This is a genomic window from Rhizobium sp. 1399, from assembly GCF_031455475.1.
GTDB lineage: Bacteria > Pseudomonadota > Alphaproteobacteria > Rhizobiales > Rhizobiaceae > Rhizobium.
Genome location: NZ_JAVDSU010000013.1, coordinates 111419 through 167751 on the forward strand (window position 1 = coordinate 111419; position 56333 = coordinate 167751).

The following is a 56333-nucleotide window of genomic DNA, read 5'->3' on the forward strand; positions in this document are numbered from 1 at the left end:
GTCCCGGCCGGCCGGAAAAGCCACTGCTGGTGCCGCCGACGCAGGTCGGAAAACGCTCGCTCCATACAGTGCATGGCCGCATCGCCCTGCTCCACGCGATTGCCCATATCGAGCTCAATGCCGTCGATCTGGCGCTCGACATCGTGGCGCGTTTCGCCTCGGCGCATGTACCGAATTCCTTCTTCGACGGCTGGATGCAGGTGGCTTATGAAGAGGCCAAGCACTTCCGCATGGTGCGCAAGCGGCTCAATGATCTCGGCGCCGATTATGGCGATCTGCCCGCCCATGACGGCCTCTGGCAGGCAGCGCATTCGACCCGCAACGACCTGACGGCCCGGCTTGCCGTCGTACCGCTCATTCTCGAAGCGCGCGGCCTCGATGTTACGCCTGCGCTACAGGCCAAGATGCGCGAGACCGGCGACCTCGAAAGTGCTGCCGTTCTCGACGTCATCTACAACGACGAGAAGGGCCATGTCGCCGTCGGCGCCAAGTGGTTTCGTTTCCTCTGCGCCCGCGAAAAGCGCGATCCTGCAAGGACATTCCAGGAACTGGTGCGGGCCAATTTCCGTGGTCCGCTGAAGGCGCCTTTCAACGATGTGGCCCGCGCCGAAGCCGGCCTGACCCCCTCCTTCTACCGCGCGCTCACCTCGACCAGCCAGAGTTGAGCGGCAAGCTCCAATAGGCCTGCGTAAACCGACTGTTAACCATAAAAGTATGTAATCATTTCCCAATGAGGCTGGGCGCTAAAAGCGAATCTTTGGGAGACCCTTCGTGACGAACGGACATCACAGTCGGGTCTTCGGCAAGAAGGCACAGGAACACGTCCTCATTCTTGCCAGTGGCGACAAGGTGCGTCACATGACGGTGAAGCCATGGATGGCGGCGCTGGCCTTCTGCTTCGTCGGCGTCTTTTCCATCGGCTATCTGCTCGCCACTTCCTACCTCGTGCTGCGCGACGATCTGATCGGCGCGACCATGGCCCGCCAGGCCCGCATGCAGCATGATTATGAGGATCGCATCGCCGCGCTGCGCGCCCAGGTCGACCGCATCACTTCTCGCCAGCTTCTCGATCAGCAGGTGGTCGAGGACAAGGTCGACAAGCTGATGGAACAGCAGATGGCGCTGACCTCGCGCCACGGCAAGCTCGATAACCTGCTCGATCGCGCCGAAAGCTCTGGGCTGACCGGCAAGAATGCGTCTGCCGCGGATGTGCCGGCGCAATCCTATGCGCCCGAGATCAAGGACAAACGCGCTTCGCTGACCGGCGGCGCACAGGCGATCGAAAGGATGCTGGCGGGCGACAGCAAGCCGGCCGACGCCGAGACCCCCGACAATTCCACCCTTGCCTATGTTCCATCAGAAGAAACCGTCGGCGATCGCGCCGACCGCATCTTTTCGAAGGTCACGCTCTCGCTGAAGACCGTCGAGCAGGACCAGAAGAACCGTATCGACCAGCTGACAAGCGACGCCGGCAACGCCGCCAATACGATCGAAGGCGTGCTCGACCGCTTTCATATAGCCGTTCCGGCTGAGACTATCGCCGCCAAGGAAGAAGAAGACAGTGCCGTTGGTGGTCCTTACGTCGAGCCCGAAAGCAATGACGATTTCAACAATTCTCTGGTGCAGCTCGATGGCGCGCTGACCCGTCTGGAAGCGGTGCGCAGCACCGCCGAATCCCTGCCCTTCCGCAATCCGGCCATCGGCAAGGAAGTCACTAGCCCTTTCGGCAACCGGCGCGATCCCTTCCTCGGCCGGCTTGCTCTGCATTCCGGCATCGACTTCCGTTTCTCGCCGGGTGAAAGGATCCGCGCTACCGCGCCCGGTAAGGTGATTGCAGCCGGCTGGACCGGAGGCTACGGCAACATGGTCGAGGTCGATCACGGCAACGGCATTTCGACGCGCTACGGCCATATGTCGGAAATACTGGTCAAGGTCGGCGACACGGTCGATCGCAACAATGTCATTGGCCTAGCCGGCAGCACGGGCCGCTCCACCGGTACGCACCTGCATTATGAGGTGCGTCAGGATGGACATGCCGTCGATCCGATCTATTTCATGAATGCCGGCCTTAAACTTGCCACTTATATAAAATAGCCGGATCGCAGTAACGAACGCTTCACCTCGCTCCTGGGGTGGAGCCGCTATTCCTTGACTTGCCGGCCGTTTAGGACTATGTCGCCAACCATTGCGGCATGCAATCCTGCCGACTCGCCAGAGACCGGCCGAACGGAACGGAAACAGTTTTCCCTTTGACGACATTTGCTGAACTTGGTTTGAGCCCCAAAGTGCTCTCCGCTGTTACTGATGCGGGCTACACCATCCCCACTCCCATTCAGGCCGGGGCAATTCCCTTCGCGCTTGAGCGCCGAGATATCTGCGGCATCGCACAGACCGGCACCGGCAAGACGGCATCCTTCGTTCTTCCTATGCTGTCGCTTCTGGAAAAGGGCCGCGCCCGCGCCCGCATGCCCCGCACGCTGATCCTGGAACCGACCCGCGAACTGGCCGCCCAGGTTGCCGAGAATTTTGAAAAATACGGCAAGAACCACCGCCTCAACGTCGCCCTCCTCATCGGCGGCGTTTCCTTTGAAGATCAGGATCGCAAGCTCGAGCGCGGCGCAGATGTTCTGATCTGCACCCCCGGCCGCCTTCTCGACCATTTCGAGCGCGGCAAGCTGCTGATGAGCGGCGTCGAAATCCTCGTCATCGACGAAGCCGACCGCATGCTCGACATGGGCTTCATTCCCGATATCGAGCGCATTGCCAAGCTGATCCCCTTCACCCGCCAGACGCTGTTCTTCTCGGCCACCATGCCGCCGGAAATCCAGAAGCTCGCGGATCGCTTCCTGCAGAACCCGGAGCGGATCGAAGTCTCCAAGCCGGCCTCGGCGTCGGTCACCATCACGCAGCGTTTCGTCGCCTCTCACGACAAGGATTACGAGAAGCGCGCCACATTGCGTGACCTCATCCGCGCTCAGACCGATCTGAAGAACGCGATCATCTTCTGCAACCGCAAGAAGGATGTTGCTGATCTCTTCCGTTCGCTGGAGCGTCACGGCTTCTCGGTCGGCGCCCTGCACGGCGACATGGACCAGCGCTCGCGCATGGCCATGCTTGCCAACTTCAAGGACGGCAACATCCAGTTGCTCGTCGCCTCCGACGTCGCAGCCCGCGGCCTCGATATTCCCGATGTCAGTCACGTCTTCAATTTCGACGTGCCGATCCATTCGGAAGACTACGTTCACCGTATCGGCCGCACCGGCCGCGCCGGTCGCTCCGGTGCTTCCTTCACCATCGTCACCCGCCGCGACCAGAAACATGCCGACGCGATCGAAAAGCTGATCGGCGAAAAGGTCGAATGGCAGAGCGGCGATCTCTCCTCTCTGCCCCCGGCCGAAGAAAGCCGCGACAGCGATCGCTCTCCCCGCCGCGCAAAGACTCGCGAGCGGGATAAGGATCGTGGCCGTGACCGCCGGTCTGCGAGTCATAAATCTGATATCAACGCCGAAGATAATAGCGTTGAAGTCGTGGAAGCAGCACCAGCAAGACCAGCAAGGGCCGAAACCGTGAAGAACGAGCGCAAAGCAGAACCGAAGCCACAGAATAACGCGCGCAACGGTCGGCAATATCCGGCGAATGATGACAATCGCGAGCGCCGCCGCCATCGCGACCATGACGACGGCCCGACGCCGGTCGGATTCGGTGACGATATCCCCGCTTTCATGCTGATCGCTGGCAACGCCAAGGTCTGATTGCCCGATGGGCAAGCCCGGCATCGATTTCCCAGGCTTCGGTGTAGGCCTGGTGATTTTGCGCGACGGCAAAATCCTCCTCTACAAACGCGTGCGTCCGCCTGAAGCCGGCTACTGGAATATCGTCGGCGGTAAGGTCGACCATATGGAGCCGGCTGAGGAAGCCGCGCGTCGCGAGGCGGAAGAAGAAACGGGACTGACTATCGGCCGCGTCGAGCGGATCGGCTTGACCGAACAGATCATCGAGGCCGACCGTCAGCACTGGATTTCCCTTCTCTATATCGCCCGCGACGTGGCAGGCGAGCCGCAGCTCACTGAACCCGACAAGCTCTCGGATTTCGGCTGGTTCGGCCTTGCCGACCTGCCCGAGCCGCTGTCGGCCTTCACCAGGGTCGCGATATCAGCTCTTCCAGCCGGCGAATTGCGCTGATCATTCAGCCCGCAATGCGGCTTCATAGGCAAGCCGCACCCAGCGCGCCATGATGTCGGGGTCGTCATAGGCCTCGTCGGGGATGCTCCAATAGGGCATCTTCACCGGAGTTCCCTTCTTGCCCTCGTAGAACCATTGGCTGGCGCCCGCCGCGGCAAATTCCGGTGCGCTCTCTTCATCGGCCTTCAGCAGGATTTCGTCGCGTACTTCGAGCGCCAGGATGCGGCCGAGATGGTAGATGCCCTTGCCGCCGAACATGCGCTTGATGGTGACAGGCCCGAGCGACTGAAACATTTCATCGATGCCGGCATTGTCCATGGCCTGTCCTCTTTCCTGCGCAGCCGAGCCTATATCGTGTGATAACCGCGGTTCAAATAAAGAAGCGCCGGGTGGATCTCGGTGAAGCGAACGGCAGCGACCTCGCCGAAGATGACGTTATGGGTCGGCATTTCCTTGATGTCGGTCACCCGGCAGTCGAAGACGGCAAGCGCATCGGCAAGCACGGGCGCGCCCGTTGCCAGCGTTTCGAAGCGGGCGCTCAAGAAACGATCCCCGTTTTCCAGATGCGTGCGGCCTGAAAAAGCATCGGCAACACCCTGATGGTGGGCGCCGAGCGAGTTCAGCGCGAAGATGCCGCTGCGCCAGAAGATCTCGTTCTTCGCATTGGTGTTGCTGAGGCAGACGAGAACGGAAGCCGGATTGTCGGACACCGAGCAGGCAGCCGTGATGGTGACGCCACGGCGGGCTTCACCGAGCACCGTCGTCACGAGCTGCACATGGCCGGCATAGCGGCTCATGGCATCGCGATAGAGGCCGGGATCGATATGCTGCCTGTTCAACACATGCTTCTCCACAATCAGTGTCTTGTTTTTATTATTTCACCAATATGGCGGGCATCGGTTACCTTTTCTACAATGGCACCCTCTAAAAGCTGCAGAACACGCTTGTTTTTCTTTGACGATTGCCGCCGTGCGGATAAAAGGGCATGGACAAGACGAGAGACCTGCACCTTTCATGATGACCCTGCGTGTCATAGCCGCCCTTCTGTCGCTCATGGCGTTGACGGCCGAAGGCCGCGCGGCCGGCGTGACGATCGGCGTCGTGGCGCCGCAAGAGGGCACTTTCGCCTCGCTCGGCGCACAGATTTCCGCCGGCGCGAATTTTGAGATCCAGCGGGCGGGCAATACGGTCGTTCCTGTCAATGAGACCTGCCAGGACAATAGCGGCCAGGCGATCGCCGATGCGCTGATCGCTGCAAAGGTTCAGATCGCCATCGGCTTCCTCTGCAGCGAGACGCTGGAAGGCGCCCTGCCGAAGCTGAAGGACGCCAATATTCCCGTCATCACCGTGTCGGTACGCTCGCGCATCCTGATGGAGGATTCGCTGAAGAACGGCTGGCCCCTCTTCCGCCTCGGTCCGCAGGATAGCGATGAAGCCGCCAGGATCATTCAGATCATCCTGCAGCAATGGACGGCGTCTCCGATCGCCCTCATCGAGGACGGCACGATCCATGGCCGCGAACTGACGGAAGCCGTGCGCAACGCACTGGAAGAAAATGGCCTGAAGCCTGTTTTCACCGACACCTACCGGCCGGGACAGGAACAACAGATCGGCCTCGTGCGCCGCCTGAAGCGGGCCGGCGCCACCAAGGTCTTCATCGGCGGCGACAGGAACGATGTCGCCATCATCGCCCGGGACGCCAAGGCTGAAAACATCCCGCTCGATATTCTGAGCGGCGACGCGATGCGCGCTGCAAACCAGCCGCTGGCGCTGGCTGATGGCGTACGCGCCGTTGCCATTCCCGAATATGCGCTTCTGCCTGATGCGGCTGCGACCGTCGAGGCCTTGCGCGCAGCCGGAACCGAACCGGAAGGTTATGTCCTGCCGGCAGCCGCAGCCGCGCTGATCGCCGATCAGGCCGTGCAGGCAGCGGTGGCCGAAGGCAAGCCGGTGGTCGAAAAACTGATCGGAACGCAGTTCAATACGCCGATCGGCCCGGTCATCTTCACGCCGGCCCATGAAGTGTCGCAAAATCCCTATCGTCTTCTCGAATGGCGCGGCGACACTTTCGTCCCGCCGGCCGATGGGACAGATTGACCTATTGAAATTTGCCGTGAGGCGCTCGCCGCTTCCGGTTGAGAGGAGACCGAGATCATGACGACACTGCCCATCCGCATCGCCCCATCGATCCTGGCGGCAGATTTTGCAAAACTCGGCGAGGAAGTACGCAACGTCACTGCGGCCGGCGCCGACTGGATCCATCTCGACGTCATGGACGGCCATTTCGTGCCGAACATCTCCTTCGGCCCCGATGTCATCAAGTCGTTGCGCTCCTATACGGATGCGACCTTCGATTGCCATCTGATGATCTCGCCGGCCGATCCCTATCTGGAGGCTTTCGCAAAGGCCGGCTGTGATCGCATAACCGTGCATGCAGAGGCCGGACCGCACCTGCACCGCTCGCTGCAGACGATCCGCCATCTCGGCAAGAAGGTCGGCGTCACCCTCAATCCGGCAACGCCGCTTTCGGTGGTCGAGAACGTGCTTGACGATGTCGACCTCATTCTCATTATGTCCGTCAACCCCGGTTTCGGCGGCCAGAAATTCATTCCGGCAATGGCAGACAAGATCGCAGCGGCGAAGTCACTCATCGGTGATCGCCCGATCGAGCTTGAGGTGGACGGCGGTGTGACGGTCGATACCGCGCCTGCCGTGGCAAAGGCCGGCGGCAATGTGCTCGTCGCCGGATCGGCAATTTTCAAGGGCGGCTCGGTCGAGACCTATCGCCAGGCCATTACCGCCCTTCGCAACGCGGCTGAGGGAGCTCGCTGATGACGAAGCGCATGTTCATGGGCGGGTTTTTCGCCGTCTTGCTGACCGGCATGGCGGCCACGGCCTCTGCTGGCGATATCGCCAATATGCAGCCTGTTGGCTTCTCCGCCGACGGCAAGGTCTTTGCCTTCCAGGAATTCGGTATGAAGGATGGCAAGATCCCCTATTCGGAGACCTATTTCATCAATACCGAAACGGGTGCTGATCTCGAGGGCACGCCCTTTCATCTGGAATTGACCGACAAGGATGCCGATCTGTCCAAGGCACGCCGCCAGAATCTGACGGCAGCCCGCCAGCAGATGGACAAGTACAACCTTCTGACCAATCCCGGCCTGATCGCCGCCTTCAACCCGCCGACCGAACTCGGCTCGCCGATGAAGACGATCCGTTACACGACAATCGCAAGTGACGGCCCGCCGCGGGGCGCCTATTCGCTGCTGCTCGGCGACGCCGAAGTCGCCAAGCCGGAAAGCTGCAAGGACGTCAACCGCGTCATCGGCTTCACCCTGCAGCTCATCGAGAAGGACGGTGCGCCGAACCGCCAGCTAGTGCATGAGGACAAGTCGCTGCCGGCAGATCGCGGCTGTACTGTGGAATATCGCATGGGCGGCGCCCTCGTCTATCAGCCGGAATCGGGCAAGCCTGTCCATATCGCCCTCATCCTGGCGCTGAGCGCCTCTCCTGACGGCCGCAACGGCCGCTGGATCGCCGTTCCGGTTCACCCCTGAGAATGAACCGTCTGCGGGCGGCATGGCCGTCCTTATCAGAACTTTTCATCGGCGCCCCGCTCTGGGGCGTCCAGATGCTGATCTCCGCCATGGCGGGTCTCTATCTGCGCAATGGTATGGAGACGAGCCACGTGCTCGATCTCTCCATCCTCTATTTCGGCGGCGGGCTGCTCTCCTGGCCCTTTAACTTGCTTGCCGGGCGTTATCTTGCGCTCGGCCATCAGGCGGAGGCGCGTTTTGCCGCATTCTTCCTGGTGCTGACGATGGGCACGGTCCTGATGACGGCCTTTCTCTTCGCCATGGACTACCGGATTTTCTATTCCCGCTGGCATTCGCCGTTCGGCTCGGTCATCTGGATGTTCCAGTTTGTCTTTACCGGCGCCAGCGCCGTTTATCAGTTCCTTGTCCTTGGCCTGGGGCTGTTTTTGCCCCTCGGACTGGTCTGTCTTTTTGTCACTAGCCTGGCTCTTGCCAAACGCATGCGTTGAGATTGCCGGCCGTCTTTGCTACAGGGGCCGCAGCTACTGTCACGAAATGAAGGCGCTCGTCCATGATCCCTCGTTATTCCCGGCCCGATATGGTCGCCATCTGGTCTCCCGAAACCAAGTTCCGCATCTGGTTCGAGATCGAGGCCCATGCCTGCGACGCGCTGGCAGACCTCGGAGTGATCCCGAAGTCGGCAGCCGCCACCATCTGGGAAAAGGGCGGCAAGGCGACTTTCGACGTTGCCCGCATCGATGAGATCGAGGCCGTCACCAAACATGACGTCATCGCCTTCCTGACGCATCTTGCAGAAATCGTCGGCCCCGACGCCCGCTTCGTCCATCAGGGCATGACCTCCTCCGACGTGCTCGACACCACGTTCAACATCCAGCTCGTGCGCGCTGCCGATATCCTGCTCGCCGACATGGACCGTGTTCTGACAGCGCTGAAGACGCGCGCCTTCGAACACAAGGATACGATCCGCATCGGCCGCAGCCACGGCATCCATGCCGAGCCGACGACGATGGGCCTGACCTTCGCCCGCTTCTACGCCGAGATGAGCCGCAACCGCGCCCGCCTCGTTGCCGCCCGCGCTGAAATCGCGACGGGCGCCATCTCCGGCGCTGTCGGCACCTTCGCCAATATCGACCCTGTTGTCGAAGAGCATGTCTGCGCAGCACTCGGCCTCGTTCCGGAACCCGTTTCCACGCAGGTCATCCCGCGTGACCGCCATGCCATGTTCTTCGCCACCCTCGGTGTCATCGGCTCGTCGATCGAAAACGTCGCGATCGAAATACGCCACATGCAGCGCACCGAAGTGCTGGAGGCGGAAGAATTCTTCTCGCCGGGCCAGAAGGGCTCTTCGGCCATGCCGCACAAGCGCAACCCGGTCTTGACTGAAAACCTGACCGGCCTTGCGCGTCTCGTGCGTATGTCGGTCGTACCCGCGATGGAAAACGTGGCGCTCTGGCATGAGCGCGACATCAGCCATTCGAGCGTCGAGCGCGCCATCGGCCCGGATACCACTGTTACCCTCGATTTCGCGCTGAACCGTCTCGCCGGCGTCATCGAAAAGCTCGTGGTCTATCCCGAGAACATGATGAAGAACCTCGACAAGTTCCGCGGCCTAGTCCATTCGCAGCGCGTTCTCCTGGCGCTGACGCAGGCCGGCACCTCCCGCGAGGATGCCTATCGCCTCGTGCAGCGCAACGCCATGAAGGTCTGGGAACAGGGCAAGGATTTCCTCGAAGAACTGCTGGCCGATGCCGAGGTGCGCGCTGCACTCTCCGAGGCGGATCTCCGCGAGAAATTCGATCTCGGTTATCACACCAAGCATGTCGACACGATCTTCCGCCGCGTCTTCGGCGAAGCTTGATCGGCACAAGACAGGTCATGAGACGGCGCCCGTGAGGCGCCGTTTTCATTTTCGCTTCCGGGACGTAGTCGCCGGCGCAGCGCGCTTCTTTTTCTCCGGCTTGCCGATCGATGTATCGCCCGGCTCATCCGATATCTCACAAACCTCTGTCTCACCCCGGCCCTTAGCCGCCTTGGCCACCAGCAAGTCGAGGTGCTTGAGGTCTTCTTCGTCGAGATTTTCGATGCCGATGAAGCGGTTCTCGGCATGGCTCGTCAGGATGATTTCGTTGAGCTTTGCCTGGATGGCCCGCGTATCGCGTGTCTGCGCATTCTGCAGCACGAAGACCATCAGGAAGGTGATGATCGTCGTACCGGTGTTGATCACCAGCTGCCAGGTTTCCGAGTAGTCGAAGACGGGGCCGAGAGCAGCCCAGATAATGACGGCGATAAGCGCCAGAATGAAGGTCACCGGCTTGCCCGCCCACTCCGATATCTTGGTTGCGAAGTGGGCAAACACATGGCGTATGGTCACCTTGAAATCCTCCTTCGAAGTCGGCACAAGACAAACTCCAAGCAAGGTTCCGAGGTTCCGGGCTCTGTTGAAATTCCGAGGCATCGCGCAAATTCGCGACACCCCGGGATGTTGCCGTTACATGGCTTCGCGGGCGATCAGCTTCCGGTAAAGATGCCAGGTCGCATGGCCGAGGATTGGGATGACGAGTGCGAGGCCGACAAAGAGCGGGATTGTGCCGATGACGAGCGACGCGGCAACGATCAGGCCCCAGAGCAATACCGGTATCGGATTGACGAAGGTTGCCCGGATCGAGGCGACCATCGCGGCCACCGCCCCGCAGTCCCTGTCGAGCAGCATCGGGAAGGTCACGACGGTGATCGCCAGTACGACGAACGCAAAGCCGAGGCCGACTAGATTACCCCACAGGATGAGCTGCATGCCTTCCGGCGTACCGAACACTTGCTGCAGGAAGAGCGACATGGAGCGCGGGAAGACCTCGCCAAGAAGGCCTGTATAGATGGTTTGCGCCGTGACCAGCCAGACGGTGAAGATCCCGAACAGCAGGAGGCCGACGGCGATGATCGACGGCAAAGCCGGCGAATGGCGGACATCGAGTGCATGTTTCCAAGAGGAATCGAGTCCGGCCTCGCGCCGGCGGCTGATTTCGTAGAGGCCGATCGCGGCTATCGGGCCGATCAGCACAAAGCCCGACATCAGCGGAAAGATCATCGGTGCGAGATTGGCGCCCGAGCTCAGCATCGTCAGGAAGATACCGGCGATCGGATACATGAGACACAGGAAAACGTAATGCGAAGGCTTCTCGCGGAAATCCTCGAAACCCAGCCTGAGCGCGTCGAAGACGTCGGCTACGCTGATCCTGTTGACCACGGGCCGTGCGAAGCTCTCGCCAGCACCCGTCATGACATGAAATGTCGTCATGGCTTTCTCCTCCTCAGCCAAGATGAACCGGAGGCGAATGTGTCGGCAACAAGGGGCCGACACGAGAACGCAACCGGCATAAAGCCACGTTAGCAAATTTTTTGAGCTAAGTCGCTCTTTCCCTTGACATCGCGGTTAAGCTTTCTCACATCGGCGGCACCATGAAAGCTTCAGACGCAGATATCCTCATCATTCCCGGCTATACCAATTCCGGCCCCGACCATTGGCAGAGCCGCTGGGAAGCAAAACTCAGCACCGCGCGCCGAGTCGAGCAGGCGGAATGGTCCAAGCCCGTGCGCGAGGACTGGACCGCGCGCATCGCCGAAGCGGTGAATGCCTCAACACGCCCCGTGGTGCTCATCGCTCATTCCCTCGGGGTGCCATCGGTGATCCACGCAATTCCGCTGTTTCAAAAGCGCGTAGCCGGCGCCTTCTTCGTCGCGCCGCCCGATGTTGCCAATCCGGATATCCGCCCGAAGCATCTCATGACCTTCGGCCCCTACCCGCGCGATCCGCTGCCTTTCCCCTCGATTACGGTCGCCAGCCGCAACGATCCCTTCGGCACCTATGAGCATGCTGATGACATCGCCAACAGCTGGGGTTCTTTCCTTGTGGATGCGGGCGAGTCCGGTCACATTAACTCGGAATCCGGCCACGGCCCCTGGCCGGAAGGCACGATGGTCTTTGCCCAGTTTCTCAGCCGCTTGCCCGGCTGAGAAAGCCAAAAAATCCGGCATTTCCAGTGAATTAAGCGATCGCTTTCTAAGCATTTCTTAATGGAAAGACCGCAGACTGCGCTGACGCCAGAAAAGCGAGAGCGCCCCGTGAAGCAAACCCACCCGCCAAAAGCCGCCAATGTCAGTTGCGACGAGCCGGCGGCCGATGGGTTCGCAAGCTACACCGACGATTCCGACATTGCGGAGCGCGAAAGCCGATGGAATTATGCGCTCGTTGGCTCCGGGCTCGGTGTCTGGGACCACAATTACCGCCTCGACAAGAAATATTACTCGCAGACCTGGAAGAGCATACGCGGCATGGCGCCGGATGAGGAGGCCGACGGCGACTACGAGGCCTGGCTGCAGCTCGTTCATCCCGATGATCGCGATTTCGTCATCAACGCCATCGAGCGCCAGAATGCTGGCGACCCCGACTATCATGTCTTCCAGTATCGAGAGCGCCACAAGGACGGCCACTGGGTTTGGATCGAATGCCGCGGCGCACCCGTCGAGTGGGATGAGAACGGCGCTGCTCAGCGCGTCGTCGGCACGGACACGGACATCACCGCGCGCAAGGAAACCGAGGAGATGCTCGCGCAGCTCTCCCGCCGCCTCGACCTCGCTTTGCAGATCAGCGATATCGGCGTTTTCGAAGCCGATATCGATCACGGGACCGTCGAATGGGACGACCGCCTTATTGCCATCTACGGACTGAAGGATGCCGATCGTTTCTCCGCAGCCAATGCCTGGCTCAGCACTGTTCATCCTGATGATCGCGATCGCGTCAACGAAACCGTCGAAAGCAACGTCAACAACGAGACCGGCTTTCATCAGGAATTTCGTATCATCAGAGGCGATGGCGCCGAGCGCATCATCCGTGCCCGCTCGGCCTTCTTCGTCGACGGCAATGGCTGCCGCAAGCTGATCGGCGCCAATTGGGACGTGACGGAGGAAGTGGCGCTGCGCAACGAGTTGCAGCGCGCCAAGGATCTTGCAGAAGCACGCAACCGCGAACTCGAAGCCGCCAAGGAAAGCATCGAGCATCTGGCGTTCCATGATTATCTGACCGGCCTGCCGAACCGTCGCTATCTCGACAAGATGCTGGAGGAACTCTCCGCCCATTGTCGCGAGGAAGGTCTGGCGCTTGCCATCCTTCATATCGATCTCGACCGCTTCAAGCAGATCAACGATACGCTCGGCCACCGCGCCGGCGATTATATGCTCAAACATGCTGCCCGGGTGCTGCGCGATTCCATTCGCGGCACCGATTTCGTCGCGCGCATCGGCGGCGATGAATTCGTCGTTCTCTGCATCGTCGACACTCCCTCGAAGAAGATTGCCACCGTCGCCGAGCGCATCATCCGCGAGCTGCGCAAACCCATCAAATACGAGGGGCATGATTGCCGCTTCGGCGCCAGCATCGGCATCGCCATCGATAGCGGCCCCAAGCTCGACGAAAAGCAGCTCCTGCTCAATGCTGATATCGCGCTCTACCGGGCCAAGGGCTCCGGCCGCAACCGCCACGAATTCTTCTCCAATGCTGCACGCCGTACGATCCTGACGGCCAAGCGCCTTGCCGATGAAATCCTGATCGGCCTGGAGCGCAACGAATTCGTGCCCTTCTATCAGCCGCAGTTCGATGCCCGCACGCTCGATATCGCCGGCATCGAGACGCTGGCCCGCTGGCAGCATCCGGAACACGGACTGCTGGCGCCGGATCGCTTCCTCGACATTGCCGAGGATCTCGACGTCGTCTCGACCATCGATGCGCTGATCCTCGAACAGGCGATCGCCGACCGGAAAGCCTGGATCCGCGAAGGCTTCACTATTCCCCGCATCTCCGTCAATGTCTCCGGCCGGAGACTCTCCGATCCGCAGCTTGGCAAGAAGCTGCGCTCGCTGAAGATCGAGCCCGGCACGGTCTCATTCGAACTGCTAGAATCGATCTCGCTTGACGATTGCGACGAGGCGGTCACCGCCAATCTCAAAAAGCTGAAGAAGCTCGGCATCGACATTGAGGTCGATGATTTCGGCACCGGTCATGCCTCGATCGTCAGCTTGCTGCGGCTGAGCCCGAAAACACTGAAGATCGATCGGGAGCTGATCAGGCACCTGCCGCAATCGGCCGAGCAGCGCAAGCTCGTGCGTTCCATCATCGAGATCGGCCGCTCGCTGAATATTCTCGTCACCGCAGAAGGTGTCGAGACCGCCGATCACGTCCGCATCCTGCAGGAGCTCGGCTGCGACATGCTGCAGGGCTATGCGCTCGCCCGGCCGATGTCCGGCCTACAGTTCCCGGCTTTCATCCGTGGCGAAAGCTGGCGGCAACCGGAGGGTGAGGCTCGCGCACTGCAGAAGGATCTCCGCCATTCCGTGGGCCGGCCCATCTCCAAAACAGCCTCCGGATAAAGACCTGTATAACCCCTCCGAGATTTTGCCTTCATTCCACCGTAAAGAAAAAGGCGGTAATCTTTCCTTGGCAAGATTTCGATTCTCATTGCGGTTTTCCCGCCCAAGGCCGGAAACCGGGGAAGGAGTGATAGGCGGATTGTGAAACTCTCTCTTTTCCTTTAAGGGGACGCCACGAGATCGATCCACGCGCGCTATCCCAAGAGCGCCAACAGCTAGAGAATAACCACAATGAACCGTCGCCGCCGTATCTACGAGGGCAAGGCAAAGATTCTGTATGAAGGGCCTGAACCGGGCACGCTGATCCAGTTCTTCAAGGACGATGCCACTGCTTTCAACAAGAAGAAACACGAAGTCATTGATGGCAAAGGCGTCCTCAACAACCGTATTTCTGAATATATCTTCAGCCATCTGAACAAGATTGGTATTCCCACCCACTTCATCCGCCGGCTCAACATGCGCGAGCAGCTGATCAAGGAAGTGGAGATGATCCCGCTTGAGATCGTCGTGCGCAACGTCGCCGCCGGCTCGCTCGCCAAGCGCCTCGGCATCGAGGAAGGCGTGGTCCTGCCGCGCTCGATCATCGAATTCTACTACAAGTCCGATGCGCTCGAAGATCCGATGGTCTCCGAAGAGCACATCACCGCCTTCGGCTGGGCCAATCCAGCTGAGCTCGACGACATCATGGCGCTTGCCATTCGCGTCAACGACTTCATGACCGGCCTCTTCCTCGGCGTCGGCATCCAGCTCGTCGATTTCAAGATCGAATGCGGCCGCCTTTTCGAAGGCGACATGATGCGCATCATCCTGGCTGACGAAATCTCGCCGGACAGCTGCCGCCTCTGGGATATCGAGACCCACAAGAAGATGGACAAGGACCTCTTCCGCCGCGATATGGGCGGTCTGCTGGAAGCCTATTCCGAAGTTGCGCGCCGTCTCGGTATCATCAATGAAAACGAGCCCGTGCGCGGCACTGGCCCCGTTCTGGTCAAGTAAAAGCAGGGAAAACAAGTGATCAAGGCTCGCGTCACTGTCACGCTGAAAAACGGCGTTCTCGATCCTCAGGGCAAGGCCATCGAAGGCGCGCTCGGCGCCCTCGGCTTCGGCGGCGTCGGTCATGTCCGCCAGGGCAAGGTCTTCGACCTGGAGCTCGAAGGCACCGACAAGGCCAAGGCCGAAGCCGACCTCAAGGCCATGTGCGAGAAACTCCTCGCAAACACGGTTATCGAGAACTACGCGATCGCGATCGACTGACGATCATAGGCCCGCCATGCGGCGGGCCTTCAGGATGAAGCGTCATGGAAGCAAAGCTGGAGACGGAAGTCTCGAAATTCATGAGCTATGTTTTGCGCCATGCGCCGGAAGCCGCAGGCCTGACGCTTGACGCCGAGGGCTGGGTATCCTTCGATGTATTCGAGAAGGCGGTGACGTCGAAATACGACGTCTCCCGCGCCGATATTATCGGGATCATTGAGAACAGTCCGAAGAAGCGCTTTGCACTCGTCGATAACAGAATTCGCGCCAACCACGGCCACAGCGTCGAAATCGATCTTGCGTTGAAGGCGGTCCAGCCGCCTGCAATTCTTTTTCACGGTACGTCACTCGTGAACTGGCCCCTGATCGAGCGCGAAGGCCTGAAGAAGATGGAACGGCGCCACGTCCATCTCTCGGCGGATGTCGATACGGCCAGGATCGTCGCAACACGCCGCAAGGGCGACACTATTATCCTGCGTGTAGACGCAGCACGCATGTTTTCAGAGGGTCATTCTTTCTTTGTCTCAGACAATGGAGTATGGCTCGCCGAAAGCGTTCCAGTTCAATATCTTTCGCCAAACGCGGGGACCTTATGAAATCAGCCGTCGTTCAACTTCCGGGCCTCAACCGCGATCGGGACATGATCGCCGCTCTCACCAAGATTTCCGGTCACCAGCCGGTGACGATCTGGCAGACGGAAACGGAAATCCCTGATGTCGACCTGATCGTCATTCCCGGCGGCTTCTCCTATGGCGATTACCTGCGCTGCGGAGCGATCGCTGCTCGCATGCCGGTCATGCAGGCGATCATCGAGAAGGCGAACAAAGGCGTGAAGGTGCTCGGCGTCTGCAACGGTTTCCAGATTCTGGTCGAGGCCGGCCTTCTGCCGGGCGCGCTGATGCGCAACGCCTCACTGAAATTCGTCTGCCGCGAGATCAAGCTCGAAGTCGTCAACGCCGAGACGGATTTCTCCCGCGCCTATGAAAAAGGCCAGATCATCCGCTGCCCGGTCGCCCATCACGACGGCAACTATTTTGCCGACACGGAAACGCTCGCTGCCATCGAAGGCAACGGCCAGGTCGTTTTCCGCTATGCCGAAGGCACCAATCCCAATGGTTCGGTCAACGACATTGCCGGCGTTATGAACGCCAAGGGCAATGTGCTCGGCATGATGCCGCATCCGGAAAATCTCATCGAAGCCGCTCATGGCGGTTCGGATGGCCGCGGCCTCTTCGCCTCGGCGCTCGACGTCATCGCCGCCTGAATTCTGGCCGAAGAGCAAGATAGATGCACCCTCGCCTTTTCGCAGCCATCGCTAACGCTGCTGCCTTTGCCGGCCTTGCCGCACTCGTTGCTGCCTGCCAGTCCTCGACGCCTGCAAAGGGACCGGACCGCAGTGCGTTGTCGACGATGGAGCGTGTGGCGCTCGGCGCCAATGGCTGCTGGTTCAAGTCGGGCGATGCGGCTTTTGCGGCCTACAAGCTCGCACCGGAACTCAATTCCTTCTCCGGTCGTCCGCGCATTCTCGTCGTGCACAAGGGCAGCCCTGAAAGCCGGCCGCTGCTCGTCGTGCAGGCCGAAGGCAATCCGGCCAAGATGCAGGCGTTCGGCCCCATGATGTCCGAGCCGGTCGCCGGCCGCATCGCTGCCGATGTCACCCGCTGGTCGGGCGGCAATCGCGCCTGCAGCTAAGCTTTGGCTTAATCCCAGAAAAACGATTTGCTGACTTCGCGTGCGGCATCGGACCGCGACAGGCCGATATCCTTGAGTTGATCCGCTGTCAGTCCGCGCAACGCCAGGCGTCCCTCCCGCTTCTGTTGCCACAGAAGGAAGACTGCCCACAGGCGGCCGAGCCGAGTCGTGGCCGGCGCCTGCCTCGGGAGGACAATTTCGTGCGGGCTATCGATAGAGACAATCGATACAATCTGGTTCTTCATTTGAGGTACAACGGACATCCTTGGCTCCTGTTGTTTCCGCTCTAGTGATTGTCACATAGTGTTGACAGCAAGAGGGTGACAATCTATTCATTGTCACCATGACAAATTGGCTCCCAGATCTCTCGCAGGGCTCCGGCCCAGTCTATATGCGGCTTGCGGACAATATCGAATCCGCCATTGCTTCCGGCGCTTTGCCGGCGGGAGCCAAGCTGCCGCCGCAGCGAAATCTCGCTTATGACATCGGGGTGACAATCGGAACAATCGGCCGCGCCTATGCGCTGGTTCATGAGCGTGGCCTCGTCGCCGGTGAAGTCGGCCGCGGCACCTATGTACTCGATCGTGCCGATACACCCCCGAGCGAACAGACGGATCCCCTTACCCTTTCGCTGAGCGGCACCCGCATTGCAGACGCCCCGGCAAACAAGCTCCGCTTCGACACGACCGCCGCCCCCGATCTTGGTCAGGGCAAGGTGATCGCCGGCATCATGGCCGAGATCGGCGAGCAGCATCTGGCGGAAATCTCCTCCTATTCACGCAGCTTCCCGCGGAACTGGTTCGAGGCAGGTCGTCTCTGGCTGGCGCGCAACGACTGGTCGCCGGAGGTCGAAAATGTCGTTCCGACGCTCGGCGCGCATGCGGCGGCAATTGCCGTCATCGCCGCCGTATCTGCACCCGGTGACAAGATCGTTTTCGAAAACCTCACCTATACCCAGGTCAGCCGCAGCGTCCGCCTGCTCGGGCGGCGCACGCTGACGGTCGAGTCGGATGAGAACGGCGTCATTCCCGAGGATTTCGAGCGGCTCTGCCAGCAGCAGCATCCGAAGCTGATCTTCCTGATGCCGACGGTCCACAATCCGACCCTTGCCATCATGCCCTATGAGCGGCGCGTCGCCATTGCGGATATCGCCAGACGGCATGGCGTGTGGATTATCGAGGACGATCTCTATGGCGGCATGGCGAATGACGCTACGCCGCTGCTTGCCGCAATCGCGCCCGATCGCACCTTCCTGGTCAACGGCCTGTCTAAATCGGTAGCGGCCGGCGTGCGTGGCGGCTGGGTTGCCTGCCCGCCGCATTTCGCTCAGCGCATCAAGGTGACGCACAAGATGGTCACGGGCGGCCTGCCCTTCATTCTGGCCGAAACCTGCGCGCGGCTCGTCCAGAGCGGCAAGGCGCACGAGATCCGCAATGCAAGTGTCGTGGAGCTATCGGCCCGCGTGGGCCTCGCCCGTGAGGTCATGCGGGGATTCGATTTCGAATCCCACCCGCATGCGCCCTTCCTGTGGCTGAAACTGCCGGAACCCTGGCTGTCCGGCACCTTCAAGAATGCCGCCTTCCGCGATGGCGTGCTTGTTGATGACGAGGACGAGTTCAAGGCCGCGCGCGGCGAGAAGGTCTATCACCGCGTGCGCATCGGCTTCTCCTCGCCGAAGGATAGAAACGAGCTTGTGTCGGGTCTTATGATATTGAAACGCCTATTGGAAAATGGCGGCTCCGCCTATGACGGAGAGATCTGAACTGTTGCAAATTGGTGTCAGGATTGTGGAAAAAGCCACGATCCGGACACGAGCGCTTTACCGTCGATACCTGCATGTTACCTCTTTCCCATTCCGCTGGTCGGGCGAGAATCAAGGGACAGCAGATGAAATCCGATTTCCGTTTAAGCCTGTCGAGTATCGCGTCGGTCGCAGTAATCGCCAGCAGCTTGGGAATGTCATCAGTGGCGCAAGCCGGAGACAAGATTTTCGACGAATTGCGCTTTGGCGCTTCCGCTTCCGTACAGGGCGGACATTCCCATGAAGATGGCGTTTTCCCCGAAATAACGGCCCTTTTCGATCCCTTCGGTTTTGAGCAGGCAACCGGCTGGAAGCAGCAGCTCATGCATCCGCGCGTCCATGTCGGCACCTCGATCGGCACGGCGGGTGAAGCCACGCAGTTCTTCGCCGGTTTCACCTGGACGGTCGACCTCAGCGACAAGATCTTCGCTGAAGCTGGCTTCGGCGGCGTCATCCACACTGGCGAGCTTCACAATGACGACGATCACCCCGACCTCGGCTGTCGTGTGCTGTTCCACGAATATCTCGGCGCCGGCTATCGCTTCAACAGCAACTGGAATGTCATAGCGCAACTCGCCCATTCCTCGAATGCCAATCTCTGCGACGGCCCGAACGACGGCATGACCCGCGCCGGACTGATGGTCGGCTACAAATTCTGACGAGCCTCGCCCGTTAAAGACAGCATTGTGAAGCTTTTGATGCCTGCCCTCTGTTGACGGCAGGCATTTTCCTATCGCGCGCAATTCCTACTTAAGCTAAAGACACGGCAAACGCGCTAGGGCATGTCCGTTGTTCTTCGAATCTCGGTCGTGCTCTATCTCTTTGTTTCACGCAATTCCGGACGCAAAACCGCTGCGCACTTTTGCTGGATTGCTCTAAGGCAGGGACTTTCGAGAGCTCATGACCATCCCAAACACTATCAAGATCACGCCGGAACTCATCGCCTCACACGGCCTCAAGCCGGATGAATACCAGCGCATTCTGGATCTGATCGGCCGCGAACCGAGCTTCACGGAGCTCGGCATCTTTTCGGCCATGTGGAACGAGCACTGCTCCTACAAATCCTCCAAGAAGTGGCTGCGCACCTTGCCGACCAAGGGACCGCGCGTCATCCAGGGACCTGGCGAAAATGCCGGTGTGGTCGATATCGATGACGGCGACTGCGTCGTCTTCAAGATGGAGAGCCACAACCATCCGTCCTATATCGAGCCCTATCAGGGTGCGGCGACCGGTGTCGGCGGCATCCTGCGCGATGTCTTCACCATGGGAGCGCGTCCGATCGCGGCAATGAACGCGCTGCGTTTCGGCGAGCCGGATCATCCGAAGACACGCCACCTCGTTGCCGGCGTCGTGGCAGGTGTGGGCGGCTACGGCAATTCCTTCGGCGTGCCGACGGTCGGCGGCGAAGTGGAGTTCGATGCCCGCTACAACGGCAACATCCTCGTCAATGCCTTTGCAGCCGGCCTTGCCAAGTCGAACGCCATCTTCCTCTCGGAAGCCAAGGGTGTCGGCCTGCCGGTCGTTTATCTCGGCGCCAAGACCGGCCGTGACGGCGTCGGCGGTGCAACCATGGCATCGGCAGAATTCGATGAATCGATCGAAGAGAAGCGTCCGACCGTTCAGGTCGGCGACCCCTTCACCGAAAAGTGCCTGCTCGAAGCCTGCCTCGAGCTGATGAAGACCGGCGCCGTCATCGCCATCCAGGATATGGGTGCAGCCGGCCTCACCTGCTCGGCCGTCGAAATGGGCGCCAAGGGCGACCTCGGTATCCTGCTCGAACTCGACAAGGTACCGGTGCGCGAAGAGCGCATGACCGCCTACGAGATGATGCTGTCGGAAAGCCAGGAGCGCATGCTCATGGTGCTGCAGCCGGAAAAGGAAGAGGAAGCCAAGGCGATCTTCGTCAAGTGGGGCCTCGATTTCGCGATCGTCGGCAAGACCACGGACGATCTTCGCTTCCGCGTCATGCATCAGGGTGAGGAAGTCGCCAACCTGCCGATCAAGGATCTCGGCGACCAGGCTCCGGAATACGACCGCCCCTGGCGCGAATCCGGCAAGCGTGCGCCCCTGCCCGCCAACCTCGTTGCAGCACCGGAAGATTACAACGAAGCGCTGCTGAAGCTCGTCGGCTCCGCCAACCAGTCCAGCCGACGCTGGGTCTACGAACAATATGACACGCTGATCCAGGGCAACTCCCTGCAGCTTCCGGGCGGCGACGCCGGTGTCGTGCGCGTCGAAGGCCATCCGCTGAAGGCGCTGGCCTTCTCCTCTGACGTCACCCCGCGTTATGTCGAGGCCAATCCCTTCGAGGGCGGCAAACAGGCGGTTGCCGAATGCTGGCGCAACATCACCGCGACCGGCGCCGAGCCGCTGGCGGCCACAGACAACCTGAACTTCGGCAATCCGGAAAAGCCCGAGATCATGGGCCAGTTCGTCGAGGCCGTGAAGGGCATCGGCGAAGCCTGCCGCGCACTGGACTTCCCGATCGTCTCCGGCAACGTCTCGCTCTATAACGAAACCAATGGTGTCGCGATCCTGCCGACGCCCACCATTGCCGGCGTCGGTCTGATGCCCGACTGGCGCAAGATGGCCCGAATCGGCAGCGCTGCCGAAGGCGACCGGGTTCTGCTGATCGGCACCGACGGCAGCCATCTCGGCCAGTCCGTCTATCTGCGCGATGTCGTCGGCAGCACCGAAGGCCCGGCACCCGAGGTCGATCTCTTCGCCGAACGCCGCAACGGCGATTTCGTCCGCTCGGTTATCCGTAACGGTCAGGCGACCGCCTGCCACGACATTTCCTCCGGCGGCCTCGTCCTGGCGCTCGCTGAAATGGCGATGGCGTCAGGCAAGGGTCTCAACGTCAGCCTCAGCGAAGGCAAGGGTGCGGCCCATGCCCAGCTCTTCGGCGAGGATCAGGCGCGCTACGTTCTGACCGTTCCGAAGGATGTTGCCGATTTCATCTGCGCCAACGCAGAAGGTTCAGGCATCCCCTTCCGCCGCCTCGGTACTATCAAGGGCGATGCCCTCGTCGTCGACGATCTGATTGCGCTGCCGATTCAGCAATTGCGCGATGCCCATGAATCGTGGTTCCCTGATTTCATGGACGGCCGCGGCGAGCTTGTCGCCGCGGAATGATGCGCAAGGAGTAACGATCATGGCCATGAAACCCGGCGATATCGAAGACATGATCAAGGCCGGGATTCCCGGTGCCAAGGTAACGATCCGCGATCTGGCAGGCGACGGCGATCACTACGCCGCCGAAGTCGTCGCGGAAGCCTTCCGCGGCAAGAGCCGCGTGCAGCAGCACCAGATGGTCTATGAGGCGCTGAAGGGCAATATGGGCGGCATCCTGCACGCTCTTGCCCTGCAGACCTCGGCACCGGATTGAAATGCTGGCTTCGGCCGACTGAAGATCTGAAACGAACAGGCCCGGCTGGAAGGCTTCTTCCGCCGGGTTTTTGTTTTGAAACGGAAGCGATGGCTCGAAAGTGATCGACGCCTCCTCACCTCTTCATTGCTGAGCTCTCAGGCCGGCAGCTTGTCCTGCTCGGGATAGGCAAAGACCGAGGCCGGCATCGGGCCTGCGGTCAGCAGCGTGAAATCGAAGGCGGATTTCTTGTCCGGCCCCAGCACATATTGGCGGTGCACGCGCAGCTGATCCTTGCGGATCTTCTTGTAATGTTCAGGCGTCAGCATCTGCCGCACGCGGATATGGATCATGCTCGCCTGCGGCGCATCCGGATGGCCGGAAACGCTGACGACAGGCACCTTGTAGAAGTTGATCGAGTCCGTCAGGCACTGCACATCGAGCCAGAAAATATGCAGGCAACGCGCAATCAGGCCGACGCGCGAGCGCAAGAGCGTGGCCGACGACATCAGCGCGCATTGCAAGATCGCGCAGCCGAGCGTCGCGAACACCACGCGCTTGCCCTTGAAAACGTCAGGCTCCCGCTCCAACAGAATCCCGACGACATGCGCCGCGACGCTGGAGCCCATACTGTGCGAGGAGATGACATATTCATCGGCCTCCTCGTTGAGTGCTGCGCGCATCGATGTCGCGCATTGTTCCAGCCAGCCGTTGAAAACAGGCCTGTCCATGCGTGCCAGCGCCACGGCCATTTCCCAGTCGGCAAAAAGATGCAGCGTGTGGAAGCGCTCCGAGAACGGCAGGAAACCGAAGGTGAAGAAGATGGCCGCCAGCGGCGCGCTCCAGCCGACGTGCCAGCCGGGAAGTCCCAGCCAGTAATGCAGCGTCAGGATCTGCAGCGTGATGACGATTGCGAGCGCCGTCAGCAGGAAGGGAAAGAGGAAGAACAGGCCAAAGCGCCAGGCATGGCGGAAGTAGCCGGCCATGCCGCCCTCGCGCACAACCTGCCAGAAGCTTGCAAAGCCCGCCGCGATCCGGCTTGCCGTATTGCCGGTGCGCAGCCGCTGCACCAGCTCGTTATGGTCGAAGACATGCACGCGCGTCTGTGTCTGCCAGTCATCGGCGCCGGTGCTGACATCGAAGGAAACATAGTGTCCTTCGTCCGCAGCACCCGTTGCGACACTATAGCCCCAGACGGATGCGCTTTGCCTTGCGGTACGTTCATACCGCGCCCGGTGCGCTGCGCCGTCAAGCGGTTCAAAGCCAGGGAAATGCAGTACAACCCGCTTATCGACGAGTTTCATAGTCTTTTTCTTCTTTCAGGCGGGTTGAGTGCGCCGTTACCAGGAGGACGGGTTCGCCTGAAAATACGGCGAAAAACCGGATAAAATCTTCGAGCCGTCTTGCTAAGCGAACTCTTCCGGAATTCAATAGGTAAGGTGCGTTTCGATAGGGCTGAGGGGGATTTTGTGGCCAATCTCGTGAATGAACTGGTGTCAGGCGTCATCAATAGCGTGCTGAAGGAAATCCTGAAGAAGACGACGGGCCGCACCACGACCAAGCGCAAGCGCCGTAAGGCAGCGTCTGCAACGACGAGCCGCACCACCCGCAAGGCAACGCCGACGAGCCGCAAGCCCGCTCGCAAGCAGGTCAGCAAGCGCCGTACGGCGGCAGGCCGCAGCCGGCAGCGCCGCGCCTAAACCTTCTCCATCGTAAGCCGCAATGCCCGCAATTCTCCGAGGCAGGTCCATGAGCGGGCACGATCTCGGTGTCATGACCGAAGTCTCGCAGTGGAATTTCAGGCACTTCACCGATACTGAGATAGAACAGATCCAGGCTCACCTCAGCAAGGAGCCGTAACACAGCGGCAACAATGCATGCCACAGAGTGTCGCGGATTGGTCTTTTTTTGGTTTTGGCGGCTGGAATTCCAGCTTCCACATGCTATCTAAAGAAAACGATTGAAACGGCGGGCCTTTAACCCGCCTGTTGAAAGGATTAGGTCCCATGAGCGGTATCAACGAATTCATCGAAAACGAGATCAAGAGCAACGACGTCGTCCTCTTCATGAAGGGCACGCCGCAGTTTCCGCAGTGCGGTTTCTCCGGCCAGGTCGTCCAGATCCTCGATTACATCGGTGTGGACTATAAGGGCATCAACGTGCTCGCCGATTCGGAAATCCGCCAGGGCATCAAGGATTACTCCAACTGGCCGACGATCCCCCAGCTCTACGTCAAGGGCGAGTTCATCGGCGGCTGCGACATCGTCCGGGAAATGTTCCAGGCCGGTGAGCTCCAGCAGCACCTCCAGGAAAACGGCGTCACCATTAAGACCGCCGTCGCCTGATCGGTCACCGGGCGTCCGTCCGGTTTCCAAATCTGTATCTTGAGTTCGAGGCGCTGCGCCAAGCAGCGCCTTGACCTGTTTATGGGAATTTCATTGTGACAGATTCATCACAGGCCATGTCCACGGGTCGGCTGCCCATGGGCAAGCTGGAATTTATCGCGCTTGCGGCTTTCTTGATGGCCGTCAATTCGCTGGCGATCGACATCATGCTGCCCGCACTGCAGCAGATAGGCTCCAGCCTCGGTGTCGAGAATGAAAATCATCGCCAATACGTCGTTTCCGCCTATCTTTTCGGCTTCGGCCTCGCGCAGCTTTTCTACGGTCCGCTTTCCGATCGCTTTGGTCGCCGCATTCCGCTCCTGATCGGCCTCTGCATTTACATTGTTGCCGCCTTCGGTATCGCCGTCGTCCCGACCTTTGCCGGTCTTCTGGCGCTGCGCTTCATCCAGGGTCTTGGTTCCGCCGCGACCCGCGTCATTACTATTTCCATCGTCCGCGATGTCTACGGTGGTCGGCAGATGGCGGAAGTCATGTCGCTGATCATGATGGTCTTCATGGTCGTGCCTGTTATTGCGCCCGGCAGCGGCCAGATCATCATGCTCGTCAGCACCTGGCACATGATCTTCGTCTTCATCGGCACCATGGCGACGGCCGTTGGTATCTGGATGTATCTGCGCCTGCCGGAGACGTTGGATCCGGCTAATGTTCGCCCGTTCACGGCGCGCTCGATCCTGCAGGGCTTTGCGATCTTCCTGTCGAACCGTGTCGCCCTCTGTTACACCATTGCCAGCACGATCCTGTTCGGCGCGCTGTTCGGCTTCATCAATTCCGCCCAGCAGGTCTATGTCGGCATTTACGGGCTCGGCGTTTACGCTCCGGTCGCCTTTGCCGGCGTGGCGCTGTTCATGGCCTTCTCGTCCTTCATCAATTCGCAGCTCGTCGGCCGGTTCGGCATGCGCCGCCTGTCGCATGCCTCGCTCTTAGGCTTCAGCGCGTTGAGCTTCATCTGGATGCTCGTGCAGGTCTTCGGGCCGCAGCCGATGCCGTTTCCGATCTTCATCACCTTCTTCGCGCTGGTCATGTTCCAGTTCGGCTGGATCGGCTCGAACTTCAACTCGCTCGCCATGGAGCCGCTCGGCCATCTCGCCGGCACGGCTTCTTCGGTGATCGGCTTCATGAGCACGGTCGGTGGCGCATCCATCGGCGCCATGATCGGCCAGTCCTTCAACGGGACGGCGACACCGATGATCGTGGGCTACTTCGTCGTCTCGTTGATCGGCATCGTTTTCGTGCTGATCGCCGAAAAGGGCCGGCTGTTCAGAGCGCAGCATGCGCCGCTGTCGAAGGACGCATCGCTTTCCAGCTTCACTGATATTGGACACTGATATCGGGCAACTGAAGCTTTCAGACACGTCTGGCGACGGGGCATCCTGGTAGGAACCCGTCGCATCCCGCATTCATGCGGTCGCGTTTCGGCCGTTCTTACGTCATTCAGGGGGATTCGAATGACTCCGACACATAAACCGCACACGGAAAACCAGGGCTCAGCCCGCATCGGCATGGGCTTTGTCGAGTTCGTGGTGACCATCGCCATCATGACCGCCAGCATTGCCATGGCGATCGACAGCATGCTGGCGGCGCTGCCCAGCATCGGCCATTCGCTTGGTGTGATCAACAACAATGACACGCAGCTCGTCATCGGCGTGTTCTTCTTAGGCTTCGGCGCTTCGCAGATCATCTTCGGCAGCCTGTCGGATGCTTTCGGCCGCCGCAACATCCTGCTCGGCGGTCTGGCCTGCTATATCCTCGGCATGTTTGCGGCAGCCGCCACAGGCAGCTTCGAAATGCTGCTGATCATGCGCTTCGTTCAGGGCATCGGCGGCGCGGCCGTGCGCATCACCACGATGGCAATCGTGCGTGACTGCTTCGGCGGCCGCGAGATGGCCCGCGTCATGTCCTATGTCATGATCGTCTTCATGATCGTGCCGATCGTTGCGCCCTCCGTCGGCCAGCTGATCATTACCTATGCCGAATGGCACTGGATCTTCATCCTGCTCGGCATCGTCGCCTCGATCCTCTTCGTCTGGGCGCTGCTGCGCCTCAAAGAATCCTTGCCGCCCGATGAACGCATTCCGCTGTCCTTCGCCGCTGTCGGCGACGGCTTCAAGACGGTTCTGACCAACCGTATCACCTGCGGCTACATGATCGGCTTGACCATGTTCACCGGCGTCATTAGCGCCTATGTGATCTCGGTGCAGCAGGTCTTCGGCGAGGTCTACGGCCTTGGCGACTGGCTGCCGATCGCCTTTGCGGCAACGGCGGGCGGCATTGCCGTTGCCAACTTCCTGAACGGCATGCTGGTGCGCAGCTTTGGCATGCGCCGTATCTCGCATGCCGCCATGCTGCTTTTCACCATCATCTCGGCAATCGGCTTCGTCGCGGCGCTTGGCGGCACGCCGGCCTTCTCCTTCTCCTATGCGCTCTTTTCGATCCTCCTGATGATGTTTGCCGTGATCGCTACCAATTTCACGGCCATCAGCCTGGAGCCGATGGGCAATCTCGCCGGCACGGCAACGGCCGTGACGGGCTTCGTGTCGACGACCTTCGGCGCCCTTCTCGGCGGCGGAGTCGGCCAGCTCTTCAACGGCACCGTCCAGCCGCTTTTCGGCGGCTTCGCGGTCTTCGGCGCCGTTACCGTCGTCATGGTGCTCTGGGCCGAAAAGGGCAAGCTTTTCACCCATCCCGGCGACAGCCCACAGATCGAACCCGGCGCCGTTCACATGTAATGCTGCTTGAGAGCTAAGACTGGAAGATCCCGATGAGCCGTTTCTGGAGCCCCATTGTTCAATCCCTGACGCCTTACGTGGCGGGCGAACAGCCCGTCATCGACGGCCTGGTCAAGCTGAACACCAATGAGAATCCCTACGGCCCATCGCCGCGTGCGCTGGCGGCGATCTCGGAAGCGGTCAACGACACGCTGCGCCTCTATCCCGAGCCAACCGGTTTGAAGCTGCGCCAGGCGATCGCCGCAAGCCATGATCTCGATCCCGGCGAGGTCTTCGTCGGCAACGGCTCGGATGAGGTTCTGGCGCATACCTTCCAGGCGCTGCTGAACCACGATCTGCCCCTGCTCTTCCCCGACGTCACCTACAGCTTCTACCCGACCTATTGCGGCCTCTACGGCATCGATTTCCGCGAGATCCCGCTCGACGAAAAGATGATGGTACGAACCGAGGATTACCGCCAGCCCTGCGGCGCTATCATCCTGCCGAATCCGAACGCGCCGACCGGCACCGCGCTGCCGCTCGCAGCGATCGAGGCGATGGTTGCGGAGCATCCGGATCAGGTCCTCGTCATCGATGAAGCCTATGTGGATTTCGGCGGCGAGAGCGCCATCCCGCTCGTCCGGAAATATCCGAACCTGCTCGTCATACAGACCTTCTCGAAATCACGTGGCCTTGCCGGCCTGCGCGTCGGCTTCGCCGTCGGCCAGCGGCCGTTGATCGACGCGCTGGAGAGGGTCAAGGACAGCTTCAATTCCTATCCGCTGGACAGGCTGACGCAGGCTGGTGCGGTTGCCGCCTGGGAAGATCAGGATTGGTTCAGGAAACATTGCGACCTGATTGTCGCAAGCCGCGAGCGGGTGACCGTGGGCCTTGGCGAACTCGGCTTCGAGGTCCTGCCCTCATCTGCCAATTTCGTCTTCGCCCACCACGCCGAACGCGGCGGTGCGGAGCTCGCTGCAGAATTGCGCAAGCACGCGATCCTTGTCAGGCATTTCCGCAAGGAGCGCATCCAGGATTTCCTGCGCATCACCACCGGCACCGATGCCGAATGCGACAAGCTTCTGAATGCACTGAAGCAGATCCTTGCCTGATTTCAGGCTCAGACCGTGAAGACCTCACGGCGCAGGATGTCCCAGCTTTCCCTGTCCGGCGTGATCAGCAGGCCGCCGGTGACATGGTGCGGCTGATAGGCCGAGCCGTCGAAGCGGGCGGCATAGGCACCGGCTTCCTGACTGATCAAAGTGCCAGCCAGATGATCCCAGGGCATCAGCTTATTGTACATCAGGTAATGCACATGCCCGCCGGCAAAGGTGCGGTATTCATGGGCCGCACAGCGGTAGTTGGTGAGGAAGCGCACCTTCGCGAGATTGCCGAGGATCTCTGCGCGTTTCTCCTGCGGCAGGTAGCCGGTGGAGGCCATGCCGACCATCTGGTCGAGCGCGACAGGCTCTGCGACCGTCAGCCGCTGCGCTTCGCCGTCTGGACGGCGCAGCCAGGCGCCGCCACCCTTCTCGGCCATGACCCAGTCGTCGCCCATCGGATCATAGATGATACCGGCAACAGTCTCGCCCTTGGATACGACCGAGGCCATGACGCCGAAGGCCGGAATGCCTGACGCGAAGTTGAACGTGCCGTCGACGGGATCGACGACGATGGCGAGATCGGCACCTTCGAGTTTGTCGAGAAGTGCTGCATCGGCGGCAACCGATTCTTCGCCGATGAAGAGCGCTTCCGGCCAGAGGCGCGCGGCCTCGACCTTCATCATTCTTTCGGCCTGCTCATCGGCCTCAGTGACAAGGTCGGTCGCTTCCGTCTTGGCGCGCACGTCACTGCTGCCCAGCCGGCGAAAGCGCGGAAGGATCTCGGCTTTCGCTGCCTGCCGCAGGAGATCGGCAAGCTTCATCGTGTCTACGGCAGTCGTCATGGCACTTTCCCCTCGGTTTATCGGTGGCCGATGATCTCGCTGCGGATCATCTGCCAGCTTTCCCTGTCGGGAGCCGAGATGATGCCGCCGGAAATCTCGCCCGGTCTATAAGGCGTTCCGTCGAATTTGGCCGTATGGCCGCCGGCTTCCTGATGCGTCAGCACGCCGGCAAGATGATCCCACGGCATCAGCTTCGGATGGCCGATGAAATGCAGCTTGCCGGACGAGACCATCCAATATTCATAGGCGGAGCAGTTGAAGGCGAAGGTCATGCGGATCTTCGCCATGTTGCCGGCAACGCGCGAACGGTCCGGTTCCTCCATATGGCTGCAGGCCATGGCGCCGATCATGCGGTTAAGCTCGATCGGCTCCGCCACCTTCAGGCGGACAGGCTCGCAATCACGCTTCTGCTGGAAGGCGCCGGCGCCCTTGAGGGAAACGACTGTATCGCCAAGGGCCGGATCGTGAATGATGCCGGCAACCGTCTCGCCCTTGACGGTCACGGCCAGAATGGTGCCGAAGACCGGCAGGCCGGCCGCAAAATTGAAGGTGCCGTCGACCGGGTCAATCACAAAGGCAAGATCGGCATCGGCAAGCGCTGGCACGACGGAACGATCCGCCTCATAAGCTTCTTCGCCGACGATGAGGGCACCGGGAAAGCGCTCGCGGATCGCCGCCGTCAGATAGGCCTCGGAGCGCAGGTCGGCCTGCGTGACGAGATCGACGGAAGATGTCTTTTCGGAAACATTGGCCGCAGCCGCATTGCGGAAGCGCGGCATGATCTCTTCTTCGGCGACATGCCGGAGGCAATCGCCGAGAAACTCTATGTCATTGTCTGAGAAAATCATTTTGGACTCGTTGCATGGATCTGCAGAGGCTCATAGCAAGTCCATTATGACGTTTGGGTGACGTTCAGCGCAGAAAAGTCGAAAAGTTTCGGATCAAGCAGATGCGATGGGTTCACATGCGCGAGCGCGCGCAGCATCGTGTCCTTGCGGCCGGGCATGCGCCGCTCGATATCGGCAAGCATGTCCTTCATCGCATTGCGCTGCAAACCGTCCTGCGAGCCGCAGAGATCGCAGGGAATGATCGGAAACTGCATGGCAGTCGCGAATTTCGCCATGTCGTCCTCGGCGCAATAGGCGAGCGGCCGCAGCACCATCAGGTTGCCTTCGTCGTTGAGCAGCTTCGCCGGCATGGCGGCAAGACGACCGCCATGGAAGAAGTTCATGAAAAAGGTTTCGAGAATGTCCTCGCGGTGATGGCCGAGCACCAGTGCATCGCAGCCTTCCTCTTTGGCAATGCGGTAGAGATTGCCGCGGCGCAGGCGCGAGCAGAGCGAACAGTAGGTTGCCCCCTCCGGCACCTTCTCCTTCACGATCGAATAGGTGTCGCGATATTCGATGCGGTGTTTGACGCCGATCTTGGAGAGGTATTCCGGTAGCACATGCTTCGGGAAGTTCGGCTGACCCTGGTCGAGATTGCAGGCGATCAGTTCCACCGGCAGCAGCCCGCGCCATTGCAGGTCGAGCAGCAGCGCCAGCAGCCCGTAGGAATCCTTGCCGCCGGAAATGCCGATCAGCCAGCGCTTCTGGTCCTTCAGCATGTCGAAGTCTTCGAAGGCCTGACGCACCTGCCGCAGCAGGCGCTTGCGCAGCTTGTTGAAGGAGACCGAAGGCGGCGCGTCGGCAAACAGCGTATGGCCGATGCCGGCTTCAGCCGTTTCCAGATCGTCGGCAATATTGGCTGCGATATTCATCTTCTTACCCGTCTGATGTGCGCGTCCTGCTTAGCAGAAAGCCGCAGGCCAACCCAGTCTCAATCGCCGAAAACCGACCAGCCGGTGCGGGCTGCCAGCATTTCCAGCGCCACGGCACCAAGCTGCGAATTGCCGACCTTGTTCAGCCCCGGCGACCACACTGCAATCGAGGCGATGCCCGGCGCCACGGCAAAGATGCCGCCGCCGACGCCACTCTTGCCCGGCAGGCCGACATGATAGGCGAAATCTCCTGAGCCATCATAGTGGCCGCAGGTCAGCATCAGCGCATTGATGCGTCGCGCCCGCTTCGGCGACACCACCGAATGGCCGGTCAGCGGATTGCTGCCGCGGGCAGCCAGGAACAGACCGGCACGGGCCAGCTGCTCGCAGGTCATCGAAAGCGCGCACTGGTGGAAATAGACGCCGAGCACATGATCGACCGGATGGTCGAGATTGCGGTAGGAGCGCATGAAGTTGGCGAGCGCGAAATTGCGATAGCCGGTCGCCGTTTCCGAACGCGCCACCTTATCGTCAATGGTGATGGATTCGTCGTCGGCGAGGTAACGTACGAAGCGCAGCAACTCGCCGATCGCCTCGCGCGGCGCATGGCCGGCCATGACGACATCACTGACGGCGATCGCGCCGGCATTGATGAAGGGATTGCGCGGGATGCCATGCTCATGCTCGAGCTGGACGATGGAATTGAAGGCCGAGCCCGAGGGTTCGCGGCCGACCCGCTTCCACAGCCCCTCGCCCACCTTGCCGAGCGCCAGCGTCAGCATGAAGACCTTGGAAATGCTCTGGATGGAAAAGGCGACGTCGGCATGGCCGACGCTGTAGACCTTGCCGTCGACGGTAATGATCGACATGCCGAACTGGTTCGGATCGATCTTGGCAAGTTCGGGAATGTAATCCGCGACCTTGCCCTCGCCGATGCGGGGCGTCAGCTCCTTGTAGATGCTGTCGAGGACTGCCTGCAAATCCATGATGGCTTCTCTCCAGAGAACAAAAAAGCCGCCTTGGAGGGCGGCTTTTCTGTATGCGAAAACGCCTCTCGCTGATTAGCGAGAATAGAATTCGACGACCAGATGCGGTTCCATGACAACCGGGTACGGAACGTCGGCAAGCGTCGGAACGCGTGCGAAAGTGGCAACCATCTTGTTATGGTCGACTTCGACGTAATCAGGAACGTCACGCTCTGCGAGCGAAACCGATTCCAGAACCGTAACGAGCTGCTTGGAACGTTCACGAACTTCGATGACGTCGCCGGCCTTGCAACGGTAAGAACCGATGTTGACGCGCACGCCATTGACCGTAACGTGGCCATGGTTGACGAACTGACGGGCAGCAAAGACCGTCGGAACGAACTTGGCGCGGTAGACGATCGCGTCGAGACGGGACTCCAGAAGACCGATCAGGTTTTCCGAGGTGTCGCCCTTGCGGCGGTCAGCTTCAGCGAAGATCGCGCGGAACTGCTTCTCGCGCAGGTCACCGTAGTAACCCTTCAGCTTCTGCTTGGCGCGCAGCTGCACACCGAAGTCGGAAAGCTTGCCCTTGCGGCGCTGGCCGTGCTGGCCCGGGCCGTATTCGCGGCGGTTCACCGGGGACTTAGGACGGCCCCAGATGTTTTCGCCCATACGGCGGTCGATCTTGTACTTGGACGATTCGCGCTTGCTCATCGTATTTCCTTTCAAAAAGTTAGGACGGTTTGTTGCCAAACCGCGCGAAGGAAACACGCCCTCCTTTGATCTCGTTTCCGAGACCCGACAGGATCTTTCCATTCGCGAACGGACAAGATCCACGGGACATGTCAAATGAAACACCGGACATTGCTGCCCGGTGCTGGGGCGGTCTTTAGGGATAAGTCACAGGATTGTCAAACAGAATCTGCCGCAGCAAGCCCGTTCTCGCCCGCCCGTTCCAGCGAACCGGCAAGTTTGCGCAAGAGCCCGGCCAGCGCCCGACGCTCGTCCTCGTCCAGCCCTTCGAGATGGCCGAGTTCCCGCTTCATGTCTTCGCGGAAGGCGGCTTCGGCACGGCGGATGCCATCTTCCGTCAGCGCCACCTCGAAGCTGCGCTTGTCCCCGGCAGAACGCTCGCGCCGGATGAGCCCGGATTTCTCCAGCCTGTCCAGCCGGTGCGTCAGCCCGCCCGAGGAGATCATCAGAAGACTGTAGAGCTCCGTCGGGATCATTCTGTATGGCGGCCCAGCGCGCCGGATCGTCGCTATCACGTCAAACTCCCCGCGATCGAGATCGAATTCCGAGAATGTCGCCTCGATGGATGGCCGCACCAGATTAGAGATCCGGTAGATGCGTCCGAGAATGCTCATCGGCGTCGTATCGAGATTGGGCAGCTCTTCCGCCCAGAGAGCGCGCAGCCGGTCGACATGGTCTCGCTTTTCCATGGTCACTCCAAAACTATCTTGACGAGAAGATAAATTGGGAAGATTATCTTCTCGTGAAGATAAATATAGCGAACCTGCAGCGTGATCCAAGGAGGAAATCATGTTCCATGTCATACCGCGTGAAAGCCAGCAGCAGTTCGCCAATCGCACCATCCGTTTCGAGGGCGGCGATTACGGCGCGCCGGTCTCGATCTTCCTGATCGACAACGAGCCTGGCCAGGGGCCGGACCTGCATGTTCACCCCTATACGGAAATGTGGATCGTCCGCTCCGGCAAGGCGCGCTTTACCGTGGGCGAAGAGACGCTGGAGCCCAACGTCGGCGATATCGTTATCGTCAATGCCGAGACGCCACACTGCTTCAAGAATGTCGGAACAACGCGGTTGGAGCTCACCTGCATCCATGCCAGCCCCGAAATCATTCAGAGCTGGGTGTGACGCGGTTTATTCGGCCGCGCTTTTCAGAAAGTCGCTATCAGGCGCATCGGCCGAGCCCGGTGCTGTCTCAGCCTGCAGGTCCGGAAAGGCAACAATGCGCTTGCCACTGAAATCCGTGTGCACGACGATGAGCCCCTGCTCCTCGAAATAGCCGAGCAGCCGGCGCGCGCGCCTTGCCGAATGCGTGCCGTAAGCACGGGCGATACGGGCGTCCGAAGGGCAAGCCTCGCCGCCGATCGCAGCCTTCGCCATCATCAGGAACACGCCCTGCAGATCGTCGGTGACGCCGTTCGACAGCGAAAGTGCCGTCGCCCACGCTTCGCCTGCCGCCATTTCGGGATCGACGCCAGAGCGCGAAACCGCGACGCGCCGTCGGAATTCCGGCAGCGACATCGGCGGACCGGGAACGCGGCGCATGCGCAGCCGCACTAGGAATTCCTGATAGAGTACCGCATCGGTCCGGAAGCCGGAGCCCGGATCGTCGAGGATTTCGGCGAGCACGCCGGCAAGCCGTTCCTCACGCTCTTCTGCCGAGATTTCCGGCTGGGCCACACGCGGTTCCGAAGCCTGCAAGGGGGCAGCCGATGGCGTCGAACGCGACAGTTCGGCAAGGATATCGGTGGTCGGGCGTGGTGCGGGCGGCGTACGCCGCACCATCGGCCGCTGGAATTCTTCCGGGTCGGGCGTGAAGATCAGGTCTTCGACATCCTGTGGCGCATCCGGCAGCGGCATCAGCTTCGGGCTGGAAGAGCGCGCCGAGGTCTCGACATTGCCGATCTGGATGGGCAGCGGCCGGCGCGACAATGCCGGGCCGAGCGCTACGAAATGGCCGCGCTTGAGATCTCGAAACATTTCCGCCTGGCGGCGGTCCATGCCGAGCAGGTCTGCGGCGCGCGCCATGTCGATATCGAGGAAGGTGCGGCCCATCAGGAAGTTCGAGGCTTCGGCCGCGACGTTTTTGGCAAGCTTGGCAAGACGCTGCGTGGCGATGACGCCCGCAAGCCCGCGTTTACGTCCGCGGCACATCAGGTTGGTCATGGCGCCAAGCGAGGCCTTGCGCGCATCTTCCGACACGTCGCCGCCGACAGAGGGCGCAAACATCTGCGCTTCGTCGACCACGACGAGAACAGGATACCAATATTCGCGATCGGCATCGAACATGCCGTTGAGGAAGGCGGCAGCGGCCCGCATCTGCTGCTCGATATCGAGCCCTTCCAGCGTGAGAACGCAGGATACGCGGTGCTGGCGGATACGGTTGGCAATGCCGGCAAGCTCGGCTTCGGTGCGCTCGCCATCGACGACGACATGGCCGTACCGGTCGGAGAGCGTGACGAAGTCACCTTCGGGATCGATGATGACCTGCTGCACCCATTGGGCGGATTGTTCGAGCAGACGGCGGAGGAGATGCGATTTTCCGGAGCCGGAGTTGCCCTGAACGAGAAGACGTGTCGCCAGCAGCTCCTCGATATCGAGCGTCGCCGGAGCGCCGGACGCCAGTCCCATATCGATGCCAACCTGCACGTCCAATTCCCCTTACAAATTCCCGGCCCGTCTCTAGCAGATTCGCAGGCACTGTTGTCGTCAAACCGTCAAGAACCCACAGGGAAAGTCAGCCCTGGGAAATAGGTTTTTACACCGCCTCGCGCTCGACGAGGCCGCCCGCCATCTCCTTCTGCGTCGGGATCAGCAAACGGGTGCAGAGCAGGCTGACGAAAAGCGGTACCAGCAAGACCGCAAGCCCCACACGCAAGCCCAGGAGTTCGCCGAGAAAGCCGATAATCGGCGGCCCGATGAGAAAGCCGCTCAGGGCTGCGAAGGAAAGTGTCGCAACGCTTGACGCAGGCGGGCGATCGGTCAGCGAGGCGACGGCCGTCACCGCGAGCGGAAATCCGACCGAAACGCCGACACCGACTGCGGCAAAGCCGATGAGGGCAAGCGGCGTCGCTGGCGCAAAGAGAACGACGAGCATGCCGGCAAGCGAGGCGATGCCGCAGCCGCGGGCAATGGCAACCGCGCCGAAACGGCCTTTCATGTAATCCCCGCTGAAACGCCCTGCCGCAACCATGAAAGCGAAAACCGAATATCCAAGGCCGGTTTGCGCCCCCTCGGCATTCATGACATCGCGGAGGTAGACTGCAGACCAATCGGCGATCGCACCTTCGGTCATCGTCACGCCGAAGACAAAGGCGCAGATCCCGAGCAGCGCAAGGCTTGGCGGCTTAAAGCCGGTCTTTGCCTGCGAATTCTCCTCATGGTGACTTTCAGGCAGTTTCGGCAGGCGCAAGCTGGCAATCAGCGCGACCGGCAGGACGATGAGCGCCGTGATCAGGATCGACCAGTGCGGCGAAAGCCCGATGGCGATGGCGCCGACGCCGATCAGGCTGCCGGCCATGATGCCGAAGCTCCAGAAGCCATGGCAGCGGCTCATGATGATCAGCCCCGTCGCCTTCTCCGTCACATCGGCCTCGACATTCATGCCGAGTTCTACCGTCGAGAGCGCGACCCCGACGATCGTCAAGGCAAAGAATAGAAGCACGGCGCTGGGCGCGAAGGCTGGCAGCGAAACCACGGCAAGAAAGAAGATGAAACCATAGATGATCGCCATGCGCCCGCCGATGCGCGAGACGAGGCGGCCGACAAACGGCAGGGTGATCAGCGTGCCGATCGGCAATCCCAGAAGGGCAACGGCGAGATCGGCGGTGCCGAGTTCAAGCTTCGCCTGGATATCGGGAATCCGCGGCAACCAGGCGCCAAAGGCTATCGGTTGCAGAAAGAAGATCAGCATGACAAGTCTTTGCAGCGGCACGGCGCATCCCTTTACATCTTGAGCGCCAAACCCGCTCGCGATTCCCCGCGGAGATCTTGCGCGATGAGACAGGTGAAATAAAGCGCGTAGTGCCTTCTCAGGCGCTCAGCCCGAAACCCTGCATCAGCCGCCGGGTGGCAAAATCGGGATTGCCTGATGTAAAGACGGCAAAGTCGAAATTATCGGGGTGAACGGCGTCCGCCACCTGCGGTACCAGCGTGCGGGCGCGCCGCGCAATGGCTTCCGCAGGGTCCAGCCAGTCCACCGGCCAAGGCGCCAGCCTGCGGAATAGATTGGCCATGAACGGATAATGCGTGCAGGCAAGCACCACGATATCGGTTTTGCGGCCGTCCTTATCGACGAAGCATTGCTCGATCTCGGCCGTCACTGCCTCATCCGAAACGGCTTCACCCCGGATATAGGCCTCCGCCATGCGGGCCAGGTTTTCGGAACCGACGAGACGCACATGGCATTGCTGCGCAAAGGACTGGATGAGATCGCGCGTATAGGCGCGCTTGACTGTGCCAGGGGTCGCAAGCACCGAGACGAGGCCGGAGCGCGTGCGCTCGGCAGCAGGCTTGATGGCGGGCACCGTGCCGACGAAGGTCATCTGCGGAAAGGCGGCGCGCAGATCCGCACCGACCAGCGTGAAGGCCGTGTTGCAGGCGATGATGCAGACTTCCGGATCGTAGTCTTTGAGCAGCCTGGCGAAGAGGCTGATGATGCGCTCTTTCAGCGCCTGCTCTTCCCAGCCGCCATAGGGAAAGCCGGCATCGTCCGCGATATAGATGAAGCCGCGTTCCGGCATCAGCACACGCGCCTCGCGCAGCACGGTCAGCCCGCCTATGCCTGAATCGAAGACGAGGATGGGTTTCAGCTCATTCGTCGGCGCTGTCATCGGTCGGGGCACCCTTGCCGGATCTGGTGAAACCGCCTTTGCGCGGACTGTTGCGCGAAAAGCGGTCGAGGGAGGAGATGACGCCGCGCAGCACGCTGATTTCCTGTTCCGTGAATGCCCGGCGGGAGAGGACCGCGCGCAGGTTGTCGACCATTTTCGGCTTTTTCGAGGGCGGATGGAAATAGTTGCGTGAATCCAACGCCTCTTCCAGCTGGTCGAACAGCCCGAAAAGCTGCTCCTTTGTGGAAGGCCGCTGCTCGAGCGCCTGGAACGGCACCGCCTCCAGATCCTCCAGGCTCGATTTCATCCACTCATAGGACATCAACAGCACGGCCTGGGCGATGTTCAGCGAGGCAAAGGCGGGATTGACCGGGAAGGTGACGATCTCATCGGCAAGCGCCACTTCCTCGTTCGTCAGACCCCAGCGTTCGCGGCCGAACAGGATGCCGGTGGCCTCGCCTGCCCGGAACCGGCTGCGCAGGTTTGACGCGGCAAAGACCGGAGAGCGCACAGGCTTGTAATTGTCGCGGCTGCGCGCCGTCGTCGCATAGACGAAGTTGAGATCGGCAATCGCCTCTTCCAGCGTGTCGTACACCTTGGTGCCCTCGATCACGTGATCGGCCTTGGAGGCTGCGGCCTGCGCCTTCTCGTTCGGCCAGCCGTCACGCGGGTTGACGAGGCGCAGATCCACAAGGCCGAAATTCGCCATGGCGCGCGCCACCATGCCGATATTCTCGCCCATCTGCGGCTCGACCAGAATGATGACCGGCCCTTCGGCCAGAAGTTGACGCTCGCTGTTGGTGCCCGCCATGTGCCTATATGTCTTCCTATTCCTGATTTACGGGCGCAATAGCTTTGCCGGCTGCAAACGGCAAGTCCTGCGTCTCCGTTGGGTAGAGCCGCTCCAGCGTCGAGCCGATCATTTCCACCGCCAGGCGAGCGCCCTCCCGCCAGAGCGGCAGGTGCCGGCCGGTCGGCCGCATCTGCTTTCGGGTGATGAGAAAACACTCCGAGCCGCGCGGCGCAACCGCGTCCAGCATGCTGATATCGGCAGCGATCCTGCGTTTCAAATCGTCATCGACGGCATCGACCGTGTGGTTTCGTGCCAGAATGCGCGACCAGTACGTGACCGACAGGAAGATTGCCAGCGTCTGGCGGATCTGTCCCGGCCTGGTGACAATGGACCAGGTGGAGCCGAGGGGGCGTGCGGCGAGCGTAATGTCGCGGTAGCAGGCATCGACCTTCTGAGAGATGGCGATGAGTTCAGGCTGGCTCTTCTTGTCCGATACGGCCGATAGCAGCTCCTTCAGGGCCTCGAACCACTTGGCGACCGCCGTATCGAGCGCACCGCGCGTGCGCGCCGGCAGGACGAGGAACGCGACCAGCGTTCCCGCAAACGCGCCGATGACCGTTTCCTCAAGTCGCAGCTTCAGGAGATCGAAGGTCAGGACACCCATCATGCCATAGACTAGGCAGAGCACGATCGAGATGAAGAAGGTCATCGTCGCATAGGAAATCTGCAGGAAGTAGAAAGCAAGGAAAACGCAGGCGACCGAAACCAATAGCGCAATCGCCAAATGATGGGTCAGCAATGTCGCGAGCACCAGGCCGAAGGCAATTCCGAGCAAGGTACCGATCGATCGCTGCAGCGCCTTGATGGCAGTGTCACCGCGCGAATTGGTGTTGGTGAAGACAAGGAAGGAGGCGAGCACCGCCCAGAACCAGCGCTCGCGCGACAAGGCGAGCCCGAGCGTCATGGCAATCGCCGCCGCTAGCGTGATCTGCAGGGCCGAGCGCATCAGCGGGTTTCTGAACGAAAAATCGATTGCGGCAGGTGCGCTGGACTCTTCCACCGAGGCGATCTCGGCGAAATCCGACCTGCGTCCGGCATCGATCGTTTCTGCGAGCTGCCTGCGCGCAGCTGCAAGCCAGAGGAGCGCACGTGCTGTCTCCCCCCGCGGCTGGCCCTCCATGTCGGCGACCGCCTTCTCCTCAGCCGAAAGCACCGCCTTGTCATCTTCGATCACGGCATGGACGAGTGCAAAGGGCGGCGCACTCTGATAGCTCAGCACGATGGCGCTTTCCGTCGCCAGATGCGCATCGAACAGCCGGATCGCCAGTTCCGCGGCCGGTGCGGAAGCGCCATCGAAGACGCTGCCCGGCGGACGCGGAATGAAGCTCTCGGCCATCAGCACCACTTCCTTCAGCCGGTCTTCCAGCTGGCGCAGTTCCTGCCGGTCGGCCTCATCGACCTTTCCATCTGCTGCAAGGGCGGCAAGCTTGAAGAGGATCTGGTTGATGCGGCCCCGCACGCTCTCCAGTGAGCGCAGCAGGTCGCGCCGCCAATTGTCGGGCAAAAGCACCGCCCTCACCCAATGGCTGACAAGCGCCGAGACAACAGGGCCGATCAAGACGACAGGCAATTCCCCGATCGTCGGGTGGAAGTAGGAGCCCATGAAATAGGAGGTGAAGGCGAACATGCCGATAGCAAAGCCACGCGGGCCATAAATGCGCGCCGATGAGGCCAGGAAGATCACCACGAGGAAGATGAAGTCCGAAAGGTAGCGCTGCGATTCAAGCGCGGCTGCGATGCCGACGACGACGAGGCTTGCAAGACAGCCGAGCAGCCTTGTGATGAGCTGGCGCGTCGAGCCCTTGTCGCGCACCGCGACCCCGCCTTCGATCGACAGAACGATGCCGAGACCGTAGGACGCGATCGGCAGCGGAACGATGAGCATGTGGATCAAAAGCAGGATTGCGAAGGAGAGCACGATCGACAGCGTGACACGCGTGCCCATGCGCAAGCGCGAAAGCGCCGGGTCATTGGCAAGCAGCCAGTCTCGGAACTCAAAGCCGGAAATCACCCTTGCCAGTCCTCATGCGCGCCGGATGTGGCGAACCCGAGAGCGAGATACCGCCGCCCCAGCAAAAATCAAATCACACCAACATGATGATTGCCAAGTGTCATCAGCCACCCTGGCGTTCGCCGGAGTCGCCAATCGGTGACCTCATCAGGGTCATTCGCCGTTGGCGATTTGCACCATGGCTTCCTTGAGCGAGATCGGCCCCTGCCCCTCTTCGCCCTGGATCATGATATCGTCGATGACGGGTTTGCCCGCTTCCTCGATCACCTCGAAACGCACGGTCGTGAAGGCGTCTCTGTTGGGTGCGCCTTCCATGCAGGTCGCAGCCTTGAACTTCACCGTCACCTCGGTCGTGCCATTTGTCGGCTGGCCGCTTTCGATGGAGAGGTCCTGCAGCGGGCAGGCATCCTGACCGTTGACGATTACGTCATAGTCGAAGGGCGAAATGCCATCCTCGTCGGCCGCCGGATTCTTGGCGGCGTCTTTGTATTTGTCGCCGAAGTCCTTGCTGTAGAGCCGCGCGAGCCTGCTTTCTTCGAAAATATCGATCCAGTCACTGACATCGCTCGCCCAGTTCTTCTTCGTGTCGTCAATGATTTCCTTGACCGGCGCGGTCACGTCGGCCGCAAGCGAAACGCCCGTCAGGACGGACGAGGCGGCAATGAGGCCGGCGAAGAGAACGGCGATCTTTTTCATGGCAAAATGTCCGGGACTCGGGGGCTTATGTGGCGGAGGTTAGCCATTTTCCCGCTCTTGGCAATGGCGGCAAAAACGTCACGTCCCTGCCCGTTCTGCTTTGCGTTCCCGGCTCACAATGCTATAGCGCTCCGGACCCACATCACCCACCCGGGGCATAGTCCCTTCCTAAGCTTACGAGGCAGATACATGAAGAAGATCAAGGTCGCCAATCCCGTCGCCGATCTCGACGGCGATGAAATGACTCGCATCATTTGGCAGCTCATCAAGGACAAGCTGATCCATCCGTATCTCGACCTCGACATCGACTATTTCGACCTTTCGGTTGAAAACCGCGACGCCACCAACGACCAGGTAACGGTCGATGCCGCCAATGCCATCAAGAAGTACGGCGTCGGCATCAAGTGCGCGACCATCACCCCGGACGAAGCCCGCGTGAAGGAATTCAACCTCAAGGAAATGTGGAAGAGCCCGAACGGCACGATCCGCAACATCCTCGGCGGCGTCATCTTCCGCGAGCCGATCATTTGCCGCAACGTTCCCCGCCTCGTTCCGGGCTGGACGAAGCCGATCGTCGTCGGCCGTCACGCTTTCGGCGACCAGTACCGCGCAACCGATTTCAAGTTCCCCGGCAAGGGCAAGCTGACGATCAAGTTCGTCGGCGAAGATGGCACCGTCATCGAGAAGGAAGTCTTCAACGCGCCGGGCGCCGGCGTTGCCATGGCCATGTACAACCTCGATGAATCGATCCGCGAATTCGCCCGCGCCTCGATGATGTACGGTCTGATGCGCAAGTGGCCGGTCTACCTGTCGACCAAGAACACCATCCTCAAGGCCTATGACGGCCGCTTCAAGGATATATTCGAAGAAGTCTTCGAGACCGAATTCAAGGATCAGTTCAAGGAAGCCGGCATCACCTACGAACACCGCCTGATCGACGACATGGTCGCTTCCGCTCTCAAGTGGTCCGGCGGCTACGTCTGGGCCTGCAAGAACTACGACGGCGACGTCCAGTCCGACACGGTTGCCCAGGGCTTCGGCTCGCTCGGCCTGATGACCTCGGTTCTCTTGACGCCCGATGGCAAGACGGTTGAAGCCGAAGCCGCGCACGGCACGGTCACCCGCCACTATCGCCAGCACCAGAAGGGCCAGGAAACCTCGACGAACTCGATCGCTTCGATCTTCGCCTGGACCCGTGGTCTCGCGCACCGCGCCAAGCTCGACGACAATGCCGAACTCGCCAAGTTCGCTGCAACGCTCGAAAAGGTCTGCGTCGACACCGTCGAAGCCGGCTTCATGACCAAGGACCTGGCGCTGCTCATCGGCCCCGATCAGCCGTGGCTCTCCACCACCGCTTTCCTCGACAAGATCGACCAGAACCTGCAGGCCGCAATGGTCTGAGCCCTGCTCAGATAGAAATCGAAAAACCCGGCCTTTGTGCCGGGTTTTTGTTGTCAGGCGAAATTGCTTTCCGTCTCTAAATTAGCAGTTACTTTAAAAAGTAAGCTTCGCGTAAGTTGCAAGGCCTATTCAGCTACTCGCTACAGCATCGGCCCGAAAATCGGAATCGATTTTCGGAAAGCCTGATGCGTAGATTCAAAAGACTAGAGCGTCCTTAGTGCGTCCAAATGGACGCACGGCGCTCTAAGCATGGAGGTTCTGATGGCCAAGAAGAGTTTTGTCCCCGAATTTCTGCAGCTTGTAAGGCTCCTCGCGCGACGCGAGGGCCAGGATATGATTGTTTTTTATCTTGATCTTGCTTTGCTTGAGACCCAGACCCAGCACTACAATCAGCGCTGGCGGTGCCCTCCCGGCCGGACTGCTGGAGTTGACGCGCCGCCGGCGACAGAGGTCATCCCTCGCGCGGCCGTGAAGACGCCCCCTTCTCCGAGGGTTGAAATCTCCCGCGCCAGCGCTACGAAAAGAGCATGGGAAAGAGGAGAGCAGGATGACCGAGGAAATCACCTTCTACACGAACCCGATGTCGCGCGGCCGGATAGCGCGGTGGATGCTGGAAGAAACCGGCGTGCCATATCATACCGAAATCCTGACATTCGGCGGGACGATGAAGGGCCCGGACTATCTGTCCGTCAACCCGATGGGCAAGGTGCCGGCGATCCGTCATGGGAAGACGATCGTGACGGAATGCGCGGCAATCTGTGCGTATCTTGCGGACACGTTTCCGCAGGCAAGGCTCGGCCCGCAGCCCGATGAGCGGGCCGATTATTACCGCTGGATGTTTTTCGCCGCCGGGCCGCTGGAAGCTTCTGTCACGCTGAAGGCGCTCGGCTTCGAAATCCCGCAGGAGCGGCTGCGCATGGCCGGCTGCGGCTCCTTCGGTGACGTCATGGGCACGCTGGAAAAGGCGGTTTCGGCCGCCTCCCCCTATATTGCCGGAAGCCGCTTCACGGCGGCTGACGTCTATGTCGGCTCGCATATCGGCTGGGGTCTCGCTTTCGGCAGTATCGAAAAGCGCCAGGCCTTCGTCGATTATTTTGGCCGCCTCGCCGAACGCGATGCCTACAAGCGGGCAACGGCGTTGGATGATGAGGCGGCGAAAGCCATGCAGGCGGCCTGAAAGCAATTCCAGCAAAAGTGTACAGCGGTTTTGCGTCCGGAATTGCGTAAAGAAAAGAGCTAATCAGGCTAGAGGCATGTAGATATCCGTCCGCAGCTCGGTCGGCGCGACCTCGCGCGGATTGTTGAGATATTCCTCGAACATGACGCGATCCCGGATCTGCTGGCCGGATGCCGGCAGCCACTGGGCGTAGAGCCATTGGTAGGCCTTGTACATATCGGCATAAGGCCCCTTGTGATGCAGCACGGCATAGTCGCCGCCCTCCACCACGCGCCGCTCCAGCGGTGCGTTGGCGGTCGTCTCTTCGCCGACCGCGACACAGGCGACGGAGCGCAACTTCTCGGGCTGCACGAGATCGGGATCGTCGAGATAGACGCCGATCATTCGCATATCGGGTTTTGCCAGCCCGCGGGCATAGAGCGTACCGAACAGCGTCTCGAAGGCCTTGCCGATCTCCATATAGGAGCCGGTATGGGGAACGCCGACCAATTCGAGCGGCGGGATGGTTTTCAGGCTTACGTCAAACATGGCTTTCGCCTTTCCGGAGATTAAGGGTTCGAACTGCGTGTGGCTTCCCTCTTTCCGGTAGCGTGCCGGCGGCATTCCATAGACCGATTTGAATATGCGGTTGAAGGACTGGAGATTGGGATAGCCTGATCGCTTCGCAATCTCGGCGACCGCCAGTTCCGTGCGGACGATATCGCCCGCCGCGCGATGCAGCCGCAGCCGCTTGACGGTTGCCGCCAGCGTCTCGCCGTAAATCGCCCGATAGATCCGGTGCCAGTGATAGCTCGACAGGCAGGCGATTTCGGCCAGCCGCTCCATATCCAGATCCTCGTCCAGATGATCGTGGATATAGGCCGAGACCCGTCTCAGACGGTTCTCGTAGAGCGCCCATGCCGTTTCACCCACCATGTCAAACCTCGTGCTATTCGATCGGCTGCAGCAAACCATAGCCTGATTTGACAAATCCTGCTGACTTGCCGGGAAACGCAAGCGGCCTGCTCTTTCGTCATCCTCGTGCTTGTCCCGAGGATCTACAGCGGATCACAGCAGATCCTCGGGACAAGCACGAGGATGACGTTGAGTAAAAGGCGGCGTTCGCCCAAAACAAAAGGCGGGAACATGTCCCGCCTTTGCTTTCAATCCATGTCAGAAATTCAGCCTGCAATCGCTGCTGCAACAGCCTCAAGCGCCTCATCAGCCTTGGCTCCATCAGGGCCGCCGGCCTGCGCCATATCAGGACGACCGCCGCCACCCTTGCCGCCGAGCGCTGCGGAGGCAACGCGCACCAGATCGACCGCACTGAAACGATCCACGAGATCGGGCGTCACGGCAACGACAGCACTTGCCTTGCCATCTTCGGACACGCCGATCAGCGTCACCACGCCGGAGCCGATGCTGGCTTTGCCGTCATCGGCAAGCCCCTTGAGATCCTTCGGATCAACGCCGGCCACAGCCTTGCCAAGGAACTTGACGCCGGCGACGTCGCGCACAGCATCGGCAGAGCCGCCCTGCCCGCCGCCCATGGCGAGCTTGCGCTTGGCATCGGCCAGTTCCTTTTCGAGCTTGCGGCGCTCGTCCATCAGTGCCTCGACGCGCGACAGCACTTCCGACGGCTGCACCTTCAGCGAGGCGGCAAGCGTCTTCACGCGATCGTCCTGTTCGGCGAGATATTCGCGCGCCGATTCACCGGTCACCGCTTCGATACGGCGAACGCCGGCACCGACGGCGCTTTCGCCGAGGATGCGCACGAGCCCGATCTGGCCGGTCGCCGACACATGCGTGCCGCCACAGAGCTCGACCGAATAGGGCCTGTTGGCCTTGGCACCATGCAGACCCGTACCCATCGAAACAACACGCACTTCATCGCCATACTTCTCGCCGAACAGCGCCATGGCGCCTTCCGCGATGGCATCATCGACGCTCATCAAGCGGGTCGTCACGGGCGCATTCTGCAGAATGATCTCGTTTGCCATTTCTTCGACGACCTTGAGTTCTTCCGCCGTCATCGGCTTCGGATGCGAGACGTCGAAACGCAGGCGCTCGGGAGCGACCAGCGAACCCTTCTGGGCGACGTGGGTGCCGAGCACTTCACGCAGCGCCTCATGCAGAAGATGGGTTGCCGAGTGGTTGGCGCGCAGGCGCAAGCGACGTGCATGATCGACCGTCAGCACGACCGCATCACCGGCCTTGATCACACCTTCAATGACCGTACCCAGATGCACGAACAGGCCTTCACCCCTCTTCTGCGTATCCGAAATCTCGATCTTGCCGTGGTCGGACGAGATCACGCCCGTATCGCCCAGCTGGCCGCCGGACTCGCCGTAGAATGGCGTCTGGTTGACGACGACCTGCACCTTGTCGCCGGCCTTGGCTTCGTCGGCAACGGCGCTGTCCTTGACGATCGCCTGGACGACGCCTTCAGCCGTTTCGGTGTCGTAGCCGAGAAATTCGGTCGCGCCGTGCTTTTCCTTGAGCTCGAACCAGACGGTTTCCGTGGCCTTCTCACCGGAGCCGGCCCAGTGCGAACGTGCCTCGGCCTTCTGGCGCTCCATGGCATCGGTGAAGCCGGAGATATCGACGCCGATTTCGCGGGCGCGCAGCGCATCCTGCGTCAGGTCGAGTGGGAAGCCGTAGGTGTCGTAGAGCTTGAAGGCGGTCTCGCCATCCAGCATGTCGCCCTTGGAAAGGTCGGTGGTCGCGTCTGACAGAAGGGACAGGCCACGCTCCAGCGTCTTGCGGAAGCGGTTTTCCTCGAGCTTCAGCGTTTCGGAAATCAGCGCCTCGGCGCGCACCAGTTCCGGATAGGCGCGGCCCATCTCCTGCACCAGCGTCGGCAGCAGCTTGTACATCAGCGGTTCCTTGGCGCCGAGGAGCTGCGCATGGCGCATGGCGCGGCGCATGATACGGCGCAGCACATAGCCGCGGCCTTCATTCGATGGCAGCACGCCATCGGCGATCAGGAAAGCCGAGGAGCGCAGGTGGTCGGCAATGACGCGGTGGCTGGCGCTGCCCTCTGCCTTCGCACCCATCGTATCCTCGATGGTGCCGATCAGCGTGCGGAAGAGGTCGGTGTCGAACACGCTCTGCACGCCCTGCAGAACGGCAGCCATGCGCTCCAGACCCATGCCTGTATCAATCGACGGGCGCGGCAGCGGGTTGCGAACGCCGGGCTCGGTCTGCTCGAACTGCATGAAGACGAGGTTCCAGAATTCCAGGAACCGGTCGCCATCTTCTTCCGGCGAGCCGGGAGGGCCGCCCCAGACATTCTCGCCCTGGTCGATGAAGATTTCCGAGCACGGGCCGCAGGGGCCGGTATCGCCCATCTGCCAGAAATTGTCAGAGGTCGGGATGCGAATGATCTTGTCGTCGGAAAAACCGGCAATCTTCTTCCACAGCGTCGCGGCTTCCTCGTCCTCGGAATAGACCGTCACCAGCAGGCGGTTCTTCGGAAGGTCGAAGCCTTCGGTGACCAGCTTCCAGGCAAGCTCGATGGCGTTCTCCTTGAAATAATCGCCGAAGGAGAAGTTGCCGAGCATTTCGAAGAAGGTCAGGTGGCGCGCAGTATAGCCGACATTGTCCAGATCGTTATGCTTGCCGCCGGCGCGCACGCACTTCTGCGAGGTCGTTGCCGTCGAATAGGGACGCTTTTCCAAGCCGGTAAAAACGTTCTTGAACTGTACCATGCCGGCATTGGTGAACATCAGCGTCGGGTCATTGCGCGGCACGAGCGGGCTCGATGGAACGACCTCATGGCCGTTCTTCTTGAAGTAGTCGAGGAAGGTCGACCGGATATCGTTTACACCGCTCATTTCATGCCCTTCGATGCTGCCAGCAGGCAGGTAAAATTAAATCCATCGGCTTTTATCGTTCGACCTTGCCACTGTCCAGCAAACAAACAAAACCGGCCGCATTCTCGTGAGAGAACGCGGCCGGTACTGAATTGCCTCAGCGGTCAGGGCGAATTACATGTCGCCGGCATCACCTGCGTCGTCGCCGGCATCAGGGCCGCCGTTCTGCAGGAAGCGGTCGGCAATCAGGCCGGCGTTCTGGCGCAGCCCCGTCTCAATCTCGCGGGCGAGATCCGGATTGTCACGCAGGAAGATCTTGGCGTTTTCGCGGCCCTGGCCGAGGCGCTGGCTGTTATAGGAGAACCAGGCGCCCGACTTCTCGACGATGCCGGCCTTGACGCCGAGGTCGATGAGTTCGCCAGTCTTGGAGACACCTTCGCCATACATGATGTCGAATTCGACCTGCTTGAAGGGAGGCGCCATCTTGTTCTTGACGACCTTGACGCGCGTCTGGTTGCCGATCACCTCTTCGCGCTCCTTGACCTGGCCAATGCGGCGGATGTCGAGGCGGACGGAGGCATAGAACTTGAGCGCGTTACCACCCGTCGTCGTTTCCGGCGAACCGAACATGACGCCGATCTTCATACGGATCTGGTTGATGAAGATGACCATCGTGTTCGACTTGGAGATCGAAGCCGTCAGCTTGCGCAGCGCCTGGCTCATCAGGCGGGCCTGCAGGCCCGGCAGGCTGTCGCCCATTTCACCTTCGATTTCGGCGCGCGGCGTCAGCGCGGCGACCGAGTCGACGACGAGAACGTCAATGGCGCCGGAGCGCACCAGCGTATCGGTGATTTCAAGCGCTTGCTCGCCGGTGTCGGGCTGGGAGATCAGGAGGTTCTGCAGATCGACGCCGAGCTTGCGGGCATAGACAGGATCGAGAGCGTGTTCGGCGTCGACGAAGGCGCAGATGCCGCCCTTCTTCTGCGCTTCGGCAATGGTCTGCAGCGCGAGCGTCGTTTTACCAGAACTTTCCGGACCGTAGATTTCGATGATACGGCCCTTCGGCAGGCCGCCGATGCCGAGCGCGATATCGAGGCTGAGCGAACCCGTAGAAACCGTTTCGATCTCGACGATACTCTCGTTCGAGCCGAGTTTCATGATCGAGCCCTTGCCGAACGACCGCTCGATCTGTGAGAGTGCCGCTTCGAGCGCCTTGCTTTTGTCCACCGATTTGTCCTCTACGAGCCGCAATGAATTCTGAGACATTCGATCCACCTTTAGGTTATTGACGCTGCTCAAGCAATGTCGCCGCTGATGCGAAGTTTGTACCTGATTTGTTCTTATTTCGCAATAGGGTTGCAAATAATTGAAAGAAAAAGGTAAAACGGCCTGTGTTCTATTTTTGTTTTATCGATGCAAAGCAACGCCTTAGTGTGCCGCCTGCGCTGAACGCCGGCGTTCTTGCCGCTATTCGATTCGTCTGGGAGCAGCAGAAATGAGCGGCAAGATTCTCGTTCTCGGCGGCGCCCATATCGATCGCCGCGGCCGCATTGCTGGCGAGACGGCGCCAGGCGCCAGCAATCCAGGCACATGGTTCGAGGAACCGGGCGGCGGCGGCTTCAATGCAGCCCGGAATCTGGCGCGCCTCGGCTTCGACGTGACGATGATTTCGCCGCGCGGTGGTGACCCGATCGGCGAGATGGTGAGCGAAGCGGCCGACTTTGCGGGTATAGACGACCGCCCCTTCGTCTTCCTCGATCGCAAGACGCCGAGCTACACGGCGATCATCGAGAAGGACGGCAATCTGGTCATCGCGCTGGCGGACATGGAGCTTTACCGCTTCTTCGTGCCGCGGCGGCTGTCGATCCGCTGGGTGCGCGACGCCTTTGCCGCCACCGATTTCATTCTCTTCGACGCCAACCTGCCGGAGGAAACGGCGGCCGCGATCGTCGCAAGGGCAAAGGCGCTCGGCAAGCCGGTGGCGGCTATTGCCATTTCGCCGGCCAAGGTGGTGCGCCTCCTGCCCTGCCTCGAAGACATCGACTACCTTTTTCTCAACGAGGCCGAGGCTGCGGCGCTCATCGGTCTGCGGCCGGAAGATGCCGACGCATGGCCGTCCCTGCTCGCTGACATCGGCGTCACCGGTGCGGTCGTCACCCGTGGCAAGCGCGAGCTTGTCGCCTTCAAGGATGGCCGTGCGCTCGTCCTGCAGCCGCCGATTTCGGAGACAGTGGCCGATGTCACGGGGGCTGGAGATTCGCTGGCAGCCGGCACGCTCTCGGCCCTCATGCTCGGCCTGCCGCTGGAAGAGGCGGTTCGCCATGGCACGGCGGCAGCCGCCCTCACCGTCCAGTCGAGGCACGCCGTGAACGAAAATCTTTCACCCGAACTGCTGCGCAACATGCTTTCGCTTGTCCCGGCGGCGAGAATTCTGCAATGAAGCGGCAACACCGATAAACGGATACGGATCATGACCAAACCCTTCTCGCCCCTGCTGCCGATCTCCTACTCGAAGGAAGTGGCCGCCGCCAAGCAGCGCGGCGCCCCGATCGTGGCACTCGAATCGACCATCATCACCCATGGCATGCCCTACCCCGGCAATATCGAGATGGCGCGTAGCGTCGAATCGATCATCCGTGATCAGGGTGCGGTCCCCGCCACCATCGCCGTCATCCACGGCACGCTGCATATCGGCCTCGAACCCGCTGAGCTGGAGCAGCTCGCCAAGGCAAAGGACGTCATGAAGGTATCGCGCGCCGATATTGCCTTCTCGATCGCCGAACGTCGCACGGGTGCGACGACGGTTGCGGCGACGATGATTGCGGCGGCGCGTGCCGGCATCAAGGTGTTTGCAACCGGCGGCATCGGCGGCGTCCATCGCGGCGCGGAAGAAACGTTCGATATCTCGGCCGACCTCGAAGAACTCGCCCGCACCGGCGTCATCGTCGTCTGCGCCGGCGCCAAGGCGATCCTCGATATTCCGAAGACGCTGGAAGTGCTGGAAACCCGCGGCGTGCCGGTCGTGACCTATGAAAGCGACGAATTCCCGGCTTTCTGGTCGCGCTCATCAGGCATTCGCAGCCCGCTGACGCTGAACAGCCCGGCGGCGATCGCCAATTTCCAGACGACGCGCGAACAACTCGGCATCGACGGCGGCATGCTGATCGCCAACCCGGTTCCGGAAGCCGATGAAATCGCTCGCGAGGAAATGGAAATCTACATCGAGCGCGCGCTTGATAGCGCCGAGCGTGACGAAATCACCGGCAAGGCGGTAACACCTTACCTGCTGAGCACGATCTTCGACCTGACCGACGGTCAGAGCCTGAAGACGAATATTGCGCTGGTAGAGAACAATGCGCGGCTTGCCGCAGAGATTGCTGTAGCGCTCGGCGAGTAAGCCAACGTCTGGCGGGCTGACCCCGCCAACGATCCATCGTAGCGAGACTTGAGGGGCGCACAGCGCCCCTTAATCATATCAGCTATCCAGCGTCTCTTTCACCGCCACAGCCAGCTGCTTCAGCGAGAACGGCTTCGGCAGGAAGCCAAACTTCGCTTCCGGCGGCAGGTTGCGGGCGAACGCATCCTCTGCATAACCGGACACGAAGATGAACTTCAGATCCGGATAGTTCTTGCGCAACTCGCGCAGCAGCGACGGCCCGTCCATTTCAGGCATCACCACGTCGGAGACGACGATATCCACCTTGCCTTCGAGCTCCTCCATGATCTCGAGGGCCTCGACGCCGGAGCCGGCCTCATGGACCGTATAGCCACGCGTCTCCAGCATGCGCTTGCCGCCGCGCCGCACCGCTTCTTCGTCCTCGACAAGCAGGATGACGGCTGAGCCTGTCAGGTCTTCCGGCTGTTTCGGCTGGACGAGTTCCACAATCTGCGCGCCACCGGTCGCAACGGCCTGATCGGCGGCTTCCGCTTCCGCAGCGACTGCCGGTTCGACGATATGGCGCGGCAGGAAGATACGGAAGGTCGTGCCCTTGCCGACTTCCGATTCCGGCTGGATATAGCCGCCGGACTGCTTGACGATGCCGTATACCATGGCAAGGCCGAGACCTGTGCCCTTGCCCACATCCTTGGTGGTGAAGAAGGGCTCGAAAATCTTGTCCATGATCTCGGGCGCAATGCCGGTGCCAGTGTCGGTCACCTCGATCAGCACCATGTCTTCATGCGGCATGTAGGAATAGTTGAAGGCGGCAACTTCCGCTGCCGGCAGATTGCGGGTGCGCAGCGTCAGCGTGCCGCCATCAGGCATGGCGTCACGGGCATTGACGCAGAGATTGATCAGCACCTGCTCGAATTGCGAAAGATCGGTTTTGACAGGCCAGAGATCGCGGCCATATTCGACGTCGAGCTTGACGTTGGTACCCGAAATCAACCGGTCGACCAGCATGCGCAGGTCGCCGACGACATCGGTCAGGTTCAACACCGTCGGCCGCATCGTCTGCTTGCGCGAGAAGGCGAGAAGCTGGCGCACGAGCACCGCCGCGCGGTTGGCATTGCGCTTGATCTCTATCAGATCGGCGAAGCTCGCATCGGCAGGTCGCGCCTGTAAGAGCAGATGGTCGGAAGACAGCAGGATCGCCGTCAGCACGTTGTTGAAATCGTGCGCGATGCCGCCGGCAAGCGTGCCGACCGCATTCATCTTCTGCGTCTGCGCCATCTGCGCTTCCAGCGCCTTCTGCTCGGTCACTTCCACCGCATAGACGATAGCCGCCTCCTCCGGCGCCTCGTCGCTCTGATCGATGACTGCATTCACATAGAAGCGGAAGAAGCGTGCATCATCGGTCGGCGTGCGGGAATCGATCGGCGGGATGTCGCCCTGGCGATCCTTGGCGGCGGCGAGTGCCGCGGCAAGCTGCGGCCGGTCGCTGTCCTGCACGATCGTTTCCATCAGCGCGCCGCGCTCCAGATCGTCACGCGAGACGATATTGGAGAAAAGCTTCAGGAAAGGCGCATTGGTGCGCAGAATCTTGCCATCGCCATTGACCGAAGCGATCGCCATCGGCGTGTTGTTGAAGAAGCGCGTGAAGCGCATGGCGGCCGCCGATGCCGACTGGCCGTTCTCACTGTCCTTGTCACGCGTCAGCACGATCGTCCGGCTCTCGCCGGGCGCTCCGTCACGCATGGAGGTGACGCGGTGGATGATCTGCACCGGCAGGCTCTGGCCGTTCGATTTGCGCAGGTCGAGGTCCAGCGTCACGGTCTTCTTCAGCCCCGGCTCGGCCTGTACCGACTGGATCAGCGCCAGCCCCTCACCCGCGACGAGATCGCCGATGTTCATCGAGCCCGGCATGAATTTGGTGAGATCGAGACCCAGCCATTCCGCAAGCGTGGCGTTCAGATAGAAGATCTCGCCCTTGCGCCCGGCGGAGAAGAAGCCTGCCGGAGCGTGGTCGAGATAATCGATCGCGTTCTGCAACTCCTTGAAGAAGCGCTCCTGATCCTCACGCTCGGCGGTGATATCGATGATCTGCCAGATCTGCAGCGGCTTGCTGTCGCCCTCTTCCGGCTTCAGGAGCCGCGCTTTCAGGCGATACCAATGCGCGCCGGCGTTGCTTCCGGGGCCAACGGCCCGCAGCAGGCGGAATTCTTCGCGCCCCTCCCGGCCCTCGCGCAACCCGTTCACCAGCCGGTAGAGCGCCTCGTTCGATTCGCGGTGGCGCGACAGCAGCGTCTCCAGTGTCTGCACCTCGGTCGCCTTCCGCGCGCCGGTCAATGCGCCATAGGCGGCATTGGCATAGACGATGCGGCCCTTCTCGTCAGTGATCAGCGTTCCGTCGGGATGGCCGTTCAGGAAAGCGCGCGCCAGGCTGTCTGACTGGCGCTGCGGCATGACCTCGATGAAGCCGATGACGGAGGAGACGAGAAAGAAGATGCCGACCATGGCGAGAACGCCGAGACAGCCGAGCACCAGCTCGTTGCCGAGCGAATCCTTGAAGAAGACGAAGGCCGCGGCCGCCGCAATCAGCACGATCGCCAGCAGGATGATGCGTATCGCCGTGCCAGAACGCCCCCCACGATCCACAAGCGGCGCGTTATAGTCGTCGACCTGACGCGATTTCGTCATCTATTCCTCGCATAAGCCCTTCCTGCCGCGCTCGTAACATCGCTACGAAGCAGGAATCAGGCAGTCTTTCCTTCTTATCAACTTGCTGCGCCCGCAAAAACAGCAGGTTTCGTTAGACTGCTTGAATTCACAGGCAAACGCGCCAATTTGCCCGTAATCCCGCCGGTGCCGCAGCGAGCGCCCGGCCAAATAGTTGCACAACACGAAATCGCGTTCGCCGGTGACTGGACAGACCCGCCGGCTCTTGCCTAAGGAGCGGAAAAGTCGTCTGTTGTGCCATAATGCGAAATGGAGTGAGTGCCTATGTTCGATGATGTTGTAGGGGCTTACGGTAGCCGCTTCCTGCTTGCCGCCGGTGGCGTCGGCATTGCCCTCATCCTGCTCATCGCCGTTCTGTGGTTCCTGCGCGGCCGCGCGCCCTCGCCTTTCGTGCGCGGTGGTCGCAACCGTCAGCCGCGCCTTCAGGTGCTCGATGCCGCCGCCGTCGACGCCCGCCGTCGCCTGGTTCTCGTGCGCCGCGACAATGTCGAACATCTCGTCATGATCGGCGGCCCGACCGATATCGTCATCGAAAGCCGCATCCTGCCGGAAACCGAAGCCGAAACCGCTGCTGAGTTCCGTCCACAGCCGGTCGAGGAGCGTGCTGTCGCTCAGGAGCGTGCAGCAGTCCAGCCGCGCCGCGAGCCGCCGCCGAAGCCAGTCGCCGCCCCCGTCGCACCACCTGTGGCGGCAAGCGCCGAACCTGATTTCGAACCCTACAGCCCGGCACCGGCACCGGCTCCGGTCATCGTCCCAGTCATCGCCCCGCCGGCCGAGCCGCTTCGCCAGCGCCCCGAACCTTCGGTCGCTCCGGCAGTCGCGCCGCCCATGTCTGCCCAACAGATGCCTGCCCAGCAGATGTCGGGCCAGCAGGCTCCCGCGCCACAGGTCTCCGCTCCGCCGCTCACAGCCGAGCGCGACGGCCCGCAGCGCATGTCGCAGCTTCAGCCGCGCCAGCCCGAACGCCCCGCTCCGCAACCCGTGCCCGATACCGCTAGCGCCGCAGATATCCTCGATGCAGCCCGCCAGCGCGTGCTGCCGCAGCAGCGCATCGAACCGGAAGTGTCCACTCCGCCGGCCCAGAGCATTCCCGCCGTTTCGCGCGGCGCTCCAGTCGCGACGGAAGATGGCGGTTTGCAATCGGCTGCCATCCGCCGCGATTTCCAACGCATCCTCGATGATGAGATATCGGCCAATCCGGCCGCCGAGCGCGTGGTTCCCGTACCCAATACGCAGCAGGCACGCCCTGCCCCGCAGCCTGGTGTTCCTCAGCCCGGCTCAATGCCACGCCGCGACCCCGACATGGCGCCGATCACGGGTGCGGATGCCGCACTTCAAAAGGAAGTCGCCCGCATCTTCGGCGAAATGAGCGTCAATCGCGACAAGTAAAAGCCGGAGCCATATGGCCGCAGAGCAAGGGCACCAAAACAAAAAGCACCGCGATCGTCTCGCGGTGCTTTTTCATTGCCGGTCCGGATGTGATTATTCGTCCCGGTAAACCTTTTCGCGGCGCTCGTGGCGTTCCTGCGCTTCGATGGACAGCGTGGCGATCGGGCGGGCGTCGAGGCGTTTCAGGCCGATCGGCTCGCCGGTTTCCTCGCAGTAGCCATACGTGCCATCCTCGATGCGCTGCAGGGCTGCATCGATCTTGGAGATCAGCTTTCTCTGACGGTCGCGGGCGCGAAGTTCAATCGCCCGGTCGGTTTCGGAAGATGCACGATCTGCGAGATCAGGGTGGTTTGCGCTTTCCTCAGCCAGATGGTCGAGTGTTTCGCGCGCTTCTCTAAGGATATCGTTTTTCCAGGCAACCAGCTTGGCTCTGAAATAAGCGCGCTGGTTCGTATTCATGAACTCCTCGTCTTCCGAGGGAACATAATTGCTAAGATCGATCTTCTCACTCAACGCGATTCTCCTGAAGAACATCTCATCTGGCCGGGTGTATATCCCATGCGCTATCCGCGATTCAAGCCAAATAAGACAGGTAAACAGATTTTTAAATCTGTCATAAATTTGAGCTAACAGTCTATTTTCGCATCATTATTCCGAGCAGCGATTTTTGCTTGGCCTTCAAAACGCCGTGTTGGGACGCCCCTTTTGCACTCTTGGAAGCCTGTGGACGGTTGACGTTGCGGGATCGCAACCGCTACTGAAAAGGCTCCGTTCGAAGCTGGATTTGCCCATGGCCGCCCTCCTGCCTCCGCCCCATCGGATCTACCTCCTGCGTCATGCCGAAGCCGCCTGGGCCGAGCCCGGACAGCGCGATTTCGACCGGCCGCTGAGCAAAAAGGGTTTCGGCGATGCCGAGATTGTCGCCGACCGCGCCGCCGACAAGGGCTACCGTCCGGACATCCTGATCAGCTCGACTGCGCTTCGTTGCCGCGACACCGCCGAGGCCGTGCATCGGGCCATGGGCGAAACGCTCGACATGCGCTTCGTCGACACGCTCTATAACGCCTCGGTCGATACCTATCTCGAAATCATCGATGCGCAGGATGTGGGGAGCGTCATGCTCGTCGGCCATAACCCGACAATGGAGCAGGCCCTATCGGCGCTGATCGGCCAAAAGGCTATGGCAGCCTCTGTGCCGAAAGGCTTCCCGACAGCCGGTCTCGCTGTCATCAGCTATGTCGCTACGACTTCGGCATGGCG

Annotated in this window: 55 protein-coding genes and 1 pseudogene (2 of these 56 running past the window's edge); 33 read left to right on the forward strand and 23 right to left on the reverse strand. The window is 60.9% G+C overall.

Going from position 1 to position 56333, the window contains the following annotated elements:
• The 4 genes from J2X71_RS30560 to J2X71_RS30575 form a co-directional block, all read left to right on the forward strand.
• Nucleotides 1-665, forward strand: partial view of a ferritin-like domain-containing protein gene (locus J2X71_RS30560; protein WP_310388206.1) — the 3' portion only. It extends 154 nt beyond the left edge of the window; only the last 665 of its 819 coding nucleotides appear in the window; its start codon lies off the left edge, out of view; it ends in the stop codon at nt 663-665.
• A gap of 106 nt (nt 666-771) precedes the next feature.
• Entirely contained in the window at nt 772-2094 is a 1323-nt protein-coding gene (locus J2X71_RS30565; RefSeq protein WP_310388208.1) for a peptidoglycan DD-metalloendopeptidase family protein, read from the forward strand.
• 98 nt (nt 2095-2192) lie between these two features.
• The gene (locus tag J2X71_RS30570; protein WP_310388210.1) at nt 2193-3752 is read left to right on the forward strand and encodes a DEAD/DEAH box helicase; all 1560 of its coding nucleotides are present in this window, start codon (nt 2193-2195) and stop codon (nt 3750-3752) included.
• Nucleotides 3753-3759: 7 nt separating this feature from the next.
• Nucleotides 3760-4182 carry an NUDIX domain-containing protein gene (locus J2X71_RS30575; protein ID WP_113321787.1) on the forward strand — a complete coding sequence of 141 codons (423 nt, stop codon included), beginning with the start codon at nt 3760-3762 and terminating at the stop codon, nt 4180-4182.
• Here J2X71_RS30575 and J2X71_RS30580 read toward each other — a convergent pair whose 3' ends face one another.
• Nucleotides 4183-4500 carry a TfoX/Sxy family protein gene (locus tag J2X71_RS30580; protein ID WP_025668870.1) on the reverse strand — a complete coding sequence of 106 codons (318 nt, stop codon included), beginning with the start codon at nt 4498-4500 and terminating at the stop codon, nt 4183-4185.
• Nucleotides 4501-4529: 29 nt separating this feature from the next.
• Nucleotides 4530-5024, reverse strand: a complete 495-nt coding sequence (locus J2X71_RS30585; RefSeq protein WP_310388215.1) for a flavin reductase family protein — start codon at nt 5022-5024, stop codon at nt 4530-4532.
• A gap of 172 nt (nt 5025-5196) precedes the next feature.
• Between J2X71_RS30585 and J2X71_RS30590 the strand changes: the two genes are divergently transcribed.
• The 5 genes from J2X71_RS30590 to purB all read left to right on the forward strand — a co-directional run bounded on the left by J2X71_RS30590 (nt 5197) and on the right by purB (nt 9600).
• Nucleotides 5197-6279, forward strand: coding sequence for an ABC transporter substrate-binding protein (locus J2X71_RS30590; RefSeq protein ID WP_310388218.1), 1083 nt, complete (start codon nt 5197-5199; stop codon nt 6277-6279).
• A 57-nt stretch (nt 6280-6336) separates the two neighbouring features.
• Nucleotides 6337-7014, forward strand: coding sequence for a ribulose-phosphate 3-epimerase (rpe, locus tag J2X71_RS30595; protein ID WP_113321791.1), 678 nt, complete (start codon nt 6337-6339; stop codon nt 7012-7014).
• Complete coding sequence (locus J2X71_RS30600) at nt 7014-7742, forward strand: DUF2259 domain-containing protein (RefSeq protein WP_310388221.1); 729 nt, start codon at nt 7014-7016, stop codon at nt 7740-7742. Before rpe ends, J2X71_RS30600 begins: the two co-directional genes overlap by 1 nt.
• Before the next feature lie 2 nt (nt 7743-7744).
• Complete coding sequence (locus J2X71_RS30605) at nt 7745-8230, forward strand: hypothetical protein (RefSeq protein WP_310388224.1); 486 nt, start codon at nt 7745-7747, stop codon at nt 8228-8230.
• Between the two features lie 62 nt (nt 8231-8292).
• Entirely contained in the window at nt 8293-9600 is a 1308-nt protein-coding gene (purB, locus tag J2X71_RS30610; protein ID WP_025668863.1) for an adenylosuccinate lyase, read from the forward strand.
• A 45-nt stretch (nt 9601-9645) separates the two neighbouring features.
• On the opposite strand, the gene J2X71_RS30615 is transcribed toward purB, so the two are convergent.
• Both J2X71_RS30615 and J2X71_RS30620 read right to left on the reverse strand, forming a co-directional pair.
• Complete coding sequence (locus tag J2X71_RS30615; RefSeq protein WP_113321803.1) at nt 9646-10107, reverse strand: low affinity iron permease family protein; 462 nt, start codon at nt 10105-10107, stop codon at nt 9646-9648.
• Nucleotides 10108-10230: 123 nt separating this feature from the next.
• A complete protein-coding gene (locus J2X71_RS30620) occupies nt 10231-11034 on the reverse strand; it encodes a DUF2189 domain-containing protein (protein ID WP_310388226.1) in 804 nt (267 codons plus the stop codon).
• A gap of 161 nt (nt 11035-11195) precedes the next feature.
• Here J2X71_RS30620 and J2X71_RS30625 point away from each other — a divergent pair, with 161 nt between their 5' ends.
• The 7 genes from J2X71_RS30625 to J2X71_RS30655 all read left to right on the forward strand — a co-directional run bounded on the left by J2X71_RS30625 (nt 11196) and on the right by J2X71_RS30655 (nt 17105).
• Nucleotides 11196-11750 (forward strand): alpha/beta hydrolase, encoded by a 555-nt coding sequence (locus J2X71_RS30625; protein ID WP_007826223.1) that lies wholly within the window; start codon nt 11196-11198, stop codon nt 11748-11750.
• Between the two features lie 60 nt (nt 11751-11810).
• Entirely contained in the window at nt 11811-14159 is a 2349-nt protein-coding gene (locus J2X71_RS30630; protein WP_310388228.1) for an EAL domain-containing protein, read from the forward strand.
• Between the two features lie 231 nt (nt 14160-14390).
• On the forward strand, nt 14391-15155 hold the full coding sequence (gene purC, locus J2X71_RS30635; RefSeq protein ID WP_007826228.1) for a phosphoribosylaminoimidazolesuccinocarboxamide synthase: 765 nt from the start codon (nt 14391-14393) through the stop codon (nt 15153-15155).
• Between the two features lie 15 nt (nt 15156-15170).
• Complete coding sequence (gene purS / locus J2X71_RS30640) at nt 15171-15413, forward strand: phosphoribosylformylglycinamidine synthase subunit PurS (RefSeq protein WP_007826230.1); 243 nt, start codon at nt 15171-15173, stop codon at nt 15411-15413.
• Between the two features lie 44 nt (nt 15414-15457).
• Nucleotides 15458-16009, forward strand: coding sequence for an RNA 2'-phosphotransferase (locus tag J2X71_RS30645; RefSeq protein WP_310388233.1), 552 nt, complete (start codon nt 15458-15460; stop codon nt 16007-16009).
• Nucleotides 16006-16677, forward strand: a complete 672-nt coding sequence (purQ, locus tag J2X71_RS30650; protein WP_310388235.1) for a phosphoribosylformylglycinamidine synthase subunit PurQ — start codon at nt 16006-16008, stop codon at nt 16675-16677. Before J2X71_RS30645 ends, purQ begins: the two co-directional genes overlap by 4 nt.
• A 23-nt stretch (nt 16678-16700) precedes the next feature.
• Nucleotides 16701-17105: a hypothetical protein gene (locus J2X71_RS30655; protein ID WP_113321798.1), complete on the forward strand. Its 405-nt coding sequence runs from the start codon at nt 16701-16703 to the stop codon at nt 17103-17105.
• An 8-nt stretch (nt 17106-17113) separates the two neighbouring features.
• Here J2X71_RS30655 and J2X71_RS30660 read toward each other — a convergent pair whose 3' ends face one another.
• Complete coding sequence (locus J2X71_RS30660) at nt 17114-17368, reverse strand: DUF1127 domain-containing protein (RefSeq protein WP_310388237.1); 255 nt, start codon at nt 17366-17368, stop codon at nt 17114-17116.
• An 80-nt stretch (nt 17369-17448) separates the two neighbouring features.
• Between J2X71_RS30660 and J2X71_RS30665 the strand changes: the two genes are divergently transcribed.
• The 4 genes from J2X71_RS30665 (at nt 17449) to J2X71_RS30680 (ending at nt 22294) form a co-directional block, all read left to right on the forward strand.
• Complete coding sequence (locus J2X71_RS30665; protein WP_113321800.1) at nt 17449-18867, forward strand: PLP-dependent aminotransferase family protein; 1419 nt, start codon at nt 17449-17451, stop codon at nt 18865-18867.
• A gap of 125 nt (nt 18868-18992) precedes the next feature.
• Nucleotides 18993-19565 carry an acyloxyacyl hydrolase gene (locus tag J2X71_RS30670; protein ID WP_310388240.1) on the forward strand — a complete coding sequence of 191 codons (573 nt, stop codon included), beginning with the start codon at nt 18993-18995 and terminating at the stop codon, nt 19563-19565.
• A gap of 241 nt (nt 19566-19806) precedes the next feature.
• The gene (gene purL, locus J2X71_RS30675) at nt 19807-22041 is read left to right on the forward strand and encodes a phosphoribosylformylglycinamidine synthase subunit PurL (protein WP_310388242.1); all 2235 of its coding nucleotides are present in this window, start codon (nt 19807-19809) and stop codon (nt 22039-22041) included.
• Between the two features lie 19 nt (nt 22042-22060).
• A complete protein-coding gene (locus J2X71_RS30680) occupies nt 22061-22294 on the forward strand; it encodes a BolA/IbaG family iron-sulfur metabolism protein (RefSeq protein ID WP_007826248.1) in 234 nt (77 codons plus the stop codon).
• 137 nt (nt 22295-22431) lie between these two features.
• Here J2X71_RS30680 and J2X71_RS30685 read toward each other — a convergent pair whose 3' ends face one another.
• On the reverse strand, nt 22432-23577 hold the full coding sequence (locus J2X71_RS30685) for a hypothetical protein (protein ID WP_310388246.1): 1146 nt from the start codon (nt 23575-23577) through the stop codon (nt 22432-22434).
• Between the two features lie 165 nt (nt 23578-23742).
• Between J2X71_RS30685 and J2X71_RS30690 the strand changes: the two genes are divergently transcribed.
• The 6 genes and pseudogenes from J2X71_RS30690 to hisC all read left to right on the forward strand — a co-directional run bounded on the left by J2X71_RS30690 (nt 23743) and on the right by hisC (nt 28495).
• Entirely contained in the window at nt 23743-23973 is a 231-nt protein-coding gene (locus J2X71_RS30690) for a hypothetical protein (RefSeq protein WP_310388248.1), read from the forward strand.
• Between the two features lie 55 nt (nt 23974-24028).
• Nucleotides 24029-24133, forward strand: a pseudogene (locus J2X71_RS38175) (cytochrome c); the annotation flags it as partial.
• A gap of 146 nt (nt 24134-24279) precedes the next feature.
• Entirely contained in the window at nt 24280-24618 is a 339-nt protein-coding gene (gene grxD / locus J2X71_RS30695; protein ID WP_007826252.1) for a Grx4 family monothiol glutaredoxin, read from the forward strand.
• 137 nt (nt 24619-24755) lie between these two features.
• Nucleotides 24756-26003: a multidrug effflux MFS transporter gene (locus J2X71_RS30700; RefSeq protein ID WP_310388324.1), complete on the forward strand. Its 1248-nt coding sequence runs from the start codon at nt 24756-24758 to the stop codon at nt 26001-26003.
• Between the two features lie 120 nt (nt 26004-26123).
• Nucleotides 26124-27404: a multidrug effflux MFS transporter gene (locus J2X71_RS30705; protein ID WP_310388251.1), complete on the forward strand. Its 1281-nt coding sequence runs from the start codon at nt 26124-26126 to the stop codon at nt 27402-27404.
• Between the two features lie 32 nt (nt 27405-27436).
• A complete protein-coding gene (gene hisC / locus J2X71_RS30710; RefSeq protein ID WP_310388253.1) occupies nt 27437-28495 on the forward strand; it encodes a histidinol-phosphate transaminase in 1059 nt (352 codons plus the stop codon).
• 8 nt (nt 28496-28503) lie between these two features.
• On the opposite strand, the gene J2X71_RS30715 is transcribed toward hisC, so the two are convergent.
• The 6 genes from J2X71_RS30715 to J2X71_RS30740 form a co-directional block, all read right to left on the reverse strand.
• A complete protein-coding gene (locus tag J2X71_RS30715; RefSeq protein ID WP_310388255.1) occupies nt 28504-29328 on the reverse strand; it encodes an inositol monophosphatase family protein in 825 nt (274 codons plus the stop codon).
• 17 nt (nt 29329-29345) lie between these two features.
• Nucleotides 29346-30176, reverse strand: coding sequence for an inositol monophosphatase (locus J2X71_RS30720; RefSeq protein ID WP_310388257.1), 831 nt, complete (start codon nt 30174-30176; stop codon nt 29346-29348).
• Between the two features lie 44 nt (nt 30177-30220).
• Nucleotides 30221-31087 (reverse strand): tRNA 2-thiocytidine(32) synthetase TtcA, encoded by an 867-nt coding sequence (ttcA, locus tag J2X71_RS30725; RefSeq protein WP_310388258.1) that lies wholly within the window; start codon nt 31085-31087, stop codon nt 30221-30223.
• 59 nt (nt 31088-31146) lie between these two features.
• Complete coding sequence (locus J2X71_RS30730) at nt 31147-32076, reverse strand: glutaminase (RefSeq protein WP_113324726.1); 930 nt, start codon at nt 32074-32076, stop codon at nt 31147-31149.
• 72 nt (nt 32077-32148) lie between these two features.
• A complete protein-coding gene (gene rpsD, locus J2X71_RS30735; RefSeq protein WP_113324725.1) occupies nt 32149-32766 on the reverse strand; it encodes a 30S ribosomal protein S4 in 618 nt (205 codons plus the stop codon).
• Nucleotides 32767-32963: 197 nt separating this feature from the next.
• Nucleotides 32964-33494 carry a MarR family winged helix-turn-helix transcriptional regulator gene (locus tag J2X71_RS30740; RefSeq protein ID WP_113324724.1) on the reverse strand — a complete coding sequence of 177 codons (531 nt, stop codon included), beginning with the start codon at nt 33492-33494 and terminating at the stop codon, nt 32964-32966.
• A 100-nt stretch (nt 33495-33594) separates the two neighbouring features.
• Between J2X71_RS30740 and J2X71_RS30745 the strand changes: the two genes are divergently transcribed.
• Nucleotides 33595-33930, forward strand: coding sequence for a cupin domain-containing protein (locus J2X71_RS30745; protein ID WP_113184648.1), 336 nt, complete (start codon nt 33595-33597; stop codon nt 33928-33930).
• A gap of 6 nt (nt 33931-33936) precedes the next feature.
• On the opposite strand, the gene J2X71_RS30750 is transcribed toward J2X71_RS30745, so the two are convergent.
• From J2X71_RS30750 to J2X71_RS30775, 6 genes are all read right to left on the reverse strand, one after another.
• Entirely contained in the window at nt 33937-35451 is a 1515-nt protein-coding gene (locus J2X71_RS30750) for an ATP-binding protein (RefSeq protein ID WP_310388263.1), read from the reverse strand.
• A gap of 109 nt (nt 35452-35560) precedes the next feature.
• Nucleotides 35561-36736: an MFS transporter gene (locus J2X71_RS30755; RefSeq protein WP_310388266.1), complete on the reverse strand. Its 1176-nt coding sequence runs from the start codon at nt 36734-36736 to the stop codon at nt 35561-35563.
• A gap of 97 nt (nt 36737-36833) precedes the next feature.
• Nucleotides 36834-37634, reverse strand: coding sequence for a glutamate racemase (gene murI, locus J2X71_RS30760; protein ID WP_310388268.1), 801 nt, complete (start codon nt 37632-37634; stop codon nt 36834-36836).
• Nucleotides 37615-38445, reverse strand: a complete 831-nt coding sequence (locus tag J2X71_RS30765; RefSeq protein WP_310388271.1) for an RNA methyltransferase — start codon at nt 38443-38445, stop codon at nt 37615-37617. Before J2X71_RS30765 ends, murI begins: the two co-directional genes overlap by 20 nt.
• Nucleotides 38446-38461: 16 nt before the next feature.
• Complete coding sequence (locus J2X71_RS30770; protein WP_310388273.1) at nt 38462-40498, reverse strand: FUSC family protein; 2037 nt, start codon at nt 40496-40498, stop codon at nt 38462-38464.
• Between the two features lie 153 nt (nt 40499-40651).
• Complete coding sequence (locus J2X71_RS30775) at nt 40652-41194, reverse strand: hypothetical protein (RefSeq protein WP_310388275.1); 543 nt, start codon at nt 41192-41194, stop codon at nt 40652-40654.
• A gap of 189 nt (nt 41195-41383) precedes the next feature.
• Here J2X71_RS30775 and J2X71_RS30780 point away from each other — a divergent pair, with 189 nt between their 5' ends.
• Both J2X71_RS30780 and J2X71_RS30785 read left to right on the forward strand, forming a co-directional pair.
• Nucleotides 41384-42595: an NADP-dependent isocitrate dehydrogenase gene (locus J2X71_RS30780; RefSeq protein ID WP_310388278.1), complete on the forward strand. Its 1212-nt coding sequence runs from the start codon at nt 41384-41386 to the stop codon at nt 42593-42595.
• A 547-nt stretch (nt 42596-43142) separates the two neighbouring features.
• Nucleotides 43143-43772: a glutathione S-transferase family protein gene (locus tag J2X71_RS30785; RefSeq protein ID WP_113322769.1), complete on the forward strand. Its 630-nt coding sequence runs from the start codon at nt 43143-43145 to the stop codon at nt 43770-43772.
• A gap of 63 nt (nt 43773-43835) precedes the next feature.
• Here J2X71_RS30785 and J2X71_RS30790 read toward each other — a convergent pair whose 3' ends face one another.
• The 3 genes from J2X71_RS30790 to recA form a co-directional block, all read right to left on the reverse strand.
• A complete protein-coding gene (locus J2X71_RS30790) occupies nt 43836-44687 on the reverse strand; it encodes an AraC family transcriptional regulator (RefSeq protein ID WP_310388281.1) in 852 nt (283 codons plus the stop codon).
• Between the two features lie 245 nt (nt 44688-44932).
• Entirely contained in the window at nt 44933-47587 is a 2655-nt protein-coding gene (gene alaS / locus J2X71_RS30795) for an alanine--tRNA ligase (RefSeq protein ID WP_310388283.1), read from the reverse strand.
• Between the two features lie 153 nt (nt 47588-47740).
• Nucleotides 47741-48832: a recombinase RecA gene (gene recA, locus J2X71_RS30800; protein WP_007826290.1), complete on the reverse strand. Its 1092-nt coding sequence runs from the start codon at nt 48830-48832 to the stop codon at nt 47741-47743.
• A gap of 229 nt (nt 48833-49061) precedes the next feature.
• Here recA and J2X71_RS30805 point away from each other — a divergent pair, with 229 nt between their 5' ends.
• Nucleotides 49062-50006 carry a carbohydrate kinase family protein gene (locus tag J2X71_RS30805; protein WP_310388286.1) on the forward strand — a complete coding sequence of 315 codons (945 nt, stop codon included), beginning with the start codon at nt 49062-49064 and terminating at the stop codon, nt 50004-50006.
• A 30-nt stretch (nt 50007-50036) separates the two neighbouring features.
• On the forward strand, nt 50037-50963 hold the full coding sequence (locus J2X71_RS30810; RefSeq protein WP_007826295.1) for a pseudouridine-5'-phosphate glycosidase: 927 nt from the start codon (nt 50037-50039) through the stop codon (nt 50961-50963).
• A 78-nt stretch (nt 50964-51041) separates the two neighbouring features.
• Here the strand turns inward: J2X71_RS30810 and cckA are convergent, their stop codons facing one another.
• Entirely contained in the window at nt 51042-53645 is a 2604-nt protein-coding gene (cckA, locus tag J2X71_RS30815) for a cell cycle histidine kinase CckA (RefSeq protein WP_310388289.1), read from the reverse strand.
• Between the two features lie 303 nt (nt 53646-53948).
• Between cckA and J2X71_RS30820 the strand changes: the two genes are divergently transcribed.
• Nucleotides 53949-55073 (forward strand): flagellar biosynthetic protein FliO, encoded by a 1125-nt coding sequence (locus tag J2X71_RS30820; protein WP_310388291.1) that lies wholly within the window; start codon nt 53949-53951, stop codon nt 55071-55073.
• 93 nt (nt 55074-55166) lie between these two features.
• Here the strand turns inward: J2X71_RS30820 and dksA are convergent, their stop codons facing one another.
• Nucleotides 55167-55586, reverse strand: coding sequence for an RNA polymerase-binding protein DksA (gene dksA / locus J2X71_RS30825; protein WP_007826301.1), 420 nt, complete (start codon nt 55584-55586; stop codon nt 55167-55169).
• A 277-nt stretch (nt 55587-55863) separates the two neighbouring features.
• Here dksA and J2X71_RS30830 point away from each other — a divergent pair, with 277 nt between their 5' ends.
• Nucleotides 55864-56333: the 5' portion of a histidine phosphatase family protein gene (locus J2X71_RS30830; protein ID WP_113325749.1), read on the forward strand. The gene runs 25 nt beyond the window's last position; 470 of the gene's 495 nt are visible here — the first part of the coding sequence; its start codon is at nt 55864-55866; its stop codon lies off the right edge, out of view.

What these genes read in the sequence shown, in the direction of transcription:
- J2X71_RS30570 (WP_310388210.1), top strand. Translation starts at nt 2,193, where the DNA reads ATGCAATCCTGCCGACTCGCCAGAGACCGGCCGAACGGAACGGAAACA.
- J2X71_RS30575 (WP_113321787.1), top strand. Translation starts at nt 3,760, where the DNA reads ATGGGCAAGCCCGGCATCGATTTCCCAGGCTTCGGTGTAGGCCTGGTG.
- J2X71_RS30580 (WP_025668870.1), bottom strand. Translation starts at nt 4,500, where the DNA reads ATGGACAATGCCGGCATCGATGAAATGTTTCAGTCGCTCGGGCCTGTC.
- J2X71_RS30590 (WP_310388218.1), top strand. Translation starts at nt 5,197, where the DNA reads ATGATGACCCTGCGTGTCATAGCCGCCCTTCTGTCGCTCATGGCGTTG.
- rpe (WP_113321791.1), top strand. Translation starts at nt 6,337, where the DNA reads ATGACGACACTGCCCATCCGCATCGCCCCATCGATCCTGGCGGCAGAT.
- J2X71_RS30600 (WP_310388221.1), top strand. Translation starts at nt 7,014, where the DNA reads ATGACGAAGCGCATGTTCATGGGCGGGTTTTTCGCCGTCTTGCTGACC.
- J2X71_RS30605 (WP_310388224.1), top strand. Translation starts at nt 7,745, where the DNA reads ATGAACCGTCTGCGGGCGGCATGGCCGTCCTTATCAGAACTTTTCATC.
- purB (WP_025668863.1), top strand. Translation starts at nt 8,293, where the DNA reads ATGATCCCTCGTTATTCCCGGCCCGATATGGTCGCCATCTGGTCTCCC.
- J2X71_RS30620 (WP_310388226.1), bottom strand. Translation starts at nt 11,034, where the DNA reads ATGACGACATTTCATGTCATGACGGGTGCTGGCGAGAGCTTCGCACGG.
- J2X71_RS30625 (WP_007826223.1), top strand. Translation starts at nt 11,196, where the DNA reads ATGAAAGCTTCAGACGCAGATATCCTCATCATTCCCGGCTATACCAAT.
- J2X71_RS30630 (WP_310388228.1), top strand. Translation starts at nt 11,811, where the DNA reads ATGGAAAGACCGCAGACTGCGCTGACGCCAGAAAAGCGAGAGCGCCCC.
- purC (WP_007826228.1), top strand. Translation starts at nt 14,391, where the DNA reads ATGAACCGTCGCCGCCGTATCTACGAGGGCAAGGCAAAGATTCTGTAT.
- J2X71_RS30645 (WP_310388233.1), top strand. Translation starts at nt 15,458, where the DNA reads ATGGAAGCAAAGCTGGAGACGGAAGTCTCGAAATTCATGAGCTATGTT.
- purQ (WP_310388235.1), top strand. Translation starts at nt 16,006, where the DNA reads ATGAAATCAGCCGTCGTTCAACTTCCGGGCCTCAACCGCGATCGGGAC.
- J2X71_RS30655 (WP_113321798.1), top strand. Translation starts at nt 16,701, where the DNA reads ATGCACCCTCGCCTTTTCGCAGCCATCGCTAACGCTGCTGCCTTTGCC.
- J2X71_RS30660 (WP_310388237.1), bottom strand. Translation starts at nt 17,368, where the DNA reads ATGTCCGTTGTACCTCAAATGAAGAACCAGATTGTATCGATTGTCTCT.
- J2X71_RS30665 (WP_113321800.1), top strand. Translation starts at nt 17,449, where the DNA reads ATGACAAATTGGCTCCCAGATCTCTCGCAGGGCTCCGGCCCAGTCTAT.
- J2X71_RS30670 (WP_310388240.1), top strand. Translation starts at nt 18,993, where the DNA reads ATGAAATCCGATTTCCGTTTAAGCCTGTCGAGTATCGCGTCGGTCGCA.
- purL (WP_310388242.1), top strand. Translation starts at nt 19,807, where the DNA reads ATGACCATCCCAAACACTATCAAGATCACGCCGGAACTCATCGCCTCA.
- J2X71_RS30680 (WP_007826248.1), top strand. Translation starts at nt 22,061, where the DNA reads ATGGCCATGAAACCCGGCGATATCGAAGACATGATCAAGGCCGGGATT.
- J2X71_RS30685 (WP_310388246.1), bottom strand. Translation starts at nt 23,577, where the DNA reads ATGAAACTCGTCGATAAGCGGGTTGTACTGCATTTCCCTGGCTTTGAA.
- grxD (WP_007826252.1), top strand. Translation starts at nt 24,280, where the DNA reads ATGAGCGGTATCAACGAATTCATCGAAAACGAGATCAAGAGCAACGAC.
- J2X71_RS30700 (WP_310388324.1), top strand. Translation starts at nt 24,756, where the DNA reads ATGGGCAAGCTGGAATTTATCGCGCTTGCGGCTTTCTTGATGGCCGTC.
- J2X71_RS30705 (WP_310388251.1), top strand. Translation starts at nt 26,124, where the DNA reads ATGACTCCGACACATAAACCGCACACGGAAAACCAGGGCTCAGCCCGC.
- hisC (WP_310388253.1), top strand. Translation starts at nt 27,437, where the DNA reads ATGAGCCGTTTCTGGAGCCCCATTGTTCAATCCCTGACGCCTTACGTG.
- J2X71_RS30715 (WP_310388255.1), bottom strand. Translation starts at nt 29,328, where the DNA reads ATGACGACTGCCGTAGACACGATGAAGCTTGCCGATCTCCTGCGGCAG.
- J2X71_RS30720 (WP_310388257.1), bottom strand. Translation starts at nt 30,176, where the DNA reads ATGATTTTCTCAGACAATGACATAGAGTTTCTCGGCGATTGCCTCCGG.
- ttcA (WP_310388258.1), bottom strand. Translation starts at nt 31,087, where the DNA reads ATGAATATCGCAGCCAATATTGCCGACGATCTGGAAACGGCTGAAGCC.
- rpsD (WP_113324725.1), bottom strand. Translation starts at nt 32,766, where the DNA reads ATGAGCAAGCGCGAATCGTCCAAGTACAAGATCGACCGCCGTATGGGC.
- J2X71_RS30740 (WP_113324724.1), bottom strand. Translation starts at nt 33,494, where the DNA reads ATGGAAAAGCGAGACCATGTCGACCGGCTGCGCGCTCTCTGGGCGGAA.
- J2X71_RS30745 (WP_113184648.1), top strand. Translation starts at nt 33,595, where the DNA reads ATGTTCCATGTCATACCGCGTGAAAGCCAGCAGCAGTTCGCCAATCGC.
- murI (WP_310388268.1), bottom strand. Translation starts at nt 37,634, where the DNA reads ATGACAGCGCCGACGAATGAGCTGAAACCCATCCTCGTCTTCGATTCA.
- J2X71_RS30765 (WP_310388271.1), bottom strand. Translation starts at nt 38,445, where the DNA reads ATGGCGGGCACCAACAGCGAGCGTCAACTTCTGGCCGAAGGGCCGGTC.
- J2X71_RS30775 (WP_310388275.1), bottom strand. Translation starts at nt 41,194, where the DNA reads ATGAAAAAGATCGCCGTTCTCTTCGCCGGCCTCATTGCCGCCTCGTCC.
- J2X71_RS30780 (WP_310388278.1), top strand. Translation starts at nt 41,384, where the DNA reads ATGAAGAAGATCAAGGTCGCCAATCCCGTCGCCGATCTCGACGGCGAT.
- J2X71_RS30785 (WP_113322769.1), top strand. Translation starts at nt 43,143, where the DNA reads ATGACCGAGGAAATCACCTTCTACACGAACCCGATGTCGCGCGGCCGG.
- J2X71_RS30790 (WP_310388281.1), bottom strand. Translation starts at nt 44,687, where the DNA reads ATGGTGGGTGAAACGGCATGGGCGCTCTACGAGAACCGTCTGAGACGG.
- alaS (WP_310388283.1), bottom strand. Translation starts at nt 47,587, where the DNA reads ATGAGCGGTGTAAACGATATCCGGTCGACCTTCCTCGACTACTTCAAG.
- recA (WP_007826290.1), bottom strand. Translation starts at nt 48,832, where the DNA reads ATGTCTCAGAATTCATTGCGGCTCGTAGAGGACAAATCGGTGGACAAA.
- J2X71_RS30805 (WP_310388286.1), top strand. Translation starts at nt 49,062, where the DNA reads ATGAGCGGCAAGATTCTCGTTCTCGGCGGCGCCCATATCGATCGCCGC.
- J2X71_RS30810 (WP_007826295.1), top strand. Translation starts at nt 50,037, where the DNA reads ATGACCAAACCCTTCTCGCCCCTGCTGCCGATCTCCTACTCGAAGGAA.
- cckA (WP_310388289.1), bottom strand. Translation starts at nt 53,645, where the DNA reads ATGACGAAATCGCGTCAGGTCGACGACTATAACGCGCCGCTTGTGGAT.
- J2X71_RS30820 (WP_310388291.1), top strand. Translation starts at nt 53,949, where the DNA reads ATGTTCGATGATGTTGTAGGGGCTTACGGTAGCCGCTTCCTGCTTGCC.